The following is a 53,363-nucleotide window of genomic DNA, read 5'->3' as shown; positions in this document are numbered from 1 at the left end:
GCCCTAAAGGGCCTACTCAGTCCGAACGGTTTCAGATGGCTTGAAGAGAACCAAGCAAAATCGCCGCGCCAAAGTCATCTGGCGCGGCGATTTTTTCTTAACTGAACGGCATTAGAGACATCGGCTCCGTCTTCAACTTCATTCACGCTGTTTCACGTGAAACATCAAACATGCTTTCTAGCGAAGAAACGCGTCGTACCCGGACTTCAGGATCAACGCTCCGACCACAATCAGGAACAACTTGCGCACAAAGACGCTGCCATGCTTCATCGCCAGTCGAGTGCCGACCAGCGAGCCACCGACATTGAATATTGCCATCAGCAGACCCAATTGCCAGATCACATGGCCGCTATACCCGAACCAGCACAAGGCTGCGAGATTGGTCGCGATGTTGACGAACTTGGAGACCGCCGAGGCCGACAGGAAGTCATAGCTGAACACTCGTACGAACAGGAAGACCAGGAAGCTCCCCGTACCCGGGCCGAACACACCATCGTAGAAACCGACCGCACCACCGATCAGGGCGGCGTAGATCATTTCCCTGCTCCCGCTCAGCGTGGGCGCATGGGTCGTACCGAAATCCTTCTTCTTCAGCGTGTACAGCGCCACCGCGATCAATACAAAGGGCAAGGCCTTGCGGATCAGATCGGTCGGGATATGCGTCACCACATACGCACCGAAGAAGGAAAAGGCAAACGCTGCCATGGCTGCCGGTGTCACGGTGCTCCAACGTACTGCCACCTTGCGCGCAAAATTGATGGCGGCAGCACTGGTACCCATGACGCCGGCCACCTTGTTGGTACCCAGCAGCGTGGCCGGTGCGGTGTTGGGAAAGACCGAGAACAAGGTCGGTACCAGCACCAGCCCTCCCCCGCCTACCACCGCATCAATCAGACCGGCAACGAACGCAGCGCCGCACAGGATGACGTAATCAAGCATGCCTCACCTCCGTGACGAAACCGACCGGGCCGGCATGAGGTGATGTGGAAAAGAGAGACGATGGGGATGATGGCAGTGATGCAAGGCTGTGCATAAGATAAGGCGCGGATTGGTGATCTGGATAATCGGAGAACCGGGATGGCGGACCGGTGCCGTCAATAAGCACCCGCTTCGGCCGGCCCACATTCTACCGCCGCGCCACCAGCAGCATCAGCAACAGATTGGCCCTGCACATTCCTGTTCCGGAACATGAACGATCTGTTATGCCTGGCACAGGACAAAGAGAAGCCTGTGGACAAAAAATTACCGCCGGGAAATCACCTGATCGGTGACTTGCCGGCGGCAAGCGGATCACCCTGGTGGTGACTCGCGCTCTGTCGAAGACGGGCTAGTGCGAGCTCTTGGCCTGCCCTTTCCCGATCAGCGCCTGGATTTCCCCGACGATACCCTTGCGGAAGGCCAGCACGCAGACGATGAAGATGAAGCCGGTCACGATGGTCACCGAGTCACCCAGGGTGTTGAACCAGTCGATGCTGGTGGCATTGGCCAGCCAGCTGCCGATGTCACCAAGCTTGTTCTCCAGCATGATGATGATGACCGCGCCGACGATGGGACCAAGGATGGTGCCCAGGCCGCCCACGAGGGTCATCAGCACCACCAGGCCGGACATGCTCCAGTGCACGTCGGTCAGGGTCTCGAAGCCCAGCACCAGCGTCTTGGTGGCACCAGCCAGGCCCGCCAGACCGGCCGACAGCACGAAGGCCAGCAGCTTGTAGCGCGCCACGTCATAGCCCAGCGAGATGGCGCGGGGCTCGTTCTCCTTGATCGCCTTCAACACCTGGCCGAAGGGCGAATGGATGGTGCGCACGATCAGGGCAAAGCCCGCCACCGCGATGGCCAGCACCACGTAGTACAGGGTCATGTCGCTTTCCAGGCTCAGGAAGCCCAGCAGCTTGCCACGCGGCACGCCCTGCAAGCCATCCTCGCCGCCGGTGAACGGCATCTGCAAGGCCACGAAGAACAGCATCTGCGCCAGCGCCAGGGTGATCATGGTGAAGTAGATGCCTTGCCGGCGGATCGCCAGCAAACCCATCACCAGGCCGATCAGGGCGCCCACCAGGGTGCCGATGATCAAACCCAGCTCGGTTGGCAGTCCCCATACCTTCAGCGCCTGGCCGCACATGTAGCCGGCCCAGCCAAAGAAGGCGGCGTGACCGAAGGACAGCAGGCCGGTGTAGCCGATCAGCAGGTTGAAGGCGCAGGCGAAGAGCGCGAAGCACAGCATCTTCATCAGGAACACCGGGTAGATGCCAAACGGTGCAGCCAACAACAATATTAGTAAAACAGCAATTCCGATTTTCTTGTTCATGCCGGTCTCCGATTATTTCTCTTTGCCGAACAGGCCGGCCGGACGGACCATCAGGACGATGGCCATGATGATGAAGACCACGGTGGCCGACAACTCGGGGTAGAACACCCGGGTCAGGCCCTCGATCAGGCCGAGCATCAGCCCGGTCAGGATGGAGCCGAGGATGGAGCCCATGCCCCCGATGACCACCACCGCAAACACCGTGATGATGAGGTTGGAGCCCATCAGCGGCGAAACCTGGATCACCGGTGCGGCCAGCACGCCGGCGAAAGCCGCCAATGCCACGCCGAAGCCGTAGGTCAGGGTCACCATCAGCGGCACGTTGATGCCGAAGGCTTCCACCAGCTTGGGGTTCTCGGTACCGGCGCGCAGGTAGGCACCCAGGCGGGTCTTTTCGATCACGAACCAGGTCGCGAAACAGACGATCAGCGAAGCCACCACGACCCAGGCGCGGTAGTTCGGCAGCACCATGAAGCCGAGGTTGGTGGCGCCCTGCAGCAGGTCAGGCACCGAATACGGCTGGCCGGAGACGCCATAGATGGAGCGGAAGATGCCCTCGATCATCAGCGTGATACCGAAGGTCAGCAGCAGCCCGTAGAGGTGGTCCAGCTTGTAGAGCCAGCGCAGCATGGTCTTCTCGATGACGATGCCGAATGCGCCCACCAGAATCGGTGCCACGATGAGCATGACCCAGTAGTTCAGGCCGAGATAGGACAGGCCCATCCACGCCAGGAAAGCGCCCAGCATGTACAGGGTGCCGTGCGCGAAGTTGATCACGTTGAGCAAGCCGAAGATCACCGCCAGGCCCAGCGAGAGCATGGCGTAGAAGGAGCCGTTGACCAGTCCCAGCAGGAGCTGGCTCAACAGGGCTTGCAGGGGTATGCCGAATAGTTCCATAAAAACCCGTTCATCCAGATGGGTGAAAATCACCATCGCCCGGCGCTTTACAGCAAAAATCTGCCATCCCCGCGTGAACAGAAATGACAGATTTTGCTGGGCTGTGCGATGGCCTTACTGCTTGTTGCGCGCTGCTCGGTGCGTCCTGCTTACTTCCAGGCCGCGCACTTGGATTCAGCCTTGGTAGTCCAGGCCTGCTCGGCAGGAATGGTCTGCACCAGCTTGTAGTAGTCCCACGGATACTTCGATTCCGACTGGGCCTTGACCTGGTACAGGTACATGTCGTGCATCACGCGGCCGTCGGCGCGCAGGTAGCCGTTCTTCTGGTACATGTCGTTGAACTTGGCCTTGCGCAGGGCAGCCATGACCTTGTCCGAATCGTCGGTACCGATTTCCTTGACCACCTTCAGGTATTGCAGGGCGGCCGAGTAGTCGGCGGCTTGCAGGGACGACGGCATTTTCTTGCGCACGGCGAAGTAGCGCTTGGCAAAGGCACGGGTCTCTTCGTTGGCATCCCAGTACCAGCTATCGGTCAGGTACAGGCCTTCGGTGTTCTTCAGGGTCAGCGAGTGCACGTCGTTGATGAATACCAGCAGACCGGCCAGCTTGGCGGTCTTGGTGATGCCGAACTCGTTGGCAGCCTTCACCGAGTTGATGAAGTCGCCACCGGCGTTGGCCAGGCCGATGATCTGGGCCTTGGAGCTCTGCGCCTGCAGCAGGAAGGAGGAGAAGTCGGACGCGCCCAGCGGGTGCTTGACCGAACCCACCACGGTGCCGCCGGATGCCTTCACGACGTTGGCCGTGTCGGATTCCAGGGAGTGGCCGAAGGCGTAGTCAGCGGTCAGGAAGAACCAGCTCTTGCCGCCCTGCTTCACCACTGCCGAACCGGTACCCTTGGCCAGGGCCACGGTGTCGTAGGCGTAGTGCACGGTATAGGGCGAGCACTCTTCATTGGTCAGACGGGCCGAACCGGCGCCGATCTGCATGTAGACCTTCTTCTTCTCGGCCGCTACCTTGGCGCTGGCCAGGGCGGTACCGGAGTTGGTGCCACCGATGAGCATGTCCACGCCCTGCTGGTCGAACCATTCACGGGCCTTGCTGGCGGCCACGTCGGCCTTGTTCTGGTGGTCGGCCACCAGCAGTTCGATCTTCTTGCCGTTGATGGCGCCGCCCATGTCGGCGATCGCCATCTTGATGGCTTCTGCGCCACCCTGGCCGTCGATGTCCGAATACACGCCCGAAATATCGGTGATGAAACCGATCTTGATCACGTCGCCCGAAATCTGGGCCGAAGCCGATGCCGTCGCGAATGCTGCCGCTGCTGCGGTGATCGCCAGTGCCATTGCCTTAAGTTTCATATTCATCTCCTCTGTTATGAAGCCCGCGTGTAATAGTGAAGCGAGACAACTTGGTGGAACGGGGAAAGGATCGCTCACCCCGCTGACGTACTTGTTTGGCAGTACTTCTTGTTCTGGTGATGCAGGTGCTACGGAAAAATCAGGAAGGCGGCGCAGCCGTGGCGCCGCTCACGCGAGCGTGGATGGGGATCAGACGCCCAGCAGTTCGTTCAGGGTCTGCATCTTCGCTTCCAGCTGCGAAGACTCGAAGGACTCGACGATCTGGCCATGTTCCATGACATAGAAGCGATCGGCCAGGGGCGCGGCGAAGCGGAAGTTCTGCTCGACCATCACGATGGTATAGCCCTTGGCCTTCAGGGTCGTGATCATGCGCGCCAGTGCCTGCACGATGACCGGTGCCAGGCCTTCGGAAATCTCGTCGAGCAACAGCAGGCGGGCGCCGGTGCGCAGGATGCGGGCCACGGCCAGCATCTGCTGTTCGCCACCGGACAGACGTGTGCCCTGGCTGTTGCGACGCTCCTTCAGGTTGGGGAACATGTCGTAGATCTCTTCGATCGACATGCCCTTCTCGGTCTTGGAGACGAATGGCGGCAGCATCAGGTTTTCCTCGGCGGAGAGCGAGGAAAAGATGCCGCGTTCTTCCGGGCAGTAACCGACGCCGTGGTGGGCGATCTTGTGGGTGGCCAGGTTGATGGTTTCCTGGCCGTTGATCTTGATCGAACCCTTGCGGGTACCGACCAGGCCCATGATGGAACGCAGCGTGGTGGTACGGCCGGCGCCGTTGCGGCCCAGCAGCGTGACCACTTCACCCTGGTGCACGTTCAGGTCGACGTTGTGCAGGATGTGCGATTCGCCGTACCAGGATTGCAGGTCACTGATCTGCAGTACCAGCGGCGCGTTGGAAGACGAGGTGCTGGTGGTGACGTTCATGGTGGCGGTGCTCATCAGTGCGCTCCCTGCAGTTCGACCGAGGTGCTGCCCATGTAGGCTTCCATCACCTGCGGATTGCGCGAAACTTCTTCATAGCTGCCTTCGGCCAGCAGCGCGCCACGTTGCAGCACGCTGATGCGGTCGCAGATACCGGAGATCACGCTCATGTTGTGTTCCACCATGAGGATGGTGCGACCGGCCGAGACCTTCTTGATCAGCGCCGTGACGCGGTCCACGTCTTCGTGGCCCATGCCCTGGGTGGGCTCGTCCAGCAGCATCAGTTCCGGCTCCATGGCCAGGGTGGTGGCGATCTCCAGCGCGCGCTTGCGGCCGTAGGGCAGGTCCACCGTGGTGGTGTGGGCGAAACCGGTGAGGTCCACTTCTTCCAGCAGCTGCATGGCACGCTCGTCGAGCTGCTTCAGGCTCTCGCCGTTCTTCCAGAAATGGAAGGAGGTACCGAGCTTGCGCTGCAGGCCGATGCGCACGTTCTCCAGCACGCTCATGTGCGGGAAGACGGCCGAAATCTGGAAGGAACGGATGATGCCCTGGCGCGCGATCTGCGCCGGTGCATCCATGGTGATGTCACGACCGTTGAACAGGATCTGGCCCGAGGTCGGCACCAGGAACTTGGTCAGCAGGTTGAAACAGGTGGTCTTGCCGGCGCCATTGGGGCCGATCAATGCATGAATATGGCCGCGCTCAATTTGCAGGTTGACCGCGCTCACTGCCGTGAAACCCTTGAATTCCTTCGTCAGGTTTCGTGTCTCCAGAATGACGTCTGTCATGGTCTCTTCTTTCCCTTTGATGCCCGCGCCGGTTGATCCGGTCGTCAAGGCCTGCCTGCTGCGGTTGGCCGGCATCTTGTGGATGCAGGCGCCGCCGTTTTCTACCTGGCGAATCGAGAAGCTCGTTTTAATATTTGGCGCATAGTAGCCGGTTCGTACCATTCATACAATACGTATAAACACCGTATCCGCCAGCGGCTGAGAATACCCCGTTTACGCCCGGGAAAGCAGGCTGGAAGCGACTTTCTCGGCAATCATGACGGTCGGCGAATTGGTATTGCCGGAGGTGATGGACGGCATCACGGAGGCATCGGCCACGCTCAGTCCCGACACCCCGCGCACGCGGCAATGCGCGTCCACGACGGCGGCGGCATCGTCGCTGCGCCCCATGCGGCAGGTGCCGACCGGATGGAAGATGGTGGTGCCCACGTCACCGGCGGCGCGGCGCAGATCCTCTTCGCTCTGGTACTGCACGCCAGGCTTGTACTCCTCGGGCCGATAGCGTGCCAGGGCGGGAGAGGCGGCGATGCGCCGGGTCAGGCGCAGGGCGTCGGCGGCGACCTTCAGGTCTTCTTCGGTGGACAGATAGTTGGTGGTGATGCGCGGCGCCAGCGCGTGATCGGTGGAGGCCAGGCGCACGTGACCGCGCGAGGTCGGACGCAGGTTGCACACGCTGGCCGTGAAGGCCGGGAAGGCATGCAGCGGATCGCCGAATTTTTCCAGCGACAGCGGCTGCACGTGGTACTGCAGATTGGCGCTGGCCTGCTGCGCGTCGGACCGGGCAAAGGCGCCCAGCTGCGAAGGCGCCATCGACATCGGGCCACTTTGCATCAACAGGTATTCCAGTCCGATCTTCATCTTTCCGAAGAGGGTCGAGGCCATGGCATTGAGGGTCCTGGTGCCGTTGACCTTGAACACCATGCGCATCTGCAGGTGATCCTGCAAATTCTCGCCCACGCCGGCCAGGGCCTGGACTACCGGGATCTGATGCTGCTGCAACAGCGCAGGCGCACCGATGCCCGACATCTGCAGGATATGCGGCGAGCCGATGGCGCCGGCGCACAGGATGGTCTCCTTGGCCTCGGCCAGCCACTCGCTGCCACCACCGGTGAATTCGACGCCGGTGCAGACCGGTCCGTTGGCACCCTGCTCCATGCGCAGCTTCCTGACGTGCGAGCCGGTCATGATGGTCAGGCTGCCATCCTTCATGGCGGGCCGCAGGAAGGCCTTGGAAGCGTTCCAGCGCACGCCGCGCTTCTGGTTGACGTCGAAGTAGCCACAGCCCTCGTTGTCGCCCCGGTTGAAGTCATCAAGCTTGGGGATACCGTTCTCGGCGGCGGCGTCGCGGAAGGCGTCCAGGATGTCCCAGCGCAGGCGCTGCTTCTCCACCCGCCACTCGCCCCCGGCACCGTGGAATTCGCTCTCGCCCAGGTGGTAGTCCTCGCTCTTGCGGAACAAGGGCAGCACCTGGTTCCAGCGCCAGCTGTCGTCGCCGGTGACGTCCGCCCAGTGCTCGTAGTCACGCGCCTGACCGCGCATGTAGATCATGCCGTTGATGGAAGAACAGCCGCCCAGCACCTTGCCGCGCGGGTAGATCAGGCTGCGCCCGTTCAGGCCGGGATCGGCCTCGGTACGGAACATCCAGTCGGTGCGCGGATTGTTGATGCAGTAGAGATAGCCCACCGGAATATGGATCCAGATGTAATCGTCCTTGGCGCCCGCTTCGATCAGCAGCACCTTCTTGCCGGTCTTCCTGGACAGCCGGTTGGCCATGACACAGCCGGCCGTCCCGGCGCCGATGATGATGTAGTCGTATTGCCCTGCCGATTGCATGTTGTCTCCGCTATGTTCTTGTTCTTGCCGTTGAGTTGCTTCGGCCGTTCGGCCTGAGTAGTCGCGTAGCGACGTATCGAAGGTGCGTCTACGGTGAATCTTCGATACGCGCCTGCGGCGCTACTCAGTCCGAACGGCGGGTATTGTCTCGTCGGCTTACTTGGCCACCGGCATGGTGAACTCCGCCCCCTTGCCGATCGTCGCCGACCAGCGCTGCATGATGGACTTGTAGCGCGTATAGAAGCGGATGCCCTCCTCGCCATAGGCATGGGTATCGCCAAAGAGCGACCGCTTCCAGCCGCCGAAGGAATGCCAGGCCATCGGCACCGGGATGGGCACGTTGATGCCCACCATGCCGACCTGGATGCGGCGCGAGAACTCGTGCGCCGTATTGCCATCGGCGGTGAACAGCGACACACCGTTGCCATATTCGTGGGCGTTGATCAGCTGCACGGCCGAGGCGAAGTCCGGCACCCGCACCACGCACAGCACGGGGCCGAAGATTTCTTCCTGGTAGATCTTCATGTCGGTGCCGACGTTGTCGAAGAGCGTACCGCCGATGAAGAAACCTTCTTCATGGCCCGGCACCTTCAGGCCGCGGCCATCGACCAGCAGCTTGGCGCCGGCATCCACACCGCTCTGGATATAGCCTTCTACCTTGGCCTTGTGGGCCGCGGTCACCAGCGGGCCCATCTCGGCATCGTCTTCCATGCCGTTCTTGACCTTCAAGGCCTTCACGCGCGGGATCAGGGCGTCCACCAGCTTGTCGGCCACGCTGCCCACGGCCACCGCCACCGAGATCGCCATGCAGCGCTCGCCAGCCGAGCCATAGGCCGCGCCGATGAGCGCATCCACAGCCTGCTCCAGGTTGGCGTCAGGCATGACCACCAGGTGGTTCTTGGCGCCGCCCAGGGCCTGCGCGCGCAGCGGGAAGGTGCCGGCGCGTTCGGTGGCCTTGCGATAGATGTATTCGGCAATCGGGGTGGAACCGACGAAGGAGACCGCCTGCACCTCAGGATGCTCCAGCAGCGCATCCACCGCCACCTTGTCACCCTGCACCACGTTGAAGACGCCATCGGGCAGGCCGGCGCGCTTGAACAGTTCGGCCAGCATCAGCGAAGGTGAAGGATCACGCTCGGAGGGCTTGAGCACGAAGCTGTTGCCGGTGGCGATCGCAATCGGCGCCATCCACAGCGGCACCATCACCGGGAAGTTGAATGGCGTGATGCCGGCCGTCACGCCCAGCGGCTGGCGCAGGTTCCAGTTGTCGATACCGCCGCCGATGTTGTCGGTGAACTGGGTCTTGAGCAATTGCGGGATGCCGGTGGCGAATTCGACGATTTCCAGGCCACGCGTCACCTCCCCTTTCGCATCCGAGAACACCTTGCCATGTTCCAGCGTGATGGCGCGGGCCAGGGCATCGTGGTTCTGCTCGATCAACTCCTTGAACTTGAACAGCACACGGGCGCGCTTCAGGGGCGCGGTCTCGGCCCAGGCCGGTGCGGCGGCACTGGCAGCGGCCACTGCAGCGTTGACTTCGGCCACCGATGCCAGCGACACCTTGGCTGCGGCCGCCCCGGTAGCCGGATTGAAGACATCCTGGCTGCCGCCGCTTTCCGATCGCGAAAGCTGGCCATTGATGAAGTGGTCGATGTGCGGGAGGCTCATAAGTTTTCCTTTGGTGTTGTCGATGTCGGGTGAAGGTGCCGTCTCCTGCGCCTTCCTGCGATGCGTCGACCAGGTCGGGGTCGGCATGGAACCGCAAGAATAGTCCTCGCCCGAGCCCGCATCCAATGAGGAATTATCAAGAGCAATATAAAGGATGCTTATAATCCGTCTTTATTGTTCACATACTACCCACACGATTCCCACAAGCTATTCACCAGGATATCCACGGCCTTATCCACAAGTGTAGCAAGCCAGGATAGACCTCTGATCGCTGGAGATGATGATGGATTTGACGCAATTACGCGCATTTATCTCGGTTGCCCATGAAGGTAACCTGACCCGGGCCGCTGAAAAGCTGCATCTGACCCAACCTGCAGTCAGTCTGCAGATCAAGGGGCTGCAGGAAAGTCTGGGCCTGCAATTGTTCAATCGCAGTGCATCCGGCATGGTCTTGACGGTGGAAGGCAATACCTTGCTGCCGCTGGCCGAGCGCATCCTGGCAGATGTCCAGGAATTGCGTCGGCACGTAAGCGGGCTACGCTCCAGTGACGATGTCCTGACCGGAACACTGGCCATTGGCACCATCCTCGATCCGGAATTCATCCGGCTCGGGGCATTCCTGAAGTTGCTGGTCGAACATCATCCGCGTCTGTCGACCCAGCTATCGCATCACATGTCGGGATCGGTCCTCAACGAAGTGCGGGCCGGCCATCTGGACGTCGGTTATTTCCTGGGCGATCCCGGCAAGGGCTTCCACGCCATGACGCTGACCTCCTTCACCTACAACGTCATCGCCCCGGCGGGATGGAAGAACCGGGTCTCGGGCAAAAGCTGGAAGGAACTGGCACGCCTGCCCTGGATCTGGACCCCGGCAGAATCAGCACATCATCGCCTATTAAGCCGTATCTTCGCGCAACATCAATCAAAACCGCACACGGTTGCACTGGTGGACCAGGAGTCATCGATGCTGGACCTGGTCAAGTCCGGTGTCGGACTGTCCCTGGCGCGCGAGTCGATTGCCTTGAACCAGGCACAGGCGCATGGTCTGGTCATCGCGGATGCGGTCGAGTTGTCCACTGAGTTGAGTTTTATTTCATTAGAAAAAAGACAACACGAAGATGCCATCAAGGCAGTGTTTCAACTATTACAAGAAGTTTGGCAAGCCTGATGAATTGAAATATCGACCAGAAAGCGGCGTTGCCGATACTAATGATGTATCTGCATGGCAACAAACTGTTTGATCTCACCGTTTTCCTGCCGAACCCAAAGGGCTGTCGTGCCGCTATATGCCTTTGCCAAGGGCTTTTTGCCTGGTTTGGGTGTTTGAAAGCCAAGTTTTTGGAAAGATGTCCACCGCGTGCGCTCTTCTGCTCTTTTAATTTAGATGTGGATATATATAAGTAGTAGTAGTAGTTAACGTCGCAAAAAACTGTGGATAACTCGGTTTACACGAAAAAAATCAAGCATTTAGCTTTCTGATAAACGCTTGGTAAGCTTATGCACATCAAAGGCACAGATTCTGGACAAAAAATCGGAGGTGGATAAATTATCCAGATATACCCAAAGCGCCCAGCAGATATGCAAAGACTTATCCACAGACGCCTTCAAACCCTGGCCAAACCGACAAGACCGATATGACAGAAGCCAAACGCTACCGGGTTGTCCTGCAGCCCTCGGGTTTGCAATTTGAACAAGTACCGCATCTTTCGTTGTTGCAATCGGGACTTGCCGCCGGCATCCGCATGCCCAACTCCTGCCGCAATGGCAGCTGCCGGACCTGTATGTGCAAACTGTCCACAGGCGAAATTGCCTATCAGATCGAATGGCCCGGGCTGACCCGGGAGGAAAAGGACGAGGGCTGGCTGCTTCCCTGTGTCGCCGAGGCCCGCAGTGACCTGGTGTTGCATGTGCCGGATGCGGTCTCGCTGCGCGGCGACTGATTTATCCACCGCCGATTTCTGCGAACGGCGGCAATTGGCTTTTTTCACCCTGGCTTGTGGAAAAAAAAAGCTTCCCAGGCATCCCATTTGCCCACAGGCGGCGCGATCTGCCTGCGGTGACCTGCCCCCTGCATTGAATTTGGACGCTGTCCGTGGCGCGGCTCTGACGGCCCGTGCCTGGCAGAGAGCGATATCACCGCCTTTTTCAGCCGTGTGTGATTCCCCTATCTGGTAAACCGAAGTGAGTGGGTCCTGTCCTGCTGGCAGACGGGTGTGCGCTGCGAAAGCTCGCGCACTTAGGCTTTATATCTAAGCTGTTTATAAGATTAGTAGTGATGGTTAACGTCAGCGGTTTACTGTGGATAACTTGGTTTACTGGCGGAAAATCAATCGATTGCGCGCGGGATAAACACAAGGGCAAACTCTGTATGAGCCGATTACCAATCTTGGATAAAAATTCAGCTTTGGATAACTTTTCGAGTTTTCCCCAATCGATGAAAAAGTTATTCAGAACTTTATCCACAGGCGAATCGAATTTAGGGGAATGACGGGCTTGGAAACGGCAAAAGTGACGAAGTGGGTGAAATCAGTCATTTGGTCACCGATTTCGGTCTTTGACGGGGTAGTGACAGGGGTAAAGCGGGGGAATTTGTCTTGTAATGGCAACGACCCCCGAGGCGGTCAATTCCACTGTTGCGAAAAACGTGGCTAAAACGAGGCGGGGACAGGAAAGTTATCCCCTGCCCCCGCCGATAAAACAACAGTATTTTCGTGCTGCCTATTTTTTAGGCGCCACCTTGCCGGAGGCACTCTTGCCTGGTGGCGGCGCCTGCGGCGCCTTCTTCACTTCTTCGAGCAGGTGATCGCAGTCGGCCTTCTGGTCGCCGTCCACATTGATCAGGGGCAGGATGGCCGTCACCGGTGCCAGCAGGCCCAGCGCTACCGCGCCACCCGCCCGCAAGGCCAGCACCCCTTTGTTCACGCCTACGTCCGGATCCTTGAAACTGCCCTTCACGTACAACGGCGAACGCAGCGAGATGATGCGCAGGCCCTTGCTGCGTGGATGCACGTTCAGGTCCAGCAATTCGCGCTTCATGTCGATGTCGCCGTCCACCACGATCAGGGCGTCTTCGGTGTCCAGCAACAAGGTCTTCACCTGCATCACGCCGTCCTGCACCGGCAGGTCGCCGGCCAGGCAGTTCAGCTTCACCTCCTTGTCCCCGAACAGCTTGCTGATGACCACGTTGCCCACATTGAGCCCGGCGGCCTCCAGCAGGAACTTGCTGATCGCACCCTTGTTGACCAAGGTCTTCACCTCGCCGTTGGCCGAGCCCAGCATGGCTGCGACCGAATTGCCGGTGGCCGACAGCCGGGCGTCGCCGTTGATCTCGCCAAAGCTGGTGCGCGAGGCATCGAGCTGGGGATACAGCTTCTGGATCTTCAGGTTGCGGGCGGCCAGCTTCAGCTCCGATTTCATCTGCGCCGCCTGGCCGTCAAGCCGGATGGTGGAGCGCAGATTGCCGCCGGCCATGCCGAAGTTGAGCGGGTCCAGGCTCAAGACCTTGTCCTTCAGGATGAGGTGGGCCTGCAGGTCGGTGATCGGCAAGTCCTTCTGCCGGATGATGCGCTTGCCGGTGAAACGCACATCGGCATCCAGCGCACCCCAGGCCTCGGTGCTGAACGTCTTCACCGGCAGCACCTTGTTGCCAGGCTGGCGTTCCTCTGCGCCACGCTGCGCCTTCTCGGCATTGGAGTCGGCGCCGATCAGCGGTGCCAGGTCATCGAAGCGCAGCACATTGGAGGTCAGCGCCCCCGTCAGTTGCGGACGCGCGCCGCCGGTGACGTAATCCAGGCTGCCGTTGAGATCGCTGTCCCCCACCTTGCCGCTGAAGTCCTGGTAATGCCACTGACTGCCGCTTTCGCCGATCTTGCCCAGCAGATGACCTTCGGTGGCGAAGGGCGGCGTTTCCGGCAACAGGATGCCGGTCAGCGGATACAGGTTGCCCATGCTGGCCCCGGCCACCGACAGCCGCAGGTCCAGCGCAGCCAGTTCGGCCGGTTTGGTGAGCGTACCCTGGATACCGATGCTGGTCTTGCCCACCTTGACCTGGGCCTGCAGCGGATACGGCTGCTGCTGGTCTTGCAGCGAGAGCACCCCGCCGGCCTTGCCCTGCCCGCTCACCGGGGCGCCGTTGAAGGTGCCGCCGAGCTTCCAGCCCAGTCCGTAGAGCTTCTCCTTGTCCGGATCCAGGGTGTCGATATCGGCCTTGATATTGATCTTTTGCACAGCATCGTCCAGCGCCAGCTTGCCCTGGCTGAGACTGATGCGGCCCAGGCTGAGCTGCCAGGCCGAGGGAGTGCTGTTGTTGCTGGTGAACGTCCAGTTGTTCACAGCCTGACGGTTGCGCAGCAAGGAAACCGAGGGCGCCTGTACCTCCAGCGAAGGCAGGGAAATCCTATGCACAAGCAGCGGCAGCGGATTGAGGGTGAAGCTGACCAGGCGCACCGTGGCCATCTGGCCAGCGCTGCTGAAGGTGGGGGGATTGCCGACCCGGATATCCTCCGCCTGCAGCCGGGGCCACGGTACCCAGCGCGCCCAGAAGCCCGGTGGCGCCGCACCTGGGGTGGCGTCCGTGCCGGCGCGCTGCCAGTGCAGGGAGAGATTGCCGTCGATGGCGAACTCGCGCCCGATCGCGGTCGAGACGCGTTCGTTGATCCAGGGTTTGGCCCGGTTCCAGTCGAAGGTGAGGATGAAAATGACCGCGGCGGCGATCAGGATGAGCAGACTGGCAAGCAGCCAGAGCAGGATTTTGGTCAGGCGCGACATCGCTTCGGCGTCCCCTATGGAGGGTTATCAACATGCGCCAACGCCCGCCGACAGCGGCTTTCCCGCGCGCCAGTCTCCATGGCGCCTGTGGATAGATCAGACCGGGAAAGCCGTTTGCTGCCAGCGCCGCATCAGCGCTTCATGTTGATACGACCGAATTCGTCATGTGTTGTTGCAGACAAGTGAGCTCGCAGCCACTTATGGGCCGGATTACGGGCGTCGCGTTCATGCCACAACATATCCACATGCTCTTCCGGCGTCTGGAAGGGCAGCTCCTTCACCACCAGCACCTCGGCCATGCCGGTGGCGGCCACCAGGTGGCGCGGCAGCACGGTGATGAGCTCCGAACTGGCCACGATGCGACCGGCCGTGAAGAACTGGTTCACCGTCAGCAGGATCTTGCGCTCCCGGTTCATGCCGGCCAGCACGTCGTCGATCACCGCGTGCGGCTTGCCCGACAGGCTCACCAGCAGGTGATCGGCGCTGCAATAGCTGTCCAGCGTCAGCGGTTGGCCGGCCAGCGGGTGGTTCTTGTGCATGACGCAGACATATTGACCGGTGTAGAGCCGGGCATGGCTGATCTGGCTCTTGGCCATGCCCTGGCCATCGGCCAGCTGCGCGGTCACGCCGGGGAAGAAGCCCACGGCCAGGTCGATGTCGCCGCGCAACAGCATGGCGCGGGGGTCACGCGTGGTCAGCGGCATCATCCGGATCTTGATGCGGGGGGCGTCGCGCATGATGGTGCGCACCAGCGAGGGCAGCCACAGCGCGGCCGTGGCATCCACCATGGCCATGCGGAAGGTGTTCTGGGCGCGCGAGATATCGAAGCTTTCCGGCGCGATCACCGCTTCCAGCTCCGACAGCGCCCGGCGCACGGTGGGCCACAGTTCCTCGGCGCGGGGCGTGGGCTTGACGCCATGGGCGGTGCGGATCACCAGATCGTCATTGAGCGTGTCGCGCAGCCGGCGTAGCGCATTGGATACAGCCGGCTGGGTCATGGCCAGCAAGTTGGCCGCACGCGTCAGATTCTGCTCGGTCATGACGGCGTCGAATACGCGCAACAGGTTCAGGTCCAGGGTGAGAAAGCTCATGGGGCGGGCCTTTGCGGCAGGAAGGAAGTCGTGGGGGCGGCAGATGAGCGCGGGTGATCGCCGGCCAAAATATTATTCACAGATTATATAACTGATATCCGAAACGGAAAGTGGTCAAACAAATGTGAGTTCTCTACACTGCAATGCAACATAACACACAACGTCAAGGATCGAATCATGGCAACCATCGCACAAAGCACCAACAGCACCTTCAAGAGCAAGTTCGCCGCCGTCATGCGCAACATCTTCATCCACTTCGTCAAGGCCCACGAGCTGCAAGCCGTTGCTCTGGTCGCCGCCGAACAGGATCGCGCATCGGGCACCCGCCAGCTGAACCGCATGGCCGACAAGTTCGAAGCCACCCAGCCGAACCTGGCTGCTGAACTGCGCTTCATCGCTTCGCGCGGTTAATCGAAGGTTTCTGCTTCACCAGATTCAGGTTTTACCCGTCGCGCATGACACTTGCGTGACGATGGCACCAGGTCCTGGAGACCGGTGCCGGTATCAAGGATTTCGGTAGTTCCGGCGCGTACGGCGCTTATGTTGACGCTGATTCGATCAACGCGTCAGGACACCGATCCGTTGTCTCCTCCTCCCTCTTTAGGAAGGATTAACCCCGTAGGCCATGCCTGCGGGGTTTTTTTTCGTGCATTGCGAACAGGTTGTTCACCATCGGCGACGACTTCCGTTCGTGATATTCACAGGCCCTTCGCGCTCAGTCAAACGGCGTTGCAAATTTGCCGCAATGCGCTCAGCCAAGCTATCGCCATCTTGCCAGCCGGCCAGTGTAGAAAATGCAATGAAGGCCAGCCATCAAGGGTTTGCGGGAGATTGTTTGCTCCTGGCAGGTCGCTGCAGAGCTATATTCACAAACCCTATATCTGATATGAGAACTCTAAAGTAGTCATACAGGAGGCCAAACTGCATACTGCGACGCAACAACAGTGAACTTGAACGCCGCGCAGTCGTGTCGCGGCCTGATTATCAGAGGTAGAAATATCATGTCCTTCCTGAACCTGGCCTTTCCTGCAGAAGCAGCCCTGCCCTTCGCGCAATCCCTGATGGGCATGCTGGTGGCGTATATCCGCCCGGCACTGGGTCTGGGTGCACTGGTCACGCTGGTCATGGTGTTCAAGCCGCTGATCCTGGGTCTGGCGCAAGCCGCCGTCCTGCTGGTCAAGCCCCGCAAGTCGCTGGAGCAACGCATCCTGGCGCACAAGTTCAGCGGCAAGCGCATGCTCAACCGCATGGCCAACGAATACAGCATGACCCAACCGAATTTTGCAGCCGAGCTGCGCAACATGGCCGCGCGCGACTGAAGTCCGGTCCCGGCATGTGGTGCGACCTCTGATCCGTCTTCTGGTCGTTTTGTAGTTTTGTAGTACGTACTGTGTCTCCTCCTCCCTCTTTAGGAAGGATTAGCCCCGCCAGCGCAAGCTCGCGGGGCTTTTTTTATCCACAGCCCGGACCCGGGCCGCCGGCAACGTGATAACTTGTTCACCCGCCAACCTTCACAGCATTTCCGCAACACATCATGTGCCAGCTCCTCGGGATGAACTGCAATACCCCCACCGACATCGTCTTCAGCTTCACCGGCTTTGCCACCCGGGGCGGCCTGACCGACCACCACCGCGATGGCTGGGGCATTGCCTTCTTCGAGGGCTCGGGCGTGCGCACCTTCGTCGATCATCAGGCGGCCGTCGATTCCCCCGTGGCCGAACTGATCAAGCGCTACCCGATCAAGTCGCAGCACGTGATTGCCCACATCCGCAAGGCCACCCAGGGCCGCGTGACGCTGGCCAACTGCCACCCCTTCGTGCGCGAACTGTGGGGGCGCTACTGGGTATTTGCCCACAACGGTGACCTGAAGAACTTCACGCCCGAGCTCGATGGCCCCTACCGCCCGGTCGGCACCACCGACAGCGAACTGGCTTTCTGCTACATCCTGCAGGAAATGCGCAAGCGCTTCGGCGATACCCTGCCGCTGCTGGCCGACCTGCGCGCGGCCCTGCGCGAGATCGTCGACGGCATTGCCAGCCATGGCACCTTCAACATGCTGCTCTCGGACGGCTCGGCACTGTATACCCGCTGCTCCACGCATCTCTATTACATCGTCCGCCAGCACCCCTTCACCACCGCCAAGCTGTCTGACGACGACCTCTCGGTCGACTTTGCCCAGGTCACCACCACCAATGACCGGGTTGCCGTGATCGTGACCCAGCCCCTGACCGACAATGAAGTCTGGACCGCTTTCCAGGCCGGTGAAATGAAGGTCTTTGTCGACGGCAACGTGGTCGACTGAGCAAGCCGACGGCCCACCACAGTCACCTGTCCACAGCCAAATCCCCCGCAAAAATCCACTTTTGCACAGGCTGTTACAAAAAAGGCGGGCGGATTGCCCGCCTCGTCTTATCCACAGCAGATGACTCTGTCCCCCTAACACCGCCCGCTCACGGGCTTTCCGGTGTCAGGGTGACGATGCATTGCTGCGCAGCCTGTGGATAGTTCAGATTTTTCAGGGATTTTTGCCGGTCGACCTGTGGATAACTTGGGTTTACCGGAGTAAAATGCGTCCCTCGTTTCGCGCCCGGACGACTTCGTCCATCCAGGCCCGTCCTCCGGACGCGGCAGGCGGGCGCCGCACTTATCCGATAAGAAAGCTTCATGGAAAACTTCTGGCAGGCTTGCTCCCATAAACTCGAGCAGGAGCTGACCCCTCAGCAATACAGCGCCTGGATCAAGCCGCTGGTGCCGCTCGACTTCGAGGATGGGCTCTTGCGCATCGCCGCGCCCAATCGCTTCAAGCTGGACTGGGTCAAGACCCAGTTCGCCAACCGCATCACCGCACTGGCCTGCGAATACTGGGACGCACCGACCGAAGTCCAGTTCGTGCTGGACCCGCGCGGCAACCAGGGCCGGCGCCCGGCCGCCAGCCCGCAAGCGGCCGGCGGCGGTGCCAACGGCCTGGGTTTGCCCAACCACGAACAGTTGCACCTGGACCCCGAACCGGCCCAGCCAGTGCGGGCCGTCGCACCGCGTCAGGAGCAGTCGCGCATCAACCCGGTCCTGACCTTCGACAACCTGGTTACCGGTAAGGCCAACCAGCTGGCCCGCGCGGCCGCCACCCAGGTCGCCAACAACCCCGGTACCTCGTACAACCCGCTGTTCCTGTATGGCGGCGTGGGCCTGGGTAAGACCCACATCATCCACGCCATCGGCAACCAAGTGCTTGTGGATAACCCGGGCGCCAAGATCCGCTACATCCACGCCGAACAGTACGTGCGCGATGTGGTCACGGCCTACCAGCGCAAGGGTTTCGACGACTTCAAGCGCTATTACCACTCGCTGGACCTGCTGCTGATCGACGATATCCAGTTCTTCGGTGGCAAGAGCCGCACCCAGGAAGAATTCTTCTACGCCTTCGAAGCCCTGATCGCGGCCAAGAAACAGATCATCATCACCAGTGATACCTATCCCAAGGAAATCAGCGGCATGGATGACCGCCTGATCTCCCGCTTCGACTCCGGCCTGACCGTGGCCATCGAGCCGCCCGAGCTGGAGATGCGCGTGGCCATCCTGATGAAGAAGGCCGCCGCCGAGGACGTGGTGCTGTCCGATGACGTCGCCTTCTTCGTCGCCAAGCACTTGCGCTCCAACGTGCGCGAGCTGGAAGGCGCGTTGCGCAAGATCCTGGCCTACTCGCGCTTCCACGGCAAGGACATCACCATCGATGTCGTCAAGGAAGCCCTTAAGGACCTGCTGTCGGTGCAGAACCGCCAGATCTCGGTGGAAAACATCCAGAAGACGGTGGCCGATTTCTTCAACATCAAGGTCGCCGACATGTATTCCAAGAAGCGTCCGGCCAACATCGCCCGCCCGCGCCAGATCGCCATGTACCTGGCCAAGGAGCTGACCCAGAAGAGCCTGCCGGAAATCGGTGACCTCTTCGGCGGCCGCGACCACACCACGGTGTTGCACGCGGTCCGCAAGATCGCCGCCGACCGCGCCAAGAGCCCGGAATGCAACCACGAGCTGCACGTGCTGGAGCAAACCCTCAAGGGTTGATCCTGGCTGCCACCGGCAGCGCCTGTGGATAAGATGACCATGCCGCCCGCGTCCGCGCCGGCGGCATTTTCTTTTCCACAACGAAACTTCCAGGCGCCACCGGCGTGCAAGCCTGTGGATAAAATAACCGGTCCGCCTGCGGCGCTTCCTCTGCCCGGGGAGCGGGAATCTCCCCTCCCCCAACCACCGGATTTTTGATGCCCAGGCGCCCACCCTCCCCCCTGGCGGACTACTCCGAAGAGGGGATGATTGGTACAATGGAAGGCGTTATTTCGCAGGCGGACGCAAGGGCCGGCCACGGAGCAGGAAATCCGCGGGATAGCACGGAAACTTCGAATAAATACCCGGAAACACCCGGCAAAAGTATTCAATGTTCCAAACGTATAGCCAAGTGTTTCTGGCTGCTCGCCATTGTCTTACCTACCTGGACAATCGCGGGTCGCTGTATCACCAGCTTTGCGGGAACGGATTCCGGACCGGTCGCTTACCGGTCATGCCACATGCAGGAGCGTTGCATATTCAGGCGGGTTGCAGTGCAGACAGCGTTTTTCACCAGAGGAGGAACACGCGCAAGATGGGCATGACGCAAAGCCGGCCGACGGCATCCTTTAAACCATTACTAGCAAGGACAAACTGACTATGCAATTGGTTAAAACCCAACGAGACACGCTCCTGCGTCCTCTGCAGATCGTGAGTGGTATTGTCGAGCGTCGGCACACATTGCCGATTCTGGCCAATATCCTCATCCGCAAGGACGGCGAGAAGGTCTCTTTCCTGTCCACCGACATCGAAGTGCAGATCACCACGCACGCCGACGTCGGCTCCGGCAATGAGACGACCGCCACCACCGTGGCCGCTCGCAAGCTGCTCGACATCCTGCGCGCCCTGCCCGACTCCGGCGAAGTCGCCATTTCCCTCTCCAACAAGCGCCTGACCGTGCAATCGGGCAAGTCCCGCTTCGCTCTGCAGACGCTGGCGGCCGAGGAATTCCCGACGGTCGCCCAGGCCGAGCACTACAACGCCCAGGTGAACCTGCCGCAGAAGACCCTGAAGCACCTGTTCAACATGGTCCACTTCGCCATGGCCCAGCAGGATATCCGTTACTACCTCAACGGCCTGCTGCTGGTGGTCGAAGGCAAGAACGTGATCGCGGTCGCCACCGACGGCCACCGCCTGGCCTTCTGCCAGGTCGAGACCGAACAAGACTTCCCGCGCCAGGAAGTGATCATCCCGCGCAAGACCATCATCGAACTGCAGCGTCTGCTCGACGACAGCGACGATGAAGTCCAGCTGCAGATCGCCAACAACCAGGTCAAGCTGACCTTCGCTGACATCGAACTTATCTCCAAGCTGGTCGAAGGCAAGTTCCCCGACTACACCCGCGTGGTGCCCAAGGGCTACAAGAACAGCTTCACCATCAGCCGCGACCAGCTGCTGCGCTCGCTGCAACGCGCCGCCATCATGACCAGCGACAAGTTCAAGGGCGTGCGCTGGGTGATCGCCCCCGGCAGCCTGAAGATCAGCTCCACCAACGCCGACCAGGAAGAAGCGGTCGAAGAACTGGAAATCGACTACGGCGGCGACACCGTCGACATCGGTTTCAACGTCAGCTACCTGCTCGACGTGCTCAACAACCTGAAGAACGACTACGTCAACATCGCCCTGGGCGATGCCAATTCCTCGGCCCTGATCACCATCCCCGAGAACGCCGACTTCAAGTACGTCGTCATGCCGATGCGGATCTGAGCAACACCGCTCCACGCGCCCGAGGGGCCGTCCCAGACGGCCCCTCGGTTGCTTTTAAGAATTCCAAGAATCCTCCGACGAATTCCGTTTTTTGCAGTCCCCTAGTCGTTTGGCTAGCAATTTCAGAAGGTAACCATGTCCTCCAGCCCCGCAGACAACACCAATTCCGCGCAACAAAGCTATGGCGCTTCTTCCATCCAGATCCTGGAAGGCCTGGAGGCGGTGCGCAAGCGTCCCGGCATGTACATTGGCGACACCTCTGACGGCACCGGCCTGCACCACCTGGTGTTCGAAGTGCTGGACAACTCCATCGACGAAGCCCTGGCAGGCTACTGCAGCGAGATCCACGTCACCATCCACGCCGACAACTCTATCTCCATCACCGACAACGGCCGCGGCATTCCCACCGGCCTGAAGATGGATGACAAGCACGAACCCAAGCGCTCCGCCGCCGAAATCGTGATGACCGAGCTGCACGCCGGCGGCAAGTTCGACCAGAACTCCTACAAGGTCTCCGGCGGCCTGCACGGCGTGGGTGTGTCCTGCGTGAACGCACTGTCGAAGAAACTGAAGCTGACCATCCGCCGCGACGGCAAGCACTACGCCATGGAATTCGCCAAGGGCATCGTCCAGAACCGCGAACTGGAAATGATCGATGGCGTGCAGGTCTCGCCCATCAAGGTCGTGGGCGAATCCGACAAGCGCGGCACCGAAGTCCACTTCTGGGCCGATGAAGAAATCTTCACCCACGTCGAATTCCACTACGAGATCCTGGCCAAGCGCATCCGCGAACTGTCCTTCCTCAACAACGGCGTGCACATCAAGCTGACCGACCAGCGCACCGGCAAGGAAGAAGACTTCGCCTTCGAAGGCGGCACCCGCGGCTTCGTCGAATACATCAACAAGAACAAGAGCATCCTCAACCCGACCATCTTCCAGGCCACCGGCGAGAAGCAATCCGACCAGGGCACGCTGGTCTCGGTGGACGTCTCCATGCAATGGAACGACGCCTTCAACGAACAGGTGCTCTGCTTCACCAACAACATCCCCCAGCGTGACGGCGGCACCCACCTGACCGGCCTGCGCGCCGCCATGACCCGCGTCATCAACAAGTACATCGAAGAAAACGATCTCGCCAAGAAGGCCAAGGTCGAAATCTCCGGCGACGACATGCGCGAAGGCCTGACCTGCGTGCTCTCGGTGAAGGTACCCGAACCCAAGTTCAGCTCCCAGACCAAGGACAAGCTGGTCTCCAGCGAAGTGCGCGGCCCCGTGGAAGAAATCGTCGCCAAGACCCTGACCGACTTCCTCGCCGAGAAGCCCAACGACGCCAAGATCATCTGCGGCAAGATCGTCGAAGCCGCCCGCGCCCGTGAAGCCGCCCGCAAGGCCCGCGAACTGACCCGCCGCAAGGGCGTCATGGACGGCCTGGGTTTGTCGTCCAAGCTGGCCGACTGCCAGGAACGCGACCCGGCCCTGTGCGAGCTCTACATCGTCGAGGGTGACTCCGCAGGCGGCTCCGCCAAACAAGGCCGCGACCGCAAGTTCCAGGCCATCCTGCCGCTGCGCGGCAAGGTGCTGAACGTGGAGAAGGCACGCTTCGAGAAGATGCTCTCCTCCGAGCAGATCACCACCCTCATCGCCACCCTGGGCACCAGCATCGGCGCTGACGAATTCAACCCGGACAAGCTGCGCTACCACCGCATCATCATCATGACCGATGCCGACGTCGACGGCGCCCACATCCGCACCCTGCTGCTGACCCTGTTCTATCGCCAGATGCCGGCCCTGGTCGAACGCGGCCACATCTACATCGCCCAGCCGCCGCTGTACAAGGTCAAGGCCGGCAAGGACGAGCGCTACCTCAAGGACGATGTCGAGGAAGCGCAATACATGATGCAGATTGCTCTGAACGACGCCGAGATCAAGCCCGCCGAAGACGCCCCCGCCATCAGCGGCGATGCCCTGATCGAACTGGCCCGCCAGTACAACACCGCCAATGCCATCATCATGCGCCTGTCGCGCGCCATCGATGACGCCGCCTTGAGCGCCATCATGACCGGCGGCGTGGTACTGAAGATGGAGAACATCGAACAGGCCACCGCCACCGCGGCCGAACTGAAGAAGGCCATCAACGACATCAACATCGACGTGCAAGCCCGCGTGGACGAGCTCAGCGAAAAGGTCGCCCTGCACATCCACCGTCGCCAGCACGGCAACATCAAGGCCACCGTGATCGACGCCGACTTCGTCAGCGGCCCCGACTACCAGGTGCTCTCCACTGCCGCCGAGACCTTCAAGGGCCTCATCCGCAAGGGCGCCACGGTGGCCCGTGGCCAGGGCGAAAAGCGCAAGGAATCCGCCATCACCGACTTCCGCCAGGCCATGGGCTGGCTGCGCGACGAAGCCGAGCGCGGCGTCAACAAGCAGCGCTACAAAGGCCTGGGCGAGATGAACCCCGAGCAGCTGTGGGAAACCACCATGGACCCGACCGTGCGCCGTTTGTTGAAGGTGCAGATCGAGGATGCCATTGCGGCTGACCAGATCTTCATGACGCTCATGGGCGATGATGTGGAGCCGCGTCGGGCGTTTATTGAATCCAATGCGTTGCAGGCGGGGAATATTGATGTTTGATCTTGCTTGCTTGATGGGCGCAGAGATTCATTGCACGTGAATTTTGTCGCTCGCGGCAAGAATGAATAGTCGTCGCAAAAAAAAAAAAGAGAGCCCATTTGGCTCTAATGCCGTTCAGTTAAGAAAAAATCGCCGCGCCAGATGACTTTGGCGCGGCGATTTTGCTTGGTCTCTTCAAACCATTTGAAACCGTTCGGACTGAGTAGGCCCTTTAGGGCCGTATCGAAGGCGCTGCTCAGCTTGTGGCGCGCCTTCGATACGCGGCTACGCCGCTACTCAGGACGAACGGTCAGCGGTGGCGCAAGCAAAGTCTGAGCAGATTTTCGGGCTGGTAACAAGCTTAACTGAACGGCATTACCCATCTGGCTCTCTTTTTTCATTCAAGCTCATGCCCTCGGTCCGGGTCTCTGCGAGGAACGCTATCGACGTTGTGGTCGTGGCGACCAACCCTCAAATGAGGGTCTTCCCGAGCGCAATGAAGGGCTAAGCAGATCGGTTCAACATCCCCTGCAACACATCGTCGATTGCGGTGGTGAGCATGTCGCAGTGCTCGGTAGAGAACTGAAGCGGTGGTCGAATTTTCAGGATATTACCTTTGGGGCCACAGGTACTGATCAGGATGCGTTTTTTTCTGAGCTCGTTGACCACATGCAGCGCAATTTCCGTGTTGGCCTTCGTGGTCTCCGGCTGGATAAACTCGACAGCGGCATAAAGACCGATGGCCCGGACGTCGCCGATGGAAGGATGCACCGATTTCAGTTGTTCAAGCCCACGCTTCAAGTACGCGCCAGTCGCTTTGGCGTTTTCAATCAAGCCTTCTGATTCAATGACATCCAGAACGGCTGATGCAGCGGCGCAGCAGACGGTATTGCCGCCGAAAGTATTGAAGTAGCCGGAGCGGTCGGTGAAGGCCTGCATGATGTCGGCCGTCGTCACGGTGGCGGCAATCGGCATTCCGTTGCCCATGGGCTTTCCCATCACAACGATATCGGGAACAACGCCGTGACGTTCAAATCCCCACATCCCCTCGCCAGTTCTTCCAAACCCTGGCGGCACTTCATCGGCGATGAATACGCCACCGGCTGCCTTGACGGTCGAGACGGCGTCCTTGATGAAACCCGGAGGATCAACAAACAGACCATCACTGGAGCATACGGTGTCCAGGATGAGGCCCGCGAACTTTATACCGTGGCGCTCCATGTCAGCGATAGCTGCCGCCACGTCCTGTGCGAATTTGAGCCCCACTGGTGAATTCTGGCGATAGCCATCCGGGGCATCGACCAGGCGCACGTTGATCCCAACCGGGACACCTGGGCCGAATGCCGGGGTGATTTCTGCGACTGCTGTCGAATGACCATGGTAGGCAAATCGGGTAACGATGAAGCCGGCGCCCCCCGTGTACAGCCGCGCCATACGCATTGCGAGGTCGACGCTCTCAGTACCGCTGCTCGTAAAGAGCAGCTTGGAAAGCGCGCGAGGGAATCTGTCGAGAAGCCGTTCCGCATAGGACGTGACGACATTTGACAGATAGCGCGTGTGGGTATTGAGCGTGGCGACCTGCTGCGAAACAGCCGCGACGACATGGGGATGGCAATGGCCAACCGATGGGACGTTATTGTAGGCGTCGAGATACTCGAATCCGTCCTGATCCCGTAGCCAAACACCGGACGCGCTGACGAAATGTACCGGGTCGCGGTAGAACAATGGCACTCCGTCGCCAAAGGTATTGCGTCTGCGCTCAATGAGCGCATGGGTTGCCGGCGGTGTGGCGCTGCCTGATTGCGGATCGAAGGCATTCAAGGCAAGCATTCCATCGACGTGAGTCATTGTCTCTCCAGTACAAGATAATTCGACACTGGAATGGTGCTCGTGAAGATGCAAGTCTGTCTTGACCATCGACGACATTTCCTTGATAGCAGAAGACGCTCTTCAGAGAGCTGTGGTGACGCGGCTGTCGCTTGATATCCAAGGTCAACGATTTGTGTCGCGATGTCAAACCAAGTCTCCCGTGCTGGCATGAAGATGTATGCAACGCTACTCGGAGCTTCTTTCATGACCCTCGCAACTGTTGATTCCCATCTGTCTTACATCGCTGCCCTTCAAGAGCTGGCCCGCTCAGCACTCCCCAGCTACGGATTCTCATCGAATATTGAAGTCTCACTGCTGAGTCATTCAGAAAACACGGTTTTCCGATTGGCCAATCCTAATACCGGATGGCGTGCGGTGATGCGGGTGCATCGGGCCAACTATCAGACTCCCAACGCGATTCAGTCAGAGCTGGACTGGATGACGGCGCTCAATGAAGCTGGCATCGCCACGCCACAGCCGCTTCGGACAGTGGATGGTGAATCGCTCATCCAGATGGAAACCGATCTCGCCGGCAAGAGAATGGTCGCGGCTTTTGCCTGGGTGGACGGTGACTTTCCCGACGAAGCAAACCTGATGCCTTCACTGGAGAAATTGGGAGAATTGAGCGCAAGAATGCATCTGCAGTCACGCCAATGGCACCGCCCCGGTTATTTCGAACGCAATTCCTGGAACCTTGAAGACACGGTCGGTGAGAGCGGTCGTTGGGGGCGCTGGCGGGATGCCCCTTGGCTCGACCGGCAACAAGTGAAAGTACTTGAGCAAGCGCGAGATTTGATGACGTTGCGTCTGAATTCATTCGGAAAGTCGCCCGAAAAATATGGACTGATTCACGCTGACCTACGTATCGCAAACCTCTTGGTCAAAGGGGATCGCACTACCATCATCGACTTCGACGATTGTGGCCTCGGCTGGTTCTTGCATGATATGGCTACCGCACTGAGCTTCATCGAGCATCGTCCTGACCGTCTTGACCTGATGCTGCGCTGGGCTGATGGATACGCACGGCATGGTGCGCTGACAGAGAGCGACATCGAGGAATTTCCGACATTCCTGATGCAGCGTCGCCTGCAACTGCTGGCCTGGATGGCGTCGCACAGCGAGACCGACCTGGCACAAAGCCTTGGCGAGCGCTGGGTGGCAGGTACTGCGGATCTGGCAGCGGACTATCTTCGCAAGATGGGCTAATGGTCTGAAAATTGCTAGGATGGTCGGGTAATTATTTACCATGAAAATGGAGCCCAACCATGCCCAATGCGCCGCGTGTATCAACCACTTCGGACCGCCCGTCGTGCATCCTTTCCGCAGCAGCAACGGGTCTGGTGGAATTCATTGCAAGTGAGGGGGGAGACCCTGAGCGCGTGCTGAGCGCCGCCGGCGCCAACAGCGATGTTATTGAGCAACCGACAGCCGCATTGAGCCTGGACATCTATTGCAATGCCATGGAGCAAGCCGCTCTCCAGACCCGGAACGAGAACTTCGGATTACGGTTTGGCCAACAGTTCATGCCTGCCGGGCTTGGCATGCTGGGCTACCTTGGCTTGACCTCGTCTACAGTCGGGGAAGCTCTGCGCAGCATGGGTGCGATGTTCCATCACCATCAGCAGCGCTCACAGTTGAAGGTTGGTCAGGCTGATGGTCTCGCATTCGTCGAATACCGAATCACCGACCCTCTCATCATGCATCGCCGTCAAGATGCCGAGCTGTCCATCGGGATGTTCTTCAATGTTCTCAGGCAGGCCTTGGGCCAGCAATGGAGTCCACTGGAAATTCATTTCGAACATGGTGCATTGCACGGCAACGAGGAGCACGAGCACATATTTGGTGCTCCGATCCAGTTCTCCCAGGCCACCAATGCCATCGTGCTTCGAGGAAACGACCTCAACGCACCAATGCCCGGTGCAGATGCTCATCTGCACAGTCTGATGCGTAACAACCTGCGCCAGCTGGGGCTGGCAGCGGCAACGGCAGAAACCCTGGTAGACAAGGTCCGCGCGGCGATCCGCTCGCGGCTTGATGACAGTGAGCCGACGCTCGAAGAAATCGCGAGTGCACTGGGGATGGCGAACTGGACGCTACAACGCAGATTGCGCACTGCCGGACTGACCTATCAGGAGGTTCTCCTGGACGTTCGGAAGAACATGGCGCTGGAATATCTGAAGGACCCTGCTCTGCAGATTTCAGAACTGTCCTTCCTTCTAGGCTACTCGGAAATCAGTGCGTTCTCTCGTGCCTTTCAACGCTGGCACGGAATTTCCCCAACGGAATGGCGACGCCAGCATCTGGGTGGACGCCCACGGGTTCAGTGAGATTGCCACCCGGCAGCGGTTTCAGTGACGGCCTCTTCGGGGGCCGTTTCTTATTGTCGTTGACTATCAAGAAGCTGTGTTTCCGGGTCAAACGAAAATTCAGCTTGAGGCCGCAAGATACTGAAGCGATATGGCGGAAGCTTAATTTTTCCGTCACCAGCTCGTGAGTCAGCAGCTCTCGCCAACCCATTGATAGGGACCTACCGTGCAACCACAACTCAGTAAACAACGCCAGGTCATCGCCGCAATTGTCGGCAATGCCCTTGAGTGGTACGACTTCATCGTCTATGGTTTTTTCTCGGCCATTATCGCTCGCCTGTTCTTCCCAGCAGACAACGAATACACTTCGCTGCTGGTCGCCCTTGCGACCTTTGGTATCGGATTTTTCATGCGACCCGTGGGCGGTGTCCTGCTCGGTCTCTACGCCGACCGCAAAGGCCGAAAGGCGGCAATGCAGGTCATCATCGTGCTGATGACTCTGGCCATCGCAATCATTGCCTTCACGCCTACCTACGCGACCATAGGAATTGCCGCACCCATCATGATCGTCATTGCGCGCATGCTGCAGGGCTTCGCAACCGGCGGTGAATACTCCAGTTCGACCGCATTTCTGGTCGAGAGCGCCCCGGCCCACAAGCGTGGCCTGTATGGCTCATGGCAGCTCGTCGGTCAATGTCTCGCGGTCTTCTGTGGTGCCGGCATGGGCGCTCTGGTTACACGTAATCTCTCGCCGGAGGCCCTGGACAGCTGGGGATGGCGACTGCCCTTCGTGATTGGCCTGCTTATCGGCCCAGTGGGTCTCTGGATTCGCCGTCACATGCATGAGACAGACGATTTCCTGGAGGGCGCCAACAAGCCCAATGCCGAACCCATCAAGCTGCTCGATGTGGTGAAGACCAACATGCGTGGCGTGCTGGTGTCCATGGGGCAGGTCATCAACGGTACCGTGGCCTTCTACGTCGTTCTGGTGAACATGCCGACGTTCGCCAACAAGCAGCTGGGTCTCCCGCTTGACCAGGCGTTCATGGTGCAGATGATTGCCGTGGCCTTGCTCACGGTAATCATTCCATTCGCCGGCGCGCTGTCCGACCGCATTGGTCGTCGGACTGTCCTGCTCTATAGCGCTCTGGCTTTCCTGTTGATTGTGTACCCTCTGTTCGTTTGGGTGTCGGCGGCTCCCAGCCTGACGCGTCTGCTGGTGATGCAGGTGCTTCTGTGCATCATGATTGGCGCAAATTTCGGCCCGATGCCGACAGCCTTGTCCGAGCAATTCCCGACGCGTGTGCGTTCCACCGGCCTGGCGGTCGCCTACAATCTGGCAGCGATGCTATTCGGTGGCTTTGCTCCGTTCATCGTGACCTGGCTTACCAAGGTCTCGGGTTCGCCAGTAGCGCCCGCCTGGTATGTGCTGTTCGCCGCCTGTATCGGTGTTGCCGCAGCCTGGGCGATGCGTGACCAAAGCCCGGCGGCACAGAACCGACAGACTGAAGTCTTCGCTGGAGTTGGAGAGGTCAAGTGACAGAAGCAAAGCGTTCGCAAGCGATTCAAGGAGCAGAAAAGATGCACCCACTGGTTACCCTCGATGCACTGGCGTTGTCCGCCGCCATTCGCAGCAGGGAGGTTTCTTGCCGTGAAGTCATGCAAGCCTATCTGGAACATATCGAGAAGGTGAATCCGCATGTGAACGCCATCGTTTCGCTGCGTCCGGCTGAAGAACTGCTCGACGAAGCGAAACGCGCGGACCAGTTGCTTGCACAGGGCACGTATCTGGGATGGATGCACGGCATGCCGCAGGCACCGAAGGATCTCGCGTCGTGCAAAGGACTTCCCACCAGCAAGGGCTCGCCCTTGTCATCCATGGAGCCCGCTCTGAGCGACGCAACTTGCATCGCCCGTGTACGTGCCGCTGGTGCCATCTTCATAGGAAAGACCAACGTCTCCGAATTCGGGCTCGGCTCAAACAGCTACAACCCGGTGTTCGGCGTGACCAGGAATGCCTATGACTCTACGCGCATTGCTGGCGGCAGCAGCGGTGGTGCCGGTGCGGCACTCGCGATGCGTATGCTGCCGGTCGCCGACGGTAGCGACATGATGGGTTCCCTGAGGAATCCGGCAGCGTTCAACAATGTCTATGGTTTCAGGCCAACTCAGGGGCGCGTCCCTTACGGTTCAGGGGGCGAACTCTTCCTGCAGCAATTAAGCACAGAGGGACCAATGGGCCGAACCGTAGCCGACGTCGCGCGGCTTTTCGCAACCCAGGCAGGATATGACATCAGTTGTCCCCTTTCCGGCGATACGGATGTCACTGGCGATGCAGAGCAACTGAAACGCGATTTCAAAGGCGCCAGAATTGGATGGCTCGGAAACTACGATGGTTACCTGCCCATAGAGGAGGAAGTCATGGTGCTGTGCGAGGCAGCACTCTCTGACTTTGCAAATCTTGGCTGTACGGTAGAGCAGTGCCAACCTGACTATCCGATGGAAAAGCTCTGGGAGACCTGGCTCGTCCATCGGCAATGGCTAGTTGGCGGAAACCTGAGTACCTACTTTGCTAACCCCGCGCAGCGCGGTTTGCTCAAGCCAGAGGCGCAGTGGGAGGTCGAGTCCGGCCTGCATTTGAAGGCAGCCGATGTTTTCCGCGCATCCGTGGCGCGCAGCGATTGGTACCGCGCCATTCACAAGCTCTTCGAGCAATTTGATTACCTGCTCTTGCCCAGTGCACAGATGTTTCCGTTTGATGCGTCGACGAAGTGGCCACGAAACGTAGCCGGTCGAGAGATGGACACCTACCATCGCTGGATGGAGGTGGTCATCGGCCCGACCCTGGCCGGCTTGCCTGCCATGAGTGTACCGGTCGGATTTGGAACGAACGGCCTGCCCATGGGGATGCAAATCATCGGTCCCGCCCGGGATGACAAAGGTGTGTTGCAGTTGGCATCTGCGTTGGAGGGCTTGCGTGCGTGGAGTGCGCAAGCGCCGCTGGCTGTCATTGACGCATTGAGCTGATAAGTACCTGGGATGCCGGACGAGCCAAGGTCATGGTCTTGCCATGGCAGCCCCAGCGAGCTTTTCCAAGCATCCGTCCTCAAATATCATCATTCACCTCAAACGCACTGACTGAAGGTGTATAGAGCGAAGTTCGAACTATTAAAGATGACTTAATAGTTCCAACAGAGCTTGGCAGCCTGGCCCGCCGGGTCAAGCAGTACCGGCATATCCAAAAGCCGGACCAGTTCAAACGCATCGGGGTGATCGCTTGTACAAGCTTCTGAGCTGTCTTGCAGGATCGGGAAGTTCGCAAGATGGACGCGATGCCCTGGCCGACAGTTGCTCAATTGGTGATGCGGACTCGTCGATGCGCGGAAACAAAGACTTCCGTCGCCGTCGATGTAATGCAGTCCGACATTCGTAACCAATGCAAATCTGGTGCCACGAGGTCCGCCCGGCAGGGCCATCAGAAAGGTAAAGTTCACTTGATTAAACTTGATTTTTAGCGGTCTAGGGTCGATAATCCACCTGTTATGCACAAAGTTATCCACAGCGACAAGGTCAAGCAGGCGCTTCAGGATAGAGGGTGGAGTCAAAAGGATCTTGCCGCTGAGCTCGGCGTGACTGCGCAAGCGGTGACGAACTGGATCAAAGGCGCGGACTTCCCTCGTCCCGATAAGCTGCTCAAGCTGGCCACCACATTAAAGTTGAACTTTGCCGACCTGGTGATCAGCCCGGCAGAGGGACAGCCCGTGATCGCTTTTCGCAAGAAGGCTGGGGCCAAGACAACCGACGAGCACATTCTCAAAGCGATGGCCATGGGGGCTTTGCTGAAGCCGCTGGTGCCATTCCTTCCCGAGCTGCGCTCCCTGCGCGTTCAGATTCCTTCGCCCACGGTGCAATACGATGCTTTGCAAGCGATTGCGGCAGAAGTCCGCATGAGGATAGGACTAGGTGCTCAGGCTGTTCTTCTCTATGAACATCTGATCGGCGAATTTGAATCCAACGGTGCAGTCATCGTCCCGGTGTTATGGGGTGAGAAGCGGAATCACAAAAATGCACTCCACATCCTGCTTCCTCAAGAGAAGGTCACTTTCATTTTTCTGAACCTGGATACCAGGCTGGAAGATTTCAAGTTTTGGATGGCGCACGAACTTGCGCACGTTTACACGCCTGACTTGGCTGGAAAGACCGAGGGTGAGGATTTTGCAGATGCGTTCGCAGGTGCATTGCTTTTCCCGAAAGCCCTGGCCGAAGTCGCCTATCACCAGGCTATCAAGCGACGTAATGCGGCAGATGAGATCAGGGAATTACAACGCCATGCGGCTGCTCACAGCATCTCGCTATACAGTGTGTTCTGTGAGGTCAACCGGTTTGCCAAATCGCTGGGCTTGTCTCCGCTAAGGTGCGAGGACGCTGACATCCATGCAATTCGGAATGGAAAGCGAGGCGACTTGGTAAGCGAGATCCTATTTGACCCTACTCCGCCTGAACTTCCTTCCTACATCGCGGCGGCCCAAAACGTGTTCCGTAGCGCTTTCTTTTCGGCGTTGCAGCGGATGATCAAAAGCAAGGGCACCGGGCCTGGGTATGTTCAGCAAGTCATGGATATTCCCCTGCAAGATGCGATGGCTTTACACGGTGAGCTCTCGCGCTGATGCTTGTATTGCTTGACACGAATGCCTATCTCCGACTGGCTAAACGTATCAGGCCTGCGGTAGGTATTAACTTTGGTCAGAAGGGCTATGTGCTCACGGTTCACAAGTCAGTAGAGGACGAAGTCCATAGGAATCCTCGACTGAAGTCCAAATATCCTTGGTTTGACTCTGAGGAGTTTGTTGCCGAGCGTCTGGCCAAACAAATCCGCCTTAGCGAAGATGACAAGCAGGGTATCGCGATAGTGCAAAGTGTTTTGCATGGATCGGTCCTGAGTGACGTTCATCGCTACACATCGGGTGGCCGCTCGCCGCCTGGGCAGACAGATTGCTGGCTCTTGGCCCTAGGGCAAGTTAAATCTGCCATCGTGGTTACGGACGATCTGGGTATGCATGAGCTGGCCAAGGATTTTGACATTGCCGTATGGCATGGCTACGAACTGCTTGATAAGCTTCGTTCGGCAAAAGTTGTCAATGGAACGCTGATCAAGGAGATCTATCAAGCGCTGGAAGTGAATGGCGACTTGACGAAATCATGGCAAGAAGTCAAACACACGCTGTTTGTAAAAATCTTCGGAGCCAAGGCTGAATAGCCAGGCTTGCCACGCAAGGGACTTTTCATAGATGGTGGTGCGAATGTCGATGCCTTTTACTTTGGGCGTCAGTCAACATGCCTTCCCAGAGCACTACAAGAATCAAGATCATTAGGACAAAACAAACGCCCCGTGGATCAATAATCCACGGGGCGTTTGCGTTGGCCATACCGTACCGCAACAGCTCATCTGGCGCGATGTTCCGCCTTGCTCCGTAAGGCCTCGTAAAGCTGCCCAGGCCCAAGCAGGATATCGCGCAGACCATCGCGCACACGCTCTGAACCCAGTGCCTGGGTACTCATGCTCTGGTGCGCATCCAGGGCGTCCATGATGGCGTTCAGCATCGCCTCCTTGAGATCAGGTGAATTGGCAAACTGCTCCTTGCTGTTGCTTGCCGCCTGACGCAGCAAGGTCTCGTTCTCCAGCAGCTTCCCCTTGAGCACGCCATTGACGTAATGGCGGCGACGCGACTAAATGTGCTCCAAGAATGCCCTTTGTCATGCTAGGTAAGGCCGTACTGGTCGAGTAGTAATCGAATGGAATCACCAGGCACGTGTAATACGCAAAGCGTCCTACCGTTCCTGGAAGAATTTTTGACCAGTACATAGTGTCAACGGTCCAAAATTTTCCGTTCACATAAAGCGGCTTATCGATAGTACCTTTTCGGCCAAGCAGAACAGATTCCCCGTCGTAAAGAAAATCTGTCGCAAACGTAAACGGGCCTCCGGAGCCGATAACAGGAAAGCCTTCCGTACTTTCGACATCCTTGTGGTCTGCGCCATTCTGAATTTCGAGCATACGCTTGAGAGGACGAATGCTCCAGTGAGCGGGAATGCGATTTACCGACGTCAAACTACCGTCCTTATAGTTCTGATAAGTTGGCAAACTCATTCCGCCAACTCCTCAAGCATCTTCATGATGTTGGCGGACACCGCCTTCAGCTCCTCGTCAATCGCATGCAAGCTACGCGGCGGCTCAAACACATAGAAGTGCCGATTGAACGGAATCTCGTATCCAACCTTGCTCTTCTCCGTATCAATCCATGCATCGGGCGCATGCGGCAACACCTCGCGCTCGAAGTAGGCCTGGATGTCTTCGTTCAAAGGCACGTTCTCGGTATCACGCAAGCTGCTGTCGGGTTGAAGCTTTCCCTTCTGCTTACCCTTCACACCCAGCACCGTATTGCCTGCCTCGTCACGCAGGGGGCGTTCAACGGTGATGGTGGTGTAACCGAAGTCTTCGTTCCTGAAGATGCGTGAGATGGGCTGGCGCTTGATCTTGCCGCCTTCCGGCACACTGGGTAGCTTGTCGCCGTTCTTGATGAGTTGCGGCTCACCCTGTACCGTTCCTGCCGCGTCCCATACCGTGACCAGTTCGGCCTCGACGAAGCCGCCAAACAGGCGCGTCACGGTATCGATATGGTCTGTGCTCATCTCCTTGCGCTTGCTGCCCAGGCTCTTGCGCATCTTCTGCCAATAGCTGCTGGCGTCGATGAGTTGCACGCGTCCTTTGCGTGCTGCAGGTTTCTTGTTGGACAGTATCCAGACATAGGTGGCGATGCCGGTGTTGTAGAACATGTCGGTAGGCAGCCCGATGATGGCTTCCACCAGGTCGTTCTCCAGCACATAGCGGCGGATTTCGCTTTCTCCGCTGCCGGCGCCGCCGGTGAAGAGCGGCGAGCCATTCAACACGATGCCAAAGCGGCTGCCCCCCTCGCCATTGACCACCGGCGCCATCTTCGACAGCAAGTGCATCAGGAACAGCATGGAGCCGTCGGAGACGCGTGGCAGGCCGGGGCCGAAGCGACCATCAAAGCCTTTCTGTTCATGCTCCTGGCGCACCGCCTTTTCCACCTTCTTCCACTCCACGCCGAAGGGCGGGTTGGAGAGCATGTAGTCGAACTTGCGGCCGGCGTGACCATCCTCGGACAAGGTATTGCCGGCGACGATGTTCTCCACCGGCTGGCCCTTGATGACCATGTCGGCCTTGCAGATGGCGTAGGACTCGTCGTTGAGCTCCTGGCCAAACATGGTCAGCCGCGCGCGCGGGTTGTGCTCGCGCAGGAACTCCTCTGCAATCGACAGCATGCCGCCGGTGCCGGCGGTGGGGTCGTAGATCGTGCGCACCACGTCGCGCCCGGCGGTGAGGACGTCGTCATCCTCGATGAACAGCAGGTTCACCATCAGGCGGATCACTTCGCGCGGGGTGAAGTGCTCACCGGCGGTTTCATTGGAGATTTCAGCGAACTTGCGGATCAGTTCCTCGAACACCAGACCCATGCTGGCGTTGTCCACCACTTCCGGGTGCAAGTCGATGTTGGCAAATTTCTCGGTGACCAGATACAGCAGGTTGGCCTTGGCCAGGCGCTCGACCTGGGTGTGGAAGTCGAAGCGCTCGAAGATGTCACGTGCCTCAGGCGAGAACGCCTGCACGTAGGCATACAGGTTCTGCCGAATATGGTCTTGATCACCCAAGAGCTTGACCAGGTCCAGCGGCGAGGTGTTGTAGAAGCTCGTTCCCGCCTTGCGTCTCAGGAATGGCTCTGGGTTGAGGCCCGCCTTGGTTTTGGCATCGAATTCCTTCAGCACATCGGGCTTGCTTGCCTCCAATACACAGTCCAGACGGCGCAGCACGGTGAAGGGAAGAATGACGCGGCCATATTCTGACTGTTTGTAGTCGCCGCGCAGGAGGTCGGCAACCGACCAGATGAAGGACGAGAGAGCTTGGTGATTCATGGCAGGGAAAGGATTCTTTTTTTCTAAGGTTGGTTATCGTAACATCGCTCCCGCCAGCCCGATGAGGGCTGTTCAGGAGCGCGATCCGGATCGAGGTGCAGGGGCGCATGAAGCCTATCTTTGCGCTTCATGGCATCCGCACGTTGCCCGGGAAATTCAACTCCGCACAAACGCCAGCAACAGCTGAAAATCCCCTTGGTCCGCCGCCCGCAGCGCGGCAAGGTAACGCGCACGCGCATCATTGGCGGCCACCAGATTTCCACCGCTTCCCCATGAAAGCGCCGGTTGCCCCAGGCTGCGCAGTAGCACGTCAGCCATCATGCGCGAATGGCGGCCGTTACCATTCGGGAAGGGGTGAATCGACACCAGTTGATGATGGAATCGCGCCGCGATTTCATCGACGGGAAATGTGGTGTTCTCGATCCACCAGCGGGTATTGCCAAACAGCTGGTCAAGTCGGAGCCCCACTTGCCTCCAGTCGCAGCCGATATTCTTGGGGCGTCTGACCTTCCTGCTCATCAAGATCTATCGCCATAAGTCCGACCAGCGGCCGCGCAGCAGCTCCTCCGTCCTGCGCTCGACCTGCCTGCCCACTCTTTCGGCATCTGGCCGCTGGTCTTCCAAGCCCATGGTGTGGGCGATGCCAGTCACTTCTTCCCGGGCGATCGCGCGGGCCTGTTCCTGCACGACCTCGGTGAGAGGGCGGCGCGGAACCAGGGCGTACACCAGCTCGCAGTCCAGCCCGTCGGCAAGCTTGCGTAGTTGCCCCAGCGTGATGCGCTCGTCGGCCTCGGATTGTTCGGACTTGTGCAGGGTCGGTCCGGAAATGCCAAGCCGCTGCGCCTGTTGGCGTTGGGTGCGACCTAATGCTTCGCGGATAAGCTTCAGCCATCCTCGAGGCGGGACCTGGCGTTTGGCCAGATCCGCGTACGCGGATAGCTTGGCTTGCAACTGCTCAAGGCGAAGCTGGTTCAGTTCAGGTGACATTGCTAGCCTATAAGCTACTGAGATGACCATTAATGATAGCTGATAGGCTAGCAAGCAGCAATTTTATGCTTCCGTTTAAGGCAGCTAAAACTGTAGATTTGCTCCCGTTTGATGAAGCAATGGTGCGGCCGTCGAGACCACATCGCGTTTGTACCTCCCCGTTAATGGCCGCAAACACAAACCAGCCGGGGGCAGGACAACTCAGCATGCTTCTCTTTGCACAAAATCTCACTTCCTCACGCCAACATCCCTTTACAGCAACGATTTCCCACCCATTGCACACAGCTGTGCCATCCCGCCACACCCCACCCCCTCCCCGCCCCACAAAATCTTGCACATCCCCTGATGCTTGCATACCATCGAATCTCAATTCGATCACACCGCCCTGTATGAGTAACATCAAGACGAGCGCCCGAACAGTTGCCGCAGTCTTGCTCGTCCTGGTGATGGGTCCGTTCTGCGCCAATGTTGCCCGCGCCCAATCCCCTGCCAGCCCCGACCCCGCTCCTCACGTCATCGAGATCAAGCTGGCCGATCTCAACGATGACAACCCGCTCATCGATTACCGCAAGGCCATTCTGGAGCTGGCGCTGCGTGCCGCCGGCCGGCGCTTCACCATCACCAATTGTCGGGTCGCCGATGTCGTTACCTCCGACCAGCGCTTCGTCCAGCTGATCCAGGCCGGCCAGTACTGCAACCTGATGACCACCTCTGCCGGCAGTTCCATGACCCGCGGGCTGGAAGGCATTCCCTTTCCGATCTACCTCGGCGGCGGGGGCTACCGTGTGCTGATGGCCAATACCGCCAGCCTGCAGCGCGCCCGGGATATCCGTACCCTCGACGACCTGCGCAGGTTCCGCATCGGCTCCGGCATCGGCTGGACCGACACCCACATCATGCAGGCCAATGGCCTGGACGTCGTGCAGGGCAACTATCTCAACCTCTTCGAGATGCTCAAGGCCAGGCGCTTCGACTTCTATAACCGCTCGGTCTTCGAAGCAAGCGGCGAGCTGGAGACCTACGACCGCGACCACCAGCTGGCCATCGTGCCGGACCTGGTGCTGTACTACCCGGTGGACCTGTTCTTCTACACCACGCCGGGGCGCGACGATATCCGCGACGCCCTGCTGGAAGGCCTGCGCAAGATCCATCGCAGCGGGGAGCTGGCCGAGCTGATCCGCCAGCATCGCTCCACGCGCCAGGCGCGGCAGTTGCTGAAGTCGACCCACCCGCGCGTCATCGTCCTCAACAATGATCGCCTCACGCCCCTGGAGCGCAAGGCCATCGAGACCTATCGCCTGGACTGGTTCAAATAAGCGGGCTTCGCCCTCGTCACGTTCTCTGCAAGACCATGAATAAGAAACTCAATAGCCTCGGCGTCTATATCGCCATTGCCATGCTGGTGGCGCTGTGCCTGCCGGTGGTGCTGGCGCTGACCGTGCTCAACGGCGTGCGCGAAAAGCAGATCGGTATCGAGATGCAGGCACTGGTCAACGAAAAGGCGCAGACCATGCAACACAGCCTGGTGCTGCCGGTGTGGAGCCTGGACAAGTCCGATATCAACGCCGTGCTGCAAGGGGCCATGCTCGATCCGCAGGTGGTGTCGGCCGAGATCACCGATCCCGATGAAAAGATCATCGCCCGCGTGGAAGACGGCCAGCGGCGCCTGGGCAACATCATCTCGCGCAGCGTGCCGCTGGTGATGCAGCAGAATCATCAAAACGTGAGCCTGGGCAGCCTGCAGCTGATCGTGTCGGACTACCAGCTGCAACGCAAGCTGGCCGCCGACAAGAGCTTCCATACCCTGGTGCTGCTGGCGCAGGCGGTGGCCTCGCTGATCATCATCGGGCTGCTGGTCTATCGTCGCATCCTCCGGCCCATCGGCATGCTGACCGCAGCGACCGAGCGCATCGAGCGCGGCAGCTTCGATGAACGCATCGCCATCCCGCAGCAGGATGAAATCGGTCAGCTGGCGCGCCATATGGAATCGATGCAAAGCAGCCTGAAGGCGCTCTTCGATGAACAGGCGGCCATTCTCGGCAACATCCCGGCGGGGGTGCTTTTCGTGCGCGACGGCAGCATCGTCTTCGTCAACGAGGCCGCGCAGGCGCTGCTCGGCAGTGCGGACAGGAATCTCGTCGGCCAGCCCGCCGAAGAGGTCTTCGTCGAACCGGCCCAGCAGGCGGCCTACGTGGCGCAGGCGGTGGCCCGTTCCAGTGGGGCGGCCGGCGAGATCGTGCTGTTGCGCCGGGGTGATGGCGGCAGCTTCCCGGCCGAATTGCATACCTCGCTGATCGATCCGGCGCGGCCGGCGGACCAGATCTGGGTGGTCATCGATGTCAGTGCACGGCTGGATGCGGAGAACCGTATCGACCGCCTGGCCTTCTATGACCCGGTCACCCAGCTGCCCAACAAGACGCTCTTCATGGACCGCCTGCGACGCGGTCTGGCGCGACGTCGCAGCAACGGTACGGCCGGGGCGGTCTTTGTGATGGAGATCAGTCGGGCCGATCTCTCCTATGGCGGCGCCAGTTCGGAGGAGATCGAGCAGCTGCTGGTCGAATGTGCGCGCCGCTTCTCCGGGTGTGTCACGCCCGAGCAGACCGTGGCACGCCTGGAGGGCGCGAAGTTCGCGCTGGGCAGCGAGATCCGGACCCAGGACCTGGCCGAATGCCTCCGCTTCTGCGAGACGCTGGCCCATCGCATCATCGCCACCTTCACCGATCCCCATGCCCTCGCCGCTGCGCGCTTCCCTTGCGCGGTCAACCTGGGTATCAATATCGTCCATGACGATCACCACGGCGCGGCCGAACTGCTGATGCAGGCCGAGCTGGCGATGGTGCAGTCGCGCCTGGCCGGCCGCAATACCTTCCGCTTCTTCGACCCTGCCATGCAGGCGCTGGCCAACCAGCGCAGCCTGCTGGAAGCCGAACTGCGCCAGGCGGTCGCGCAGCGCCAGTTCATCGTGTATTACCAGCCGCAGGTGACCTATGAGGGTGAAGTGGTCGGGGCTGAGGCCTTGCTGCGCTGGAAGCATCCGGAAAAGGGCGTCGTCGCGCCGGGCGGCTTTATCTCGGTGGCCGAAGACATGGGCCTGATGGAGCAGATCGGTCAGCAGGCATTGCATGCCATCTGTGCCGATCTGCAGGCCTGGCAGCGCCAGGGGCTGGCGCATGAGCTGGTGGTGGCGGTGAATGTGTCGGCGCAGGAATTCAAGGTGGACAACTTCGTGGGCCGCTTCCGCGAGATCATCGGCAAGTATCGCCTCCACAGTCATGCGTTGAAGGTAGAGCTGACCGAAAGCATGATGGTGGACCACGTCGAAGACGTGATCGCCAAGATGCAGATGCTGAGGTCCAGCGATATCTCGATCTCGCTGGATGATTTCGGGACCGGTTACTCGTCGTTGTCCTATCTGGGGCGCTTCCCCATCGACCAGATCAAGATCGACCAGAGCTTCGTGCGCGAGATGGAGAAGGATGCGGCCATGGCCAGCATCGTGCGCAGCATCATCATGCTGGGCCAGAGCCTGAACCTGTCCATCCTCGCCGAAGGGGTGGAGACGCAGCAGCAGCGTGACCTGCTGCATGCGCAAGGCTGTTCGCTGTACCAGGGCTACTGGTACGGCAAGCCCATGCCGGGCGAGCAATTCGTCGAACTGCTGACGACGCCGGATCGCTTCCGCTGATCCTCCCGGCAGGGCTGCCGCTGGACATCAGCGCCGGGCAGTCCGATAGCCAGGCAACCACTTCATCCAGCGCGAGCGGCGCGTTGTTGCGCCCGGGCGCTCAGCTTCGCCCTCCTCGTCCCTCCTATGCGCCATCCGATACAGCAGCGGCAGCACCAGCAGCGTCAATGCGGTGGAGGATAGGATGCCGCCGATCACCACGGTGGCCAGCGGACGCTGTACCTCGGCGCCGGTGCCGGTGGCCAGTGCCATCGGCACGAAGCCCAGTGACGCCACCAGCGCCGTCATCAGCACCGGGCGCAGGCGTGTCATGGCACCCTCGTGGATGGCCACGTCCAGGCTGCGACCTTCCTCGCGCAGGCTACGGATGAAGGAAATCATCACCAGCCCGTTGAGCACCGCCACACCCGACAGCGCGATGAAGCCCACCGCTGCCGAGATCGACATCGGGATGCTGCGTGCGGCCAGCGCCAGGATGCCGCCGGTCAGCGCGAAGGGAATGCCGGTGAAGACCAGCAAGCCATCCTTGACGTTGTTGAACATCGCAAACAGCAGCACGAACACCATCAGCAGCGCCACCGGGATGACGATCTGCAGACGTTGCGTGGCCGATTGCAGGTTCTCGAACTGGCCGCCCCAGGTGGTCCAGTAACCGGTGGGGATGCGCACCTGCGCCTGCAGGGCCTGTTCCGCATCGGCCACAAAGGAGCCCAGATCGCGGCCCCGTACGTTGGCGCTGACCACGATGCGGCGCTTGCCGTCTTCGCGGCTGACCTGGTTGGGGCCGGGGGCGATGTTGAGCGTCGCCACCTCGGCCAGCGGGACATAGCTGGTGCGGCTGGCGCCCTCCTGCAGCGGCAGCGCGATGGGCAGGCGGCGCAGGGCATCCAGATCGGCGCGGGCGGCTTCGGGCAGGCGCACCACGATGGCGAAGCGGCGGTCGCCCTGGAACAGCGTACCGGCCTGGCTGCCGCCGATGGCGGTGGCGATCGTGTCCTGCAGGTCGGACACGTTCAGGCCGTAGCGCGCCAGTTTCTGGCGATCGATGTCCACGCTCAGCATCGGCAGGCCGGTGGTCTGTTCCACCTTCACTTCGGTGGCGCCGCGGGTCCTCTGAAGCACGGCGGCGACCTTGGCGGCGGTGTCGTTGAGCACGGCCATGTCGTCGCCGAAGATCTTGACCGCGACATCGCTGCGCACGCCCGAGATCAGTTCGTTGAAGCGCAGCTGGATGGGCTGCGAGAACTCGTAGCTGTTGCCGGAGATGCGGGCTACAGCCTGCTGGATCGCCTCGCGCAGTTGTTCATGCGTCTTGCGTGGCTGCGGCCATTGCGACTCGGGCTTCAACATGATGTAGCCGTCGGAGATATTGGGCGGCATCGGGTCCGAGGCCACCTCGGCGGTGCCGGTACGGGCGAAGACGCGTTCGATTTCGGGGAATTGCCGCATCAGCGTCTTCTCGATCTGCTGCTGCATCTCCAGCGATTGCGTCAGACTGGTGCCGGGGATGCGCAAGGCCTGGATCGCCATGTCGCCCTCGTTCAGGCTGGGGACGAATTCGGTGCCCAGGCGCGTGGCCAGCACCGCGCACACCACGATCAGCGCACCGGCAAAACTGAGCACCACCGGCTTGTTGTCCATGACGCGTACCAGCAGCGGCGCGTAGAGCCGCTTGGCCCATTGCATCAGGATGTTCTCCCTCTCCGAGACGCGTTCGCCGATGAACAGGGCAATGGCGGCCGGGATGAAGGTCACCGACAGGATCATCGCGCCCAGCAGTGCCGCTACCACGGTGAAGGCCATGGGCGTGAACATCTTGCCTTCCACCCCGGTCAGCGCAAACATGGGCAGGTACACGATCATGATGATCAGTTGGCCGAACAGCAGCGGCCGGCGCGCCTCGCGGGCGGCGGCGAAGACCTCATGGAAGCGCTCGCTGCGCGTGAGCGGGCGGCCGTGATGCTGCTGCGCATGGGCCAGGCGGCGTACGCAGTTTTCCACGATCACCACTGCGCCATCGATGATGATGCCGAAGTCCAACGCACCCAGGCTCAGCAGGTTGGCGCTGACCTTGTTGGAGACCATGCCGGTGAAGGTGAACAGCATGGCCAGCGGAATCACCATGGCCGTGATGATGGCCGCGCGGATGTTGCCGAGGAAGACGAACAGCACCGCAATCACCAGCAGCGCGCCTTCGATCAGGTTCTTCTTGACCGTGGCGATGGCCTTGTCCACCAGCACGGTGCGGTCATAGACGGTGATGGCCTCGACCCCAGCCGGCAGGTTGCGGTTGATTTCGCGCAGTTTCTTGTCCACCGCCTGCGAGACCGTGCGGCTGTTCTCGCCGATCAGCATGAAGACCGTGCCCAGGACCACTTCGCGCCCGTTCTCGGTGGCCGCACCGGTGCGCAGTTCACGTCCCATGCCGACCTCGGCCACATCACGGATGCGAATGGGCACGCCGCGCACATTGGCCAGGATGATATTGCCGATGTCTTCCAGCGAGGCCACCTGGCCCGGTGCGCGGATCAGGTACTGCTCGCCGCGCCGTTCGATGTAGCCGGCGCCGACATTGCTGTTGTTCTTTTCCAGGGCCTTGATGATGCTCTCCATGGTCATGCCGTAGGAGGCCAGGCGTTCGGCCGAGGGGGCGACGTGGTATTCGCGGGCGTAGCCGCCGATGGTGTTGATCTCGGTCACCCCCGGCACCAGCCGCAGCTGCGGCTTGATGACCCAGTCCTGGATCTCGCGCAGGTCGGCTGCGCCATAGGGCGTGCCATCGGGTTTGCGGGCGTCCTCGCGGGCTTCCACGGTCCACAGGTAGATTTCACCGAGGCCGGTGGAGATCGGCCCCATGGCCGGATCGATGCCAGCGGGTAGTTGGCTCCTGGCCTGCTGGATGCGCTCATTGACCAGTTGCCGCGCAAAGTAGATGTCGGTGCCGTCCTTGAAGATGACCGTCACCTGCGACAGGCCGTAGCGCGACAGCGAGCGCACCTGTTCCAGTTGCGGCAGGCCCGACATGGCGGTCTCGATGGGGTAGCTGATGCGCTGCTCGGTTTCCAGCGGTGAATAGCCGGGGGCGGCGGTGTTGATCTGCACCTGCACGTTGGTAATGTCGGGCACGGCGTCGATGGGCAGCTTCTGGTAGTTGTAGACCCCATAGGCCGCCATGCCCAGCACCGCCAGCAGGACCAGCCATCGATGCTCGATGGCGAAGCGAATGATGCGTTCAAACATGATCGTCGTCTTTCAGAATGGTGGGAGTGGCGTGACGCGATGGTCGCGATCCGCGTCAATGGCTATGCTCGGCCGCGCCCTTGCCCAGCTCGGCCTTGATGGCGAAGCTGCCGCTGGCGGCGTACTGCTGTCCGGCCTGCAGGCCGGAGAGGATTTCCACCGACCTGCCGTCGCTGCGCCCGGTGCGCACTTCCTGCGCCTTGAAGCCATCGTCCACCCGCACGAAGACCACGCTCTTGTTGTCCACCGTCTGTATCGCTTCCGCATCCACGGCCAGTGCTACCTCGCTGGCCTCGGTCATCACGTCGACGGTGACGAACAGGCCCGGACGCCAGCTCTCCTGCGGATTGGGCAAGACCACATGGGCCTTGGCGGTACGGGTCTGCTCCCCGATCAGGGCGCCGACATAGGAGATGCGGCCGGTAGCGTTCGCCTCGAAGGCGGTGGCGCGCACCACGGCGGAGCTGCCGACGCGGACCTTCTGCAAGTCCCTGGGCGAGACGATGATCTCGGCCCATACGCTGGAGAGGTCGGCGATGATGAAGGCGTTGGCATCTTCGCGCACGGCCTCGCCCAGGCCCAGGTGCTTCTCGACCACGGTGCCGTCGAAGGGGGCGCGGATCTCGTGCCGGCTGAGGGCGCCGCCACCCGTTCCGGTGACGCCGATGGCGCGCAGCTTCTGGCGTGCATTGCGCACGGCGACCTCGGCTTCCTGCAGGGAGAGTCGCGCCTGCTGGTAATCCTGTTCGGCCGAGATCTTCTGTTCCCACAGCTGTTTCTCGCGTTGCCAGGTGCTGCGTGCCAGACTCAGGCGCTGTTCGGCGTTGAGCAGTTCGGAACGTTGCTCGGAGACCGCGCTGCTGCTGATGACGGCCAGTACCTGGCCCTTGCGCACCTTCTGGCCCAGCGTGGCGGAGACCGATTCGACCACGCCGGCCACCTGCGGTACCACATGCGCGGTGCGGTCTTCGTTGAAGCGAATCTCGCCCGGCAGTTGCAGCCCGCTTTCGATGCGCGCTGCGCCGACCTGCTTCAGGGCGATGCCGGCGGCAGTGATCTGTTCCTGGCTGAGGGCGACCTTGCCTTCCTCCTCGCCATGTCCTTCCTTGTCCTCGTCGTGGCCTTGATGGGCTCCGTGGTCGTCATGGGCTGGCTTGCCGTCGGACCCGTTTTTATCCTGATGGTCGTCCTCCTTGTGGGCGCCCTCTTCCTGATGCGTAGAGGTGTCTTCGGTGCCGCCCTGGCCCTTCATCAGGGTCCATCCGCACAGCAGCGCGGTAATGGCGATGATCGCGGCGATGGCGAGTTTCTGTTTGCTGGTCATGGTGGTTCTCATTGCAGGTTGAGGGTGGCGTCGCCGGCCAGGCGATCGAGTTCGGCGGCGGCCTGGAAGGCGGTCGACAGGGCTTTCCAGTACTGCGCCCTGGCCTGGAAGTAGGTGCGCTGCGCGTCGAGCACGTCGAGGAAGCCGAACTTGCCCAGCGTGAAGCCGGTGCGGGCGGCCAGATAGGCGCTCTGTGCGCCGGGGACGATGTCCTGGCGCAATGCCAGTGCTTCGGCCCGGGCATTGCGCAGGCGCTCGTAGGATTGCGCGGCGTCGTTCTGCATCTGCAGTTCGACCAGGGCCAGTTCGTCACGCGCCTTGTCGGTGCGCTTGATGGCTTCCAGTTCATTGCCGCGATTGCTGTCCAATACCGGGATGGGCAGCGAGAAGCCGACCACCCACATGTTGCGTGCGGCCTCTTCGTCGCGCTTGTTGCCCAGCGAGAGCGTCAGGTCGGGAACGCGCTTGCTGCTTTCGATGCGCGCCAGCGCGGCGCGCCGTTCCACCTCCAGCCGCGCCAGCTGCACCGCCGGCCCGTTGCCCACGCGTGCGGTGAGGTCGGCGATGGCCGGCAGGGGCGGCAGGGTGTCAAGTGCGGTATCGGCCAGCACGAAGTCGGTCTGCCGGGCGTTCCACAGGCTGGCCAGCTGGCCGCGGGCGAGGGTGGCGTCACTCTCGGCCTGCTGGCGTTCCAGTTGGGCCGTGGAGAGCGCCAGTTGTGCCTTGGTCTGCTCTACCGGCGAAACTTTGCCGGCTTGCACGCGCCGCGCCGTCATGTCGGCAGCGGTCTGCGCCAGCTGCACCAGTTCGGCCGCCAGGCGCTGGCGCTCACCGGCCAGCAAGGCGTCGTGATAGGCGCTGGTGACGCGGCTGCGCATCTGCTGGCGCAGGCTGGCGTATTCCAGCCTGGCCATGTCCAGCTGGCGCTGTGCCGCTTCGATGCGGGCGCTGCGCTTGCCACCCAGTTCGATGGGCTGGTTGATCTGGTAGGTGGTGGTGCGGCTGGCCTTGCGGGTGTCTTCCATCAGCGCGGAAAACTCCGGATTGGGGCGCGCGCCGGCTTGCATCAGGCTGCCTTCGACCGCTTCGATTTCCAGGCGGGCGGCCGACAAGGCCTTGTTGTGGGCGGCCGCCAGGTCCAGTGCGGCGGTCAGGGTCAGGACGGGCGCCGCGTCGGTGGATGGTGCCGAAAACGGGGCAGCAACTGGCGGCGTGGCTTGGGCCACGGCCAGGGCCAGGGCCGGCGCGAGCAGGGCAAGCGCCAGCATGGGGATATGCCGGTACATCGAATTCTCCAGTGGTGAAAAGGGGAATCCGGCGAGTGCAGAAAGAAGGGAAGCGTGCTCGCCGGGCTAGGCGGCGAGCGGCCAGTTGGGCTTGTCCGGCCCGTCGGCGATGTGGGAGTTGGGATGGGGCGCGATGGTGCTGAAAACGTCAAGCGTGGTGCAGGTCTGGTCGGCCATTGGCGCGCCCTGCCACTGCATCGATTTCATGCAGGACAGCTGGCAGACCGCGCAGGCCGCATCGGCGTCGCCACCCTGCCCCGCGTTGCCGCGACCGTCGGGGGAGGCTTCGTCGCCGGCTGGTGCAGCGGCATGTTCATGGTGGCCGGGATGGCCGGTGGGTAAGGCACCGTGGCTTTCCTTTTCCGGCTGGCAATAGCTGGCCACTGCAGCCCACGAGAGCTGCAACGGCAACAACAAGGCCAGGAAAAGAATCAATGCACGCATGAAGGAGACGTGGGTTTGGCTACCGGCCCGGGACAGGCAGGTAGCCACGATGGGGGCTGTCACCGCAGTCACGGCCACAGCCGCCGTTACCGCTGCGGTAACGACCGGCGCCGATTATGCCCCGTTGTAGAGCGAGGAGTCAAAGGCCTGGTTCTGGGTGCTGCTGTCCTGCAGGGAGGGCTTGGCGCCGGCGGTCTGCATCGGCTGGCCCAGTTCGGCTGCCTTCAGTTCGGCAACCACGTCGGCGCGGGTCTTGGTGCCTTGGTATTGCACCACCGGATAGTTGTTGCGGGCCGACAGGTTGGCCTGGTCGCGGGCTGCTTCGGTGGGGACGGTGGACTGGGCGAAGGCCGACAGGGAGAAAGCGCTGACCAGGGTGCCGATGACGAGATGCGAGATTTTCATGATGAAGCTCCTTTGAGAAGTGGTTCCACAAGGCCCAGTTCGATGCCCGCCCGGATGGGTGGCGTGCATCGGCCAGGGCCGACGCGATGACCAGTGGTGTGTCTGGCGTATCGTTGGAATGGATTCTAAGGAGCCGGTCCGCTCAGAAAGATTGCCCAGTCATTACAGATTTGTAATGAATGCCCGACGGGGCTGGTTCACAATATCGGCTTATCCGTCAGGAATCCGATCATGCATATCTTGTTGGTGGAAGACGAGCCCAAATCCGGCGACTATCTGCAGCGCGGGCTGACCGAGTCCGGCTTTGTCGTGGACTGGGTGCAGACCGGCGTGGATGGCCTGCACCATGCGCGCACGCTGGACTACAAGCTGATCATCCTGGATGTGATGCTGCCTGGCATGAACGGCTGGGACATCCTGCGCGAACTGCGGCGCAGCCACGATACACCGGTCCTGTTCCTGACCGCGCGCGACGAGGTGGAAGACCGCGTCAAGGGGCTGGAACTGGGCGCCGACGATTATCTGGTCAAGCCCTTTGCCTTCACCGAACTGCTGGCGCGGGTACGCACCCTGCTGCGCCGTGGCCCCAGCCGCGAGGCCGATGTCATTGATTACGACGATGTCGTGGTCGATGTGGTCAGGCGCAAGGTGACGCGGGCCGGTCAGCGCATCGACCTCACCGCCAAGGAATTTGCGCTTTTGCACATGCTGATCCGGCGGCCGGGCGAAGTGTTGTCGCGCCCGCAGATCGCCTCCCAGGTGTGGGACATGAATTTCGACAGCGATACCAATGTGGTCGACGTTGCCGTGCGCCGCCTGCGTGCCAAGCTCGATGACGGTTTCGACAAGAAGCTGTTGCATACCGTCTGGGGCATGGGCTACGTCTTCGAGGCGCGCCAGTGAGCCAGCGCGCACCGGCCTCGATGAGCCTGCGGCTGGTGGTGCTGTTCGGGCTGCTGGCCTTGCTCATTTTCACGGCGGTGGGCAGCTATCTCTCGCATTCGCTGCATGTGCAGCTGGAGCGGCGCGACGATGAGGAACTGGCCGGCAAGTGCCGCTCCATCAATCATCTGGTCGAACATGCGGCGTCGCTGGACGACATCCTGGCGCGCCGTCATCTGGTACTCGATACCCTCTCCGGTCACGATCAGCTGCTGGTGCGCATCGCCCGTGCCGACGGCAGTACGCTCATGGAAAGCCACGACCCGTCCAGCGGCACGCCGGGTCTGGACCTCTCGCGCATCGACCTGCGCACCTGGGACAGTATCCAGTCGCTGCACATCGGCGATCTGCGCGCCCGCTATATCGCCAGCAAGCCCGTCACGCGCTCGGGGGAGCAGGCGGTGGTGCTGGTGGTGCGCACCGCCTCGGACCGCATGCAGTTGCTGGCCGACTATCGTTCCGACGTATGGTGGGCGGCCAGCATCGGGACGGTCCTGGCGACCTTGCTTGGATTTTTCCTGGTGCGCAGCGGCTTGCGGCCCTTGCGCATGATGGCCCTGCAGACGCGCGCCATTTCCGCCAATCGTCTTGATACCCGGCTCGACCTGCAGGCCGCGCCGCGTGAACTGCACGAGATCGTGCAATCCTTCAATGAGATGCTGGACCGGCTGCATCGCAGCTTCCAGCAACTGAGCCAGTTTTCGGCCGATCTGGCGCACGACCTGCGTACGCCATTGAACAACCTGATGGTGCAGACCCAGGTGGCGTTGGGCAAGCCTCGCGGAATCGATGAATACCAGGCCCTGCTCAGTTCCAATATCGAGGAGTACGAGCGTCTGTCGCGGATGATGGAGAGCATGCTGTTCCTGGCCCGTGCCGAGAACGCCCATGTGGTGCTGCAGATTCAGGACCTCGATGTGGCGCAGGAATTGAATCGCATCGCCGAGTATTTCGAGGGCATCGCCGAAGACGCCCAGGTGGGCATCGCGGTCATCGGCAACGGGCGCATCCAGGCCGACGTGATGTTGCTGCGGCGCGCCGTCGGCAATCTGGTGGCCAATGCCATCCGCTTTACGCCGGCGCAGGGCAGCATCACGATCGAAGCCAGCACCGTCGATGGTGCCACCGTCATCGCGGTGTCCAACCCCGGCCCGGGCATCCAGGCCGACCTGCTGGAGCGCATCTTCGATCGCTTCTATCGGGCCGATCCCTCACGCAGCAGCGCCAGCGGCTCCAGCGGACTGGGACTGGCGATCGTGCGGTCGATCATGGTGTTGCATGGTGGCCAGGCGGGTGCGAGCAGCATGCCGGGCCGTGAGACGGTGTTCACCCTGCGCTTTCCCATGGCGCAGGCAGGTTCGTCAGGTAAGGCCTGAAGGCCAGGGGCATCGGCCGGACCGGGGTCTCAGCGGGAATCCTCGCTGGGCAGTGCCAGCAGGGTATGCCGCATGAGATCGGGCAATTCCATCTCCAGGGCGATGGCGAGGGCTTCCATGTTGTCCACGGAGATATTGCGATCTCCGCGTTCAACCTCGCTCAGGTAGGTGCGACTGATGTCAGCGCGGAATGCCAGTTCTTCTTGTGACATCTCTTTAAGCCGGCGAACTCTGCGAACGTTTTGTCCGAAGATGATGCGGGCGCTTGGTGGAGTCTCTGTATTTTTCATGTGCGCAAGGATCGGGCGGCTAGGGGTGACGGTCGATTAGCTACAATTACAAACGCACAAACTATCCGTGACAAACACTTATACCTGCGAATCTCTCGCGGAATAATCGAAAAATAACGAGATTGTTATCGTAGTTTGGTTGAGTATTTCTTCGAAAAAGCTCTAGTTTTTCTTCGAAATAATCAGAACTTTCGCTGTTGATTGTTGCTCTTTGTCTCATCCCGCGAGCAAAAGGACCTTCATCACACGCACTGCATCGACATGGACAAATCACAAGCCTTGCGTCGCGCCAAACGATTGGCCCTGATCTGCCTGCTGGCGGCGATGACGCTGTTCGTCGGCGCGTCGCTGGCGCCGCCTTCGCCGTGGAGCGGCCTGCTGCGGGCCATGGCCGAAGCGGCAATGGTGGGCGCGCTGGCCGACTGGTTCGCGGTGAGCGCCTTGTTCCGCCACCTGCCCCTACCCTGGCTGTCGCGGCACACCGCCATCATCCCGCGCAACAAGGATCGCATCGCCGACAACCTGGCGGTGTTCGTCGAAGAGAAATTCCTGAGCCCGCAATCGCTCGCTGCGCTGGTGCGCCGGCACGATCCGGCGCAGCGCCTGTCGGCCTGGATGGCCGCGCCCGAGAATGCCACCCGCCTGGGCAGCTACATGGCGCAGGCGGTCGGTGCCGTGCTCACGCTCACCGACGACCGTCGCATCCAGGCCTTCGTGCGCGACGCCTTGCATGCGGCATTGGGCAAGCTGGACCTGTCGCGCTCGCTGGCCACCATCCTCGATACCCTCACCCTGGACGGCCGCCACCAGCAGTTGCTGGACCGCGCCATCGTGGCACTGGCCGAACTGCTCAATCGCGAAGAGACCCGCGCCTTCATCGCCGAACGCATGGTGGAATGGTTGCAGCGCGAATATCCCAAGATCGAAAAGCTGCTGCCGTCCAGCTGGATCGGCGAGAAATCCGCCACCACCCTGGCCGACATCCTGGACAAACTGCTGAGCGGCATCGCCGAGGATCCGCAACACTCGCTGCGCCAGGCCTTCGACCGCCAGTTGGCGGGCTTCATCGAGCGCCTGAAGCAGGACCCCGCCCTGCGCGAGCGTGCCGAGCAGATCAAGCGCGAGGTCCTGCAAGGCGAGGCCGTGAACGCCTATGTCGGCAGTCTCTGGGAGAGCTTGCGCACCTGGCTGCGGCAAGACCTGGAACGCCCCGATTCGGCCCTGCATGCGCAGGCTGCTGCCGCCACGCAATGGATAGGTCGCGCGCTGCAGGAGGACGCCGCGTTGCGCGCCTCCCTCAATGATCACCTGGAGCGGGCCATGGCCAGCCTCAGCCCGGAGGTAGCGCAACTGCTCACGCGCCACATCAGCGACACCATCAAGCAATGGGACAGCGCCGAGCTGTCGCGCCAGATCGAACTGAACATCGGGCGCGACCTTCAGTACATCCGCATCAATGGCACGCTGGTGGGGGGATTGATCGGCGCCCTGCTGTTCGGCCTGTCATGGTTGATGCAATGGGCCGCACACGGGCCATGACGCCATGACGCCGTGGCGGAATGAACCGGACTACTGATCCATCTCCTTGAGGGTCTTGCGCATGATCTTGCCGGTGGCCGTGGTGGGCAGCGCATCGACGAAGGCGATCACGCGGGGATACTCGTGGGCTGCCAATTGTGCCCGCACATGCAGCTGCAGCTCGGCCACCAGTGCCTGGCCCGGTGCATGGCCCTCCTTGAGCACCACGAAGGCTTTCACCACCTCGGTCCGCAATGCATCCTTGATGCCCACCACCGCCGCGATGCGCACCGCCGGATGGCGCATGATGCACTCCTCGATCGGCGCCGGCCCGATGCGATAACCGGCGCTGGTGATGACATCGTCATTGCGGCCCAGGTAACGGATATAGCCCTGCTCATCCATGTTGCCCAGATCCCCCGTGAGCAGGAAGTCGCCGGCGAATTTCTCCTGAGTGGCCTCTTCGTTGCGCCAGTAGCGCAGGAACATCACCGGGTCCGGCGCGCGGATGGCGATGTTGCCGACGCTGCCACGCGGGACGATCCGGCCATCCTCGTCGACGATCTGCACATCGTGGCCAGGCACGGCGCGGCCCATGCTGCCCGAAGCACTGGGATAGAGCTTCGACGAGGATGAGACCACCAGATTGCATTCGGTCTGGCCATAGAATTCGTTGATGGTAACGCCCAGTGCTTCGCGTCCCCAGGCGATCAGGTCATCACCCAGTGTCTCGCCACCGCTGGCCACGCTGCGCAGCGAGAAATTCCACTGTTCCCGGGGTGAGGGTGTCCCGCGCAGCATCTTCAGGGCGGTCGGCGGGAAGAACACATTGCGGATGTCATGCCGCGCCAGCAGGCCGAACACGGCCTCGGCGTCGAACTTCTCCAGGCGCCGCGCCACCACCGCCACACCGTGGTACAGCGACGGCAGCAGCACGTCCAGCAGCCCCCCGATCCAGGCCCAGTCGGCCGGCGTCCAGAAGCGGTCGCCAGGCTGCGGGAAACTGTCGTGCGAGACCTCCACGCCCGGCAGATGCCCCAGCAGCACGCGATGCGCATGCAGCGCTCCCTTGGCCTTGCCGGTGGTGCCGGAGGTATAGATGATCATCGCCGGATCGTCGGCCCGTGTTGCCACCGCCTGCGGCAGCGGTGCCGCCGCGCGCAGGCGATCCCAGAAGTCGGTGGTCTGCGGCAGCACGATATCGGACTGCTCCACACAGAACACCACCTTCAGCGCCGGCAGTTCGCCGGCCAGGTGGACCTTGTCCATGCCGCTGCTGTCGGTCACCAGCGCCGCCGCTTCGCTGTTCTGCAGCCGATAGGCGATGGCCTCCGGCCCGAACAGGTAGAACAGCGGCACCGTGATCGCCCCCAGCTTGTAGGCGGCGATATGGGTGATCACCGTCTCGATGCGTTGTGACAGGTAGATACCGATGCGGTCCCCGCGCCCGATGCCGGCCTCCGCCAGCACCTGGGCAAACTGGTCGCTCAGGGTCTTGAGCTGGTCGTAGCTCCAGGTGGTGACGCTGCCGTCGGCCTCCTCGCTGATGATGGCGGGACGGCCACTGCCATCGGCCCAGCGGTCGCAGGTGGCGATGCCGATATTGAAGAATTCGGGGATCTGCCATTGGTACGG

Annotated in this window: 41 protein-coding genes and 1 pseudogene (1 of these 42 only partly in view); 19 read left to right on the top strand and 23 right to left on the bottom strand. The window is 60.8% G+C overall.

What is annotated here, in order from left to right:
- Positions 1 to 177: 177 nt before the first annotated feature.
- From HWE04_RS19330 to HWE04_RS19295, 8 genes are all read right to left on the bottom strand, one after another.
- Positions 178 to 939, bottom strand: coding sequence for a sulfite exporter TauE/SafE family protein (locus tag HWE04_RS19330; protein WP_241813419.1), 762 nt, complete (start codon positions 937 to 939; stop codon positions 178 to 180).
- A gap of 388 nt (positions 940 to 1,327) precedes the next feature.
- Entirely contained in the window at positions 1,328 to 2,308 is a 981-nt protein-coding gene (locus HWE04_RS19325) for a branched-chain amino acid ABC transporter permease (protein ID WP_039875323.1), read from the bottom strand.
- A gap of 12 nt (positions 2,309 to 2,320) precedes the next feature.
- The gene (locus tag HWE04_RS19320) at positions 2,321 to 3,205 is read right to left on the bottom strand and encodes a branched-chain amino acid ABC transporter permease (protein WP_077238596.1); all 885 of its coding nucleotides are present in this window, start codon (positions 3,203 to 3,205) and stop codon (positions 2,321 to 2,323) included.
- Positions 3,206 to 3,354: 149 nt separating this feature from the next.
- Positions 3,355 to 4,563: an ABC transporter substrate-binding protein gene (locus HWE04_RS19315; protein WP_180671094.1), complete on the bottom strand. Its 1,209-nt coding sequence runs from the start codon at positions 4,561 to 4,563 to the stop codon at positions 3,355 to 3,357.
- A gap of 189 nt (positions 4,564 to 4,752) precedes the next feature.
- Positions 4,753 to 5,508, bottom strand: a complete 756-nt coding sequence (locus HWE04_RS19310; protein ID WP_077235304.1) for an ABC transporter ATP-binding protein — start codon at positions 5,506 to 5,508, stop codon at positions 4,753 to 4,755.
- Entirely contained in the window at positions 5,508 to 6,278 is a 771-nt protein-coding gene (locus HWE04_RS19305; RefSeq protein WP_241813418.1) for an ABC transporter ATP-binding protein, read from the bottom strand. The genes HWE04_RS19310 and HWE04_RS19305 overlap by 1 nt, the downstream gene beginning before the upstream one ends.
- Positions 6,279 to 6,491: 213 nt before the next feature.
- Complete coding sequence (locus HWE04_RS19300) at positions 6,492 to 8,111, bottom strand: GMC family oxidoreductase (RefSeq protein WP_077236720.1); 1,620 nt, start codon at positions 8,109 to 8,111, stop codon at positions 6,492 to 6,494.
- Positions 8,112 to 8,267: 156 nt separating this feature from the next.
- Positions 8,268 to 9,779, bottom strand: a complete 1,512-nt coding sequence (locus HWE04_RS19295; protein WP_241813417.1) for a CoA-acylating methylmalonate-semialdehyde dehydrogenase — start codon at positions 9,777 to 9,779, stop codon at positions 8,268 to 8,270.
- Positions 9,780 to 10,062: 283 nt separating this feature from the next.
- Between HWE04_RS19295 and HWE04_RS19290 the strand changes: the two genes are divergently transcribed.
- Both HWE04_RS19290 and HWE04_RS19285 read left to right on the top strand, forming a co-directional pair.
- The gene (locus HWE04_RS19290) at positions 10,063 to 10,947 is read left to right on the top strand and encodes a LysR family transcriptional regulator (RefSeq protein WP_241813416.1); all 885 of its coding nucleotides are present in this window, start codon (positions 10,063 to 10,065) and stop codon (positions 10,945 to 10,947) included.
- A 466-nt stretch (positions 10,948 to 11,413) separates the two neighbouring features.
- Positions 11,414 to 11,719 carry a 2Fe-2S iron-sulfur cluster-binding protein gene (locus HWE04_RS19285; protein WP_006463441.1) on the top strand — a complete coding sequence of 102 codons (306 nt, stop codon included), beginning with the start codon at positions 11,414 to 11,416 and terminating at the stop codon, positions 11,717 to 11,719.
- A 778-nt stretch (positions 11,720 to 12,497) separates the two neighbouring features.
- On the opposite strand, the gene HWE04_RS19280 is transcribed toward HWE04_RS19285, so the two are convergent.
- On the bottom strand, positions 12,498 to 14,546 hold the full coding sequence (locus tag HWE04_RS19280) for an AsmA family protein (protein ID WP_241813415.1): 2,049 nt from the start codon (positions 14,544 to 14,546) through the stop codon (positions 12,498 to 12,500).
- Between the two features lie 131 nt (positions 14,547 to 14,677).
- Complete coding sequence (locus HWE04_RS19275; RefSeq protein ID WP_006463443.1) at positions 14,678 to 15,637, bottom strand: LysR family transcriptional regulator; 960 nt, start codon at positions 15,635 to 15,637, stop codon at positions 14,678 to 14,680.
- A 177-nt stretch (positions 15,638 to 15,814) separates the two neighbouring features.
- Between HWE04_RS19275 and HWE04_RS19270 the strand changes: the two genes are divergently transcribed.
- The 6 genes from HWE04_RS19270 to gyrB all read left to right on the top strand — a co-directional run bounded on the left by HWE04_RS19270 (position 15,815) and on the right by gyrB (position 24,082).
- Positions 15,815 to 16,048 (top strand): hypothetical protein, encoded by a 234-nt coding sequence (locus tag HWE04_RS19270; RefSeq protein ID WP_006463444.1) that lies wholly within the window; start codon positions 15,815 to 15,817, stop codon positions 16,046 to 16,048.
- Between the two features lie 590 nt (positions 16,049 to 16,638).
- Positions 16,639 to 16,956 carry a hypothetical protein gene (locus HWE04_RS19265; protein WP_006463445.1) on the top strand — a complete coding sequence of 106 codons (318 nt, stop codon included), beginning with the start codon at positions 16,639 to 16,641 and terminating at the stop codon, positions 16,954 to 16,956.
- Between the two features lie 215 nt (positions 16,957 to 17,171).
- Positions 17,172 to 17,939 carry a class II glutamine amidotransferase gene (locus HWE04_RS19260; protein WP_241813414.1) on the top strand — a complete coding sequence of 256 codons (768 nt, stop codon included), beginning with the start codon at positions 17,172 to 17,174 and terminating at the stop codon, positions 17,937 to 17,939.
- 362 nt (positions 17,940 to 18,301) lie between these two features.
- The gene (gene dnaA / locus HWE04_RS19255) at positions 18,302 to 19,702 is read left to right on the top strand and encodes a chromosomal replication initiator protein DnaA (RefSeq protein ID WP_006463447.1); all 1,401 of its coding nucleotides are present in this window, start codon (positions 18,302 to 18,304) and stop codon (positions 19,700 to 19,702) included.
- 639 nt (positions 19,703 to 20,341) lie between these two features.
- On the top strand, positions 20,342 to 21,448 hold the full coding sequence (gene dnaN, locus HWE04_RS19250; RefSeq protein WP_077236725.1) for a DNA polymerase III subunit beta: 1,107 nt from the start codon (positions 20,342 to 20,344) through the stop codon (positions 21,446 to 21,448).
- A 135-nt stretch (positions 21,449 to 21,583) separates the two neighbouring features.
- A complete protein-coding gene (gene gyrB / locus HWE04_RS19245) occupies positions 21,584 to 24,082 on the top strand; it encodes a DNA topoisomerase (ATP-hydrolyzing) subunit B (protein ID WP_241813413.1) in 2,499 nt (832 codons plus the stop codon).
- A 483-nt stretch (positions 24,083 to 24,565) separates the two neighbouring features.
- Here the strand turns inward: gyrB and HWE04_RS19240 are convergent, their stop codons facing one another.
- Complete coding sequence (locus tag HWE04_RS19240) at positions 24,566 to 25,909, bottom strand: aspartate aminotransferase family protein (protein WP_241813412.1); 1,344 nt, start codon at positions 25,907 to 25,909, stop codon at positions 24,566 to 24,568.
- Between the two features lie 225 nt (positions 25,910 to 26,134).
- On the opposite strand from HWE04_RS19240, the gene HWE04_RS19235 reads away from it, so the two are divergent.
- From HWE04_RS19235 to HWE04_RS19210, 6 genes are all read left to right on the top strand, one after another.
- Positions 26,135 to 27,136 (top strand): phosphotransferase enzyme family protein, encoded by a 1,002-nt coding sequence (locus tag HWE04_RS19235; protein ID WP_241813411.1) that lies wholly within the window; start codon positions 26,135 to 26,137, stop codon positions 27,134 to 27,136.
- 59 nt (positions 27,137 to 27,195) lie between these two features.
- On the top strand, positions 27,196 to 28,257 hold the full coding sequence (gene qhpR / locus HWE04_RS19230) for an AraC-like transcriptional regulator QhpR (RefSeq protein ID WP_182993423.1): 1,062 nt from the start codon (positions 27,196 to 27,198) through the stop codon (positions 28,255 to 28,257).
- Positions 28,258 to 28,462: 205 nt separating this feature from the next.
- Positions 28,463 to 29,776: a citrate-proton symporter gene (locus HWE04_RS19225; protein ID WP_241813410.1), complete on the top strand. Its 1,314-nt coding sequence runs from the start codon at positions 28,463 to 28,465 to the stop codon at positions 29,774 to 29,776.
- 41 nt (positions 29,777 to 29,817) lie between these two features.
- The gene (locus HWE04_RS19220; protein ID WP_241813409.1) at positions 29,818 to 31,263 is read left to right on the top strand and encodes an amidase; all 1,446 of its coding nucleotides are present in this window, start codon (positions 29,818 to 29,820) and stop codon (positions 31,261 to 31,263) included.
- Between the two features lie 515 nt (positions 31,264 to 31,778).
- The gene (locus HWE04_RS19215) at positions 31,779 to 32,903 is read left to right on the top strand and encodes an XRE family transcriptional regulator (protein WP_241813408.1); all 1,125 of its coding nucleotides are present in this window, start codon (positions 31,779 to 31,781) and stop codon (positions 32,901 to 32,903) included.
- Complete coding sequence (locus HWE04_RS19210) at positions 32,903 to 33,493, top strand: DUF4411 family protein (RefSeq protein ID WP_241813407.1); 591 nt, start codon at positions 32,903 to 32,905, stop codon at positions 33,491 to 33,493. Before HWE04_RS19215 ends, HWE04_RS19210 begins: the two co-directional genes overlap by 1 nt.
- Before the next feature lie 185 nt (positions 33,494 to 33,678).
- Here the strand turns inward: HWE04_RS19210 and HWE04_RS19205 are convergent.
- The 5 genes and pseudogenes from HWE04_RS19205 to HWE04_RS19185 form a co-directional block, all read right to left on the bottom strand.
- Positions 33,679 to 33,948: pseudogene (locus HWE04_RS19205) on the bottom strand (hypothetical protein); the annotation flags it as partial.
- Positions 33,851 to 34,384, bottom strand: coding sequence for a restriction endonuclease subunit S (locus HWE04_RS19200; RefSeq protein ID WP_241813406.1), 534 nt, complete (start codon positions 34,382 to 34,384; stop codon positions 33,851 to 33,853). The pseudogene HWE04_RS19205 and the gene HWE04_RS19200, both read right to left, overlap by 98 nt.
- Positions 34,381 to 36,228 (bottom strand): type I restriction-modification system subunit M, encoded by a 1,848-nt coding sequence (locus tag HWE04_RS19195; RefSeq protein ID WP_241813405.1) that lies wholly within the window; start codon positions 36,226 to 36,228, stop codon positions 34,381 to 34,383. Before HWE04_RS19195 ends, HWE04_RS19200 begins: the two co-directional genes overlap by 4 nt.
- A 156-nt stretch (positions 36,229 to 36,384) precedes the next feature.
- Entirely contained in the window at positions 36,385 to 36,747 is a 363-nt protein-coding gene (locus HWE04_RS19190) for a mobile mystery protein B (protein ID WP_241813404.1), read from the bottom strand.
- Positions 36,748 to 36,753: 6 nt separating this feature from the next.
- Positions 36,754 to 37,215 (bottom strand): mobile mystery protein A, encoded by a 462-nt coding sequence (locus HWE04_RS19185; RefSeq protein WP_241813403.1) that lies wholly within the window; start codon positions 37,213 to 37,215, stop codon positions 36,754 to 36,756.
- A gap of 389 nt (positions 37,216 to 37,604) precedes the next feature.
- Here HWE04_RS19185 and HWE04_RS19180 point away from each other — a divergent pair, with 389 nt between their 5' ends.
- Both HWE04_RS19180 and HWE04_RS19175 read left to right on the top strand, forming a co-directional pair.
- Positions 37,605 to 38,531 carry a hypothetical protein gene (locus tag HWE04_RS19180; RefSeq protein WP_241813402.1) on the top strand — a complete coding sequence of 309 codons (927 nt, stop codon included), beginning with the start codon at positions 37,605 to 37,607 and terminating at the stop codon, positions 38,529 to 38,531.
- 35 nt (positions 38,532 to 38,566) lie between these two features.
- Positions 38,567 to 40,903 (top strand): putative bifunctional diguanylate cyclase/phosphodiesterase, encoded by a 2,337-nt coding sequence (locus tag HWE04_RS19175; protein ID WP_241813401.1) that lies wholly within the window; start codon positions 38,567 to 38,569, stop codon positions 40,901 to 40,903.
- Between the two features lie 27 nt (positions 40,904 to 40,930).
- On the opposite strand, the gene HWE04_RS19170 is transcribed toward HWE04_RS19175, so the two are convergent.
- From HWE04_RS19170 to HWE04_RS19150, 5 genes are all read right to left on the bottom strand, one after another.
- Positions 40,931 to 44,143 (bottom strand): CusA/CzcA family heavy metal efflux RND transporter, encoded by a 3,213-nt coding sequence (locus HWE04_RS19170; protein WP_241813400.1) that lies wholly within the window; start codon positions 44,141 to 44,143, stop codon positions 40,931 to 40,933.
- 55 nt (positions 44,144 to 44,198) lie between these two features.
- Positions 44,199 to 45,467 carry an efflux RND transporter periplasmic adaptor subunit gene (locus HWE04_RS19165; protein ID WP_241813399.1) on the bottom strand — a complete coding sequence of 423 codons (1,269 nt, stop codon included), beginning with the start codon at positions 45,465 to 45,467 and terminating at the stop codon, positions 44,199 to 44,201.
- Between the two features lie 8 nt (positions 45,468 to 45,475).
- Positions 45,476 to 46,753 (bottom strand): TolC family protein, encoded by a 1,278-nt coding sequence (locus HWE04_RS19160; protein WP_241813398.1) that lies wholly within the window; start codon positions 46,751 to 46,753, stop codon positions 45,476 to 45,478.
- A gap of 66 nt (positions 46,754 to 46,819) precedes the next feature.
- A complete protein-coding gene (locus HWE04_RS19155) occupies positions 46,820 to 47,197 on the bottom strand; it encodes a cobalt transporter (RefSeq protein WP_241813397.1) in 378 nt (125 codons plus the stop codon).
- 114 nt (positions 47,198 to 47,311) lie between these two features.
- Positions 47,312 to 47,602: a DUF4148 domain-containing protein gene (locus tag HWE04_RS19150; protein ID WP_006463461.1), complete on the bottom strand. Its 291-nt coding sequence runs from the start codon at positions 47,600 to 47,602 to the stop codon at positions 47,312 to 47,314.
- 231 nt (positions 47,603 to 47,833) lie between these two features.
- Between HWE04_RS19150 and HWE04_RS19145 the strand changes: the two genes are divergently transcribed.
- The gene (locus HWE04_RS19145; protein WP_006463462.1) at positions 47,834 to 48,505 is read left to right on the top strand and encodes a heavy metal response regulator transcription factor; all 672 of its coding nucleotides are present in this window, start codon (positions 47,834 to 47,836) and stop codon (positions 48,503 to 48,505) included.
- Positions 48,502 to 49,920, top strand: a complete 1,419-nt coding sequence (locus HWE04_RS19140) for a heavy metal sensor histidine kinase (protein WP_241813396.1) — start codon at positions 48,502 to 48,504, stop codon at positions 49,918 to 49,920. Before HWE04_RS19145 ends, HWE04_RS19140 begins: the two co-directional genes overlap by 4 nt.
- Positions 49,921 to 49,949: 29 nt before the next feature.
- Here the strand turns inward: HWE04_RS19140 and HWE04_RS19135 are convergent, their stop codons facing one another.
- A complete protein-coding gene (locus tag HWE04_RS19135) occupies positions 49,950 to 50,210 on the bottom strand; it encodes a helix-turn-helix domain-containing protein (protein WP_077236492.1) in 261 nt (86 codons plus the stop codon).
- Positions 50,211 to 50,471: 261 nt separating this feature from the next.
- On the opposite strand from HWE04_RS19135, the gene HWE04_RS19130 reads away from it, so the two are divergent.
- Positions 50,472 to 51,749 carry a DUF445 domain-containing protein gene (locus HWE04_RS19130; RefSeq protein ID WP_241813395.1) on the top strand — a complete coding sequence of 426 codons (1,278 nt, stop codon included), beginning with the start codon at positions 50,472 to 50,474 and terminating at the stop codon, positions 51,747 to 51,749.
- A 30-nt stretch (positions 51,750 to 51,779) separates the two neighbouring features.
- Here HWE04_RS19130 and HWE04_RS19125 read toward each other — a convergent pair whose 3' ends face one another.
- Positions 51,780 to 53,363 carry the 3' portion of an acyl-CoA synthetase gene (locus HWE04_RS19125; protein ID WP_241813423.1) on the bottom strand. Its footprint extends 39 nt past the window's final position, so the window shows 1,584 of its 1,623 coding nt (coding positions 40-1,623); its start codon lies off the right edge, out of view; its stop codon occupies positions 51,780 to 51,782.

The sequence above is a fragment of the Herbaspirillum sp. C7C2 genome (genome assembly GCF_022627865.1).
GTDB lineage: Bacteria > Pseudomonadota > Gammaproteobacteria > Burkholderiales > Burkholderiaceae_D > Herbaspirillum > Herbaspirillum frisingense.
This window is presented reverse-complemented; position numbering and strand designations above follow the sequence as displayed.

Bases quoted from the DNA above. Each gene is read 5' to 3' on its own strand.
- HWE04_RS19330 (WP_241813419.1), bottom strand. From the start codon at position 939: ATGCTTGATTACGTCATCCTGTGCGGCGCTGCGTTCGTTGCCGGTCTG.
- HWE04_RS19325 (WP_039875323.1), bottom strand. From the start codon at position 2,308: ATGAACAAGAAAATCGGAATTGCTGTTTTACTAATATTGTTGTTGGCT.
- HWE04_RS19320 (WP_077238596.1), bottom strand. From the start codon at position 3,205: ATGGAACTATTCGGCATACCCCTGCAAGCCCTGTTGAGCCAGCTCCTG.
- HWE04_RS19315 (WP_180671094.1), bottom strand. From the start codon at position 4,563: ATGAAACTTAAGGCAATGGCACTGGCGATCACCGCAGCAGCGGCAGCA.
- HWE04_RS19310 (WP_077235304.1), bottom strand. From the start codon at position 5,508: ATGAGCACCGCCACCATGAACGTCACCACCAGCACCTCGTCTTCCAAC.
- HWE04_RS19305 (WP_241813418.1), bottom strand. From the start codon at position 6,278: ATGACAGACGTCATTCTGGAGACACGAAACCTGACGAAGGAATTCAAG.
- HWE04_RS19300 (WP_077236720.1), bottom strand. From the start codon at position 8,111: ATGCAATCGGCAGGGCAATACGACTACATCATCATCGGCGCCGGGACG.
- HWE04_RS19295 (WP_241813417.1), bottom strand. From the start codon at position 9,779: ATGAGCCTCCCGCACATCGACCACTTCATCAATGGCCAGCTTTCGCGA.
- HWE04_RS19290 (WP_241813416.1), top strand. From the start codon at position 10,063: ATGGATTTGACGCAATTACGCGCATTTATCTCGGTTGCCCATGAAGGT.
- HWE04_RS19285 (WP_006463441.1), top strand. From the start codon at position 11,414: ATGACAGAAGCCAAACGCTACCGGGTTGTCCTGCAGCCCTCGGGTTTG.
- HWE04_RS19280 (WP_241813415.1), bottom strand. From the start codon at position 14,546: ATGTCGCGCCTGACCAAAATCCTGCTCTGGCTGCTTGCCAGTCTGCTC.
- HWE04_RS19275 (WP_006463443.1), bottom strand. From the start codon at position 15,637: ATGAGCTTTCTCACCCTGGACCTGAACCTGTTGCGCGTATTCGACGCC.
- HWE04_RS19270 (WP_006463444.1), top strand. From the start codon at position 15,815: ATGGCAACCATCGCACAAAGCACCAACAGCACCTTCAAGAGCAAGTTC.
- HWE04_RS19265 (WP_006463445.1), top strand. From the start codon at position 16,639: ATGTCCTTCCTGAACCTGGCCTTTCCTGCAGAAGCAGCCCTGCCCTTC.
- HWE04_RS19260 (WP_241813414.1), top strand. From the start codon at position 17,172: ATGTGCCAGCTCCTCGGGATGAACTGCAATACCCCCACCGACATCGTC.
- dnaA (WP_006463447.1), top strand. From the start codon at position 18,302: ATGGAAAACTTCTGGCAGGCTTGCTCCCATAAACTCGAGCAGGAGCTG.
- dnaN (WP_077236725.1), top strand. From the start codon at position 20,342: ATGCAATTGGTTAAAACCCAACGAGACACGCTCCTGCGTCCTCTGCAG.
- gyrB (WP_241813413.1), top strand. From the start codon at position 21,584: ATGTCCTCCAGCCCCGCAGACAACACCAATTCCGCGCAACAAAGCTAT.
- HWE04_RS19240 (WP_241813412.1), bottom strand. From the start codon at position 25,909: ATGACTCACGTCGATGGAATGCTTGCCTTGAATGCCTTCGATCCGCAA.
- HWE04_RS19235 (WP_241813411.1), top strand. From the start codon at position 26,135: ATGACCCTCGCAACTGTTGATTCCCATCTGTCTTACATCGCTGCCCTT.
- qhpR (WP_182993423.1), top strand. From the start codon at position 27,196: ATGCCCAATGCGCCGCGTGTATCAACCACTTCGGACCGCCCGTCGTGC.
- HWE04_RS19220 (WP_241813409.1), top strand. From the start codon at position 29,818: ATGCACCCACTGGTTACCCTCGATGCACTGGCGTTGTCCGCCGCCATT.
- HWE04_RS19215 (WP_241813408.1), top strand. From the start codon at position 31,779: ATGCACAAAGTTATCCACAGCGACAAGGTCAAGCAGGCGCTTCAGGAT.
- HWE04_RS19210 (WP_241813407.1), top strand. From the start codon at position 32,903: ATGCTTGTATTGCTTGACACGAATGCCTATCTCCGACTGGCTAAACGT.
- HWE04_RS19200 (WP_241813406.1), bottom strand. From the start codon at position 34,384: ATGAGTTTGCCAACTTATCAGAACTATAAGGACGGTAGTTTGACGTCG.
- HWE04_RS19195 (WP_241813405.1), bottom strand. From the start codon at position 36,228: ATGAATCACCAAGCTCTCTCGTCCTTCATCTGGTCGGTTGCCGACCTC.
- HWE04_RS19190 (WP_241813404.1), bottom strand. From the start codon at position 36,747: ATGAGCAGGAAGGTCAGACGCCCCAAGAATATCGGCTGCGACTGGAGG.
- HWE04_RS19185 (WP_241813403.1), bottom strand. From the start codon at position 37,215: ATGTCACCTGAACTGAACCAGCTTCGCCTTGAGCAGTTGCAAGCCAAG.
- HWE04_RS19180 (WP_241813402.1), top strand. From the start codon at position 37,605: ATGAGTAACATCAAGACGAGCGCCCGAACAGTTGCCGCAGTCTTGCTC.
- HWE04_RS19175 (WP_241813401.1), top strand. From the start codon at position 38,567: ATGAATAAGAAACTCAATAGCCTCGGCGTCTATATCGCCATTGCCATG.
- HWE04_RS19170 (WP_241813400.1), bottom strand. From the start codon at position 44,143: ATGTTTGAACGCATCATTCGCTTCGCCATCGAGCATCGATGGCTGGTC.
- HWE04_RS19165 (WP_241813399.1), bottom strand. From the start codon at position 45,467: ATGACCAGCAAACAGAAACTCGCCATCGCCGCGATCATCGCCATTACC.
- HWE04_RS19160 (WP_241813398.1), bottom strand. From the start codon at position 46,753: ATGTACCGGCATATCCCCATGCTGGCGCTTGCCCTGCTCGCGCCGGCC.
- HWE04_RS19155 (WP_241813397.1), bottom strand. From the start codon at position 47,197: ATGCGTGCATTGATTCTTTTCCTGGCCTTGTTGTTGCCGTTGCAGCTC.
- HWE04_RS19150 (WP_006463461.1), bottom strand. From the start codon at position 47,602: ATGAAAATCTCGCATCTCGTCATCGGCACCCTGGTCAGCGCTTTCTCC.
- HWE04_RS19145 (WP_006463462.1), top strand. From the start codon at position 47,834: ATGCATATCTTGTTGGTGGAAGACGAGCCCAAATCCGGCGACTATCTG.
- HWE04_RS19135 (WP_077236492.1), bottom strand. From the start codon at position 50,210: ATGAAAAATACAGAGACTCCACCAAGCGCCCGCATCATCTTCGGACAA.
- HWE04_RS19130 (WP_241813395.1), top strand. From the start codon at position 50,472: ATGGACAAATCACAAGCCTTGCGTCGCGCCAAACGATTGGCCCTGATC.